The sequence below is a fragment of the Scytonema hankhaensis NUACC26 genome (genome assembly GCF_045865695.1).
Taxonomy (GTDB): Bacteria; Cyanobacteriota; Cyanobacteriia; order Cyanobacteriales; family Nostocaceae; genus Scytonema.
On sequence record NZ_BAACAP010000201.1, the window covers coordinates 1 to 57,671 of the forward strand.

Genomic DNA, 57,671 nt, shown 5'->3' on the forward strand with positions numbered 1-57,671 from the left:
CTGCACTCATGTTGGGTTTCGTTCCTCAACCCAACCTACAAATATTATAAGCGTTTAACCGAACATGATATCACTGGTCACTGATTACTGGTCATTGGTCATTGGTCACTGGTCACTGGTCACTGTCAAGACTTGTGGAGGAGTCGCGTCTGGGGGATAGAGAAAATCCACTTCAACCAATCTCTTTTCCCCTGCCTTCATATTCAACACTACCAAAGGCTCTCCCTGTTGTCCCCGTCTTTGCACCAAATGCACGTACTCGGTTTGAGGCAAACCTGCATCATCTTGATAGCGAACTCGCACCGATCCGCGAAAGAAAACTTGCGGGGAAGCTGAGTTAAAAAAGCGCAATCCCGATTTAGTTAACTTATCTTCTTTAATTGGTGTTTGCATTGACACAGTGACTGTCTGCTGGTTTTGACTATTGTTATATAACGGCAAAGTTAAACTGTATTGCACTCCATAGTTTCCATGGGCGCGATAAGCAGTGTCGGGATAGCGTACTAACATAGGCGCACTTTGTATTTGCTCGGTACCCAATGTGCCGCGATCTAAAGTAGATAGTCCATAGGAAAAAGCTTGTCCGGGACTGGGAATGGTAAGATATGTTTTTTCAGGATTGTCTGCGAGTAAACCTTTCCATTCCGAACCTAAAGCAACTCCAGCAACACGCCCATAAATTATTGGTTTGCTTGTCTCTTCTAAAGGAGTAGGTGTTTTGTCACGAGGACTGGATAATTCACTATTATTTAATAGATATTGCCACTCTTCCACTGTAGGAGGACGTTCGCTACCATCAGGATTTGTTGGTGCAAGCATTGCCAGACTGGCTGCATAAACTGTGCCACTACTCCATAGCCGCATATATGTAGACCGACCATTTAAAGGTGGGGTAAGTTCTTTTACGGGAATTGGTACATTAAGTAACATTTGGCTTTCCCCCGGTGGAATAATTATTTGAGCTGGGAAGGTTTCTTGCCGTTGTCCCCGAAGAACTTGATTTGTTACGCGATCGCCCGGTCCTGCAAAGGTATTGCTCAAAATATTATCACTTTTAGATGGCAATTCGACAAAGGGTGCATCGGGTTGGCTGAGATAAGTAGCTGCTTGCAAAATATTGATTGTTACTGGTTGAGAATTAGGGTTATGAACGATAATTCCTAGATATAGCGATCGCAAATCTTCCGGAGTTGGTGCTTGAGCTACGTGATGAGCAAAAACATCGAATCGACCTTTAAAAGGAAAATTTAAATGTGCTGTGGGAACTTTTTTCCCTTCTGATGGAAAAGTAGAGAGCAAAATTCCTTCTTTCAAAACCTTTTCAGGGCTATTACTATTAAATACTGGTACGTTATCTAATTTGCCTGGGAGAGGGCGTACTTGTTGCGGTTGAACAATTTCTTCAAGTGGTGCGGGTGGGGGAGCGATTGGGGAAGGTGTTATTTGTGCGATGGGAAGAATGAGTAAGAATGGAAACATATACGAACTGATTTTTTTCTACTTTGAGACGCAATTATCTTTACAAAAGTGCCAATCTGTGAGTCATCAGGAAAAAATCCTCCAAGATTGAGGGGAAGTTCTCTTCAGTCAAAATAGGAACGTGGACAAATATGCAAGGGGTTTTTAGTTCTCGGAGACGTAGTTCATCGAGAACCGAATAATAAAGACCTTCACAGACAAATTTCCCACAGTCGTGACTAATCTCAATATTCTGGGAATCCGCCACTAACTTTTCTAAATCAACCGTTGTCAGCAACATACTTTCCCCAGACACAGCACCTACTTCCACACTTAATAGCGTCCGTTTTTCAGCCATACCACAGCAAACGATGAGCTCTGGCTGAACTTCGCGGATCTTTTCTATGACTCGAAAACTAGCTTGCTCGACATCGACAGGCAATTGTCGCAATAGCGTTAACTCATAAGGCAACGAATTAAGTCGGACAACTTCTGCCAATAGATCGTCAGAAGAATTTGATTTTTGATGAGGTAACCAAGTTTGAAAAGAAGTTAATAAAAACCTTTTCTGCATAAGAATTATTATTTAGAATATAAGTACCCTCCATAATAAATTAGCAGGGAGCAGGTAAATGGCGTTGATTGCAGTCGTAGACTACGACATGGGAAACTTGCACTCGGTTTGCAAAGGATTAGAAAAAGCTGGCGCAACTCCAAGGATTACTGATTCGGCAAAAGAATTAGAAAAAGCAGATGCTATCGTTTTGCCAGGAGTGGGTTCCTTCGATCCAGCTGTAAAACAGTTGAGATCGCTTGATTTGGAAAAACCCATAAAAGAAGCAATTGATTCTGGCAAACCTTTTTTAGGTATTTGCTTGGGTTTACAAATTCTTTTTGAATCAAGTGCAGAAGGAGTTGAGCCAGGACTGGGAATTATTAAAGGAATAGTACGGCGATTTGTTCCGGAACCAGGTATCACAATTCCCCATATGGGTTGGAATCAACTCGAACTAACCCAACCAAAAACAACATTGTGGGAATATTTACCGCAAAATCCATGGGTATATTTTGTCCATTCTTATTATGTAGAGCCAACCGATCCCCAAGTTTGTGCCGCAACTGTCACTCATGGCAATCAAACTGTCACAGCTGCGATCGGCCGCGATAATCTGATGGCAGTACAATTCCATCCGGAAAAATCTTCTAACATTGGATTGCAGATTCTATCTAATTTTGTCTCTCAAGTTTGGACACAAGTTGCTGCATAGGGAGAATTTTATCCAGTGTCCTTTGTCCAGTGACTACTGACTCAAGAATTTTGTCCAGTGTACGAGTGTCATTTGTCCAGTGTCAAATGACCGATAACTGTTGACTAATGACCTTTTGACCAATGACTAATGACCGTTAACAAATGAGCTTAAGAATTTACGGTAATCGTCCCTTAAAAACATTGCCAGGGAGAGAAACCAGACCCACCAGTGCGCGAGTACGGGAGGCAGTGTTTAATATTTGGCAGGGTACGATAGATGGTTGTCGCTGGTTAGATTTGTGTGCTGGAACTGGGTCAATGGGCGCAGAAGCTTTGTGCAGAGGAGCCAGTTTAGTGACAGGAATTGAAAAATCCAGTCGTGCGTGTGCCATTATTCAAGAAAATTGGCAACACCTAGCTAATGCAGAACAAAAATTTCAAGTCATGCGGGGAGATGCCTTACAAACGTTGCCAAAACTCTCAGGGCAACAATTTGACAAAATTTATTTCGATCCACCCTATGCTAGCGGATTATATCAGCCAGTATTAGAAGTCTTAGCTTACCATCATATTTTAGATACAGACGGCGAAATAGCACTAGAACACAGCCCCCAAGATTGGACACCACCCATCATACCTTCTTGGGAAATCTGTCGTGAGAAAGTCTACGGAAATACGGCTTTAACCTTTTATCGAGTTAAGAGTAGGGAGTAGGGATTGGCGATTGGTGAGACAGCCCTGAAGGAGGGTTTCCCGACCTAGGGGACTGCGAACCCGAAGGGCAATTGGGGAATAGGATTTATAACTCCCCGTTCACCACTTACGACTCCTACATTTACACGCCGAGCTGTTTGTCACGCTTGTACTGCTCGTAGGCTTTGTAAAACAATCCGCCGAGGGTTACGAAGATAAGACCAAGTACAATGCCGTCAAGCAGGGGTTCAACCACGTTAGATCTCCTTTGTGCATAAAATTGGTTCCCGCCATTCATTCTACCAAATTCAGCAACACCTCTTTCACCTTTTCATACCCATTCCCAATCCCCAATCCCCATTGCCCCTCAACAAGGAGGGAGCCCCGAGTTCCCCAATCCCCAATCCCCATTGCCCCTCAACAAGGAGGGGGCCCCGAGTTCCCCAATCTGTACTCTCCAACACAACGCAATTGCATATTTCATCAAGAACTTTTAAGCTATGTGTATGAAATAAAATTTTTTTGTACACTTTGACTTGAACAGCAAACTTTTGGATAACCAGATCCCCAAACCTAAAAATCTGATTCAGCGCATCGCACTAATGGCTCTGGCGGTGGTGCTAACAGTCCTTTTGGGCATTTTTGCTGTTTATGCAATTAGACCCTCAGATCCTTATGCTATAGCTGTTCTAGCGCTTAATGGTGACCCAGTACAAGGACACGCCATCTTTCAAATAAATTGTGCTGGTTGTCATGGCTGGCAAGCAGATGGCAGTGTTGGACCGAGCTTACAAGGGGTCTCTAAACGCAAATCGCCCTACGGTCTCATACATCAAGTAACAAGTGGTGAAACGCCACCTATGCCAAAATTCCAGCCAAGCCCTCAAGCCATGGCAGACCTTTTAACCTATTTAGAATCTTTGTAAATAAAATTTACATAATTTTGTAAAAAATTAATGTTTTTGTGAACCTGATTCAGATAACAAAGAAGGCTCAATGGCAGCATATGTTATTGAGTCTTCCAATTTTTCTATCTCAGGATGTTCCGTTAGATTTGAACTACAACAACCATCAGTCCACTTTTCACCAGGTTTGCGATCGCACTTTTTTACTTGTGACTTGCTCATAATTTAAGTCTACTTAGTTTTTTTAACTGTCTGAACACCACAAAATTATACCACTTGTGGTATCTTACGGTAAAAAGCGGTAAAGTCCGGAATGGAAAATAGCAGGTAGAAGGCAGACGCCTCACTCTCGTTCCCAGGCTCCGCCTCCAGCAATCAAAGCATTCCAGCAACATTGAATAGTAGGTAATATAGCGGTTTTCAGTTGGGTGCAATACATTAAATGATTAAGGAACCGCAGCCTGTAGCAGATGGACGCAGATAAATCTGTACTTTATTCAACTGAAAACTGCTATATTTGGAAGGTACGAGGCAGAGCCTCGTGTACTGCATTCCCAGGCGGAACCTGGGAACGAGGGGAACAAAAAAATCTCTCTTGTCTAACCCCTAGCCCCTAACCCCCAGTCCCTGTTCTCTAATGAGTGTTTCAGGAATGCGCTTGCTAGGTAGCAATAGATAATCGAGAATTTGGTTGCGTAAATCTTTAGAAGAGTAACTACTTCCTTTAATACACTCTAGAAGGAGAGTATTAGCGTACAAATAATCTTTTAAGGTTTTGATTTGATCTAGTGAGAATTTTACGTCATCATAACCGATATTCAAATATAGTCTCATGACTCCTCTTAAATGTTTTATCCAATCCTGCCAATCTGATTGAGGTGCATTATCAGCAGGAAAGCTTTCTTTTAAGAACATGAGTTCGTCTGCTAAACCCTCGTAATTTAAAGATTTATCGCTGGTAATACTAGACCCGATGTGGTTGGGAAAATTATCTTTGTCAAGAGTAATTTGCCTCTGTTGTTTTCTCAGAGTAATCACACCTCTATTTTTATCAATGGTTACACCTTCACCTGTTAACTGAGGAGTCATGACAGTATCATCACTTATGGGAAGTTCCTTTCTCAGCAAAGGACTAACTTTATGAGACATAAACTGCTTGTTCTTGGCTCTAGCAGATACTTTAGTATAAGTATCTACTAAATATAATGCAAAATCAGAAAGAGGTGAGCGATCGATAATCTTTTTTCGTTCTCGATTAAACTCTTTTAAAAGAACGGCAAGTTTTTGTGCTTGGGCTGAATCGACTTTTGAAAGTTGATTTGTATAAAGTTCAAATTCCTGATCTACAAATAAATAAAAAGCTCGCCAAGAACTTGATTTGACATCATGATAAGTTGTGACATCGTCTAGCCAAGTCAACAGATCTTGTAATCGTTTACTACTGACTAGCTTATTAATTTGAATAAATAGGATTTTTAAAAAATCATCAGCATTCGCTAGTCGTCCTGCAATTATTAGAAAGACTTCTCGCCATTGACGGTTTACTAAATGCTGTTTAACAACTTCTTTTAAAAGTTCGGAGCTTCGGCTTTCTACAATATAGTTAGCCACAAAATATTCTTGAAAAGTTAAGTGTGAAAATGAGTAAATATCTTGTGCTTGTTTAACAAGCAATCCATGATTTGCCTCTATTCTTTTTAAAACAGCTAAACTATCAACATTGAGAGTATCGTTAGAAAAATCAGACAAATTTTCAATATAATTTCCGATAATTTCTTCTAATTCCCTTTGTTGCCACAAAATCTTGTGTGGTTCTTGCATAAAAGACTCATAAGCTATTTTACTCAGTAAATTGACTTTTTGCTGGTAGGGTAGATTAAATTTATTCGTTACACTTCGTTCTATTCGTCTGCTTGCATCCCATTTTCGTAAAAGAATTTCTACTGCGTCATGAATAAGCGAGTACTGATTTCTGGGAAGTTCGTAGCGCTCGTCAAATACCAAGCATAACATTGTTAGTAATAAAGGATTTGCCGTTAGTTCTTCTATAGCTCTATTTGTTTCTATTTTTTCAAGCAAGCTATCTGCTAATTTCAAATCTTCGCTAGGTGCAAACCATTTTCTAATAAAAAGCTCCACTTGATTATTATCAAAATCAGCCATCTCTACTTCTGTAAAATCGGGAAATATATAATCAGCAGAGCCAGAACGACAAGTGAGAACAAAACGATTTTTGGAAAATTTTTTAACAAAATCATCAATAATTTGATACAAGCGATCGCTTTTTGTCTCTCCTACCTCATCTAATCCATCAAGTAAAATTAAGCAACGACCTTGTTCTAGCAAATCTTTAACAAAATGAGATGCATTGGAAACATAATCAGACAAATCTTTTTGAACGGCATCGGTAAGACTTAATTCTTGTTCTTCATCTGAAAATGCTTTCAATGAAATAAAAATTGGAATCTCTTGGATTTCCTCTTGCCGAATAGAATGTAAAACAAGATGTTTGAGAAAAGTTGTCTTTCCTGCACCCGGCTTACCCCAAATAAGTAGTTTAGAATAGTTTTTAACAGCATCTAAAGCAGATAAATGATTCTGAATTCTATAGTTAAATCGACTAAATCCTATATTTTCGCTTGAAAAATGGCTAAAGAGTTCTTGAATGGTTTTAGACTGCTTTCCTTGAATGTTTTCTAAAACATTGACTTGGGCATAAATATTATCTAGTTGTACGGGATAAGTCATCGTTAGGACTTTTATAGTACCGCACTTCCTCTTGAGATATTCTTGATAGCGCTCGAACCAAGTTTCTCCATAGTCAGGTTCGTCTATATCTCCTTTTTCCAACGCTACTTGATACCTTAAAGCTTCTTGATAACTTTCATATCCTAATAAAATTTTACATAAAAAATTGAGATTCTTCTCTTGTATTTTTGATGATTCGTCCTCCTTAAAAAAATTCCGAATTGTTTTATCTGAAATAATATCTTTAGAATCTTCCTTTTTATCTTGATAAACTCGATTTAGTTCATTAATCAGAAACTTAGGTGAAGCACCAAATTTCTCTATATATGCTTGTTTTAATTTTTCAAAAATTTTTTGATTAACTGATATGACTGCCATTTTTGCCCTCTCTACGGGTTCTGAAATCTTGAAGCACTTAAAAAACTGTCATGCTTAAATCGGCCATGCCAAATAGGGAAAAACCTTTCCTCCTAACTCTTTCGTTAGACAGAGAAAGAGCATCCCTACCTTTTCTCGTAATATTCTATCAATACATCCAAAGATAGAAAACAGTAGTCGATAGATAGAAAATCTACTTTTAGGTATAGGAAAATGGATGCGAGTTACTTGTAAAGTGGTAAGAGTTTCCAAAAATTACCGTTAATTACCGCATATTTTTTAAAAAAAGAAATTAATAAGCCAAAAATTCCACTATGAACAATAAAATAATATATCCTGTGACGTATATAAATAGTAGCTGGGTAGATCGAGAATTTAAACAATTTGCATCATCTCTGTCAATTGAACTCAAGCTCTCACTCAATAGTATCCTGGCTTGGACGCATCTATGGCGTCAAGGGCGACTCGACCGTGATGCAACGCATCAGGCTTTTGAAGAAATTGAACAAAACGTTATATGTCAGATTTCTCTCATAGAACAACTTTTAAAATGGCGTCTCGCTGCTGACAAACTTGAAGGTGTTAATTGCAATTCAATTCTTATAGATACTATTAATCAACAATTTGAACGCGACCAATCTTCTCTGGCTGAAGAATATCAGTTTTACCTCGATCGCACCTTGAATTTGACTCATATTAGGCGTGAGAGCCAATTGAGCCAAGCCAGTACTGTTACAGCCTTTGAAGCGATCGAGCAAAACGCCAAACGTCAAAGCCGAATTCTAGAAAAACTCCTCAATTGGCGCTTTAACCCCAATCACAGCAATTGATACAGCGCTTTCTAATCTGCTGAGGTACAGATTTATCCGCGCCCTTGGGTGCGTTCGTCTACAGTTAATTTTTACTTATACGATACCGATAATACGGGCTTTGACGGAATTCTACTTGAGGATGATTTAGTAGAAGTTGATGGATCTGGCAACGCCTACCTAGAGCCAGTTCCCGAACCTTTCACTGTTCTGGGTTCAATGACAGCACTTGCGTTAGGTGTAGGTATGCGAAGGAGAGCAAAGAAAAAAACATTGGCATAAATAAAATTACCAAAACTCGCTACTCTCTTTACAGGACTATTTGTCAATAGACTTTCATAAAGACTAGGCTTTGCTCAAAAGCCCGGTCTTTGCTTGTAATTTAAATTTTTGTGTTATTTGTGTTACTATTCTTAACATACACATAAATCGTATAATTTGTTATTAAAATAGCTAGCGGATGGAAGAAGTGAGTTTGCCTCTACCGGGTGGTGCAGCTACAAGTTTCTATTAAGATGGCTATAACGCCCAACCACTTTCTTTCACATACCGTAATAGTATCTACAAACACAGGGCGCAGCACCAAGCAGACTATGCATTTTCAAGTGTCTGGTAGTTCATGACTGAAGTGTTGCAAATCGGTAACCGTACAATCAAAGCGAGCGAACTAACTTCCTTACTGGCTAGCTATCAAATGCTACCACAGTTACTACGGGAGTTAATTCTTGATGAAGCTGTTGAATTTATAGAGTACACCCCTAATGAAGTTGCCCAAACTCAACAGCAGTTTTATGCCGAACATCAGTTGAAAAATGAAGCTGATGTCAGAGCATGGATGGCATACTACAATTTGTCACCAGTTCATCTGGAGACAATCGTTACTCGTCGGCTCAAAATCGAAAAATTCAAGCAGGCGACTTGGGGCAAAAAGTTGGAACCCTATTTTTTCCAGTGCAAAACAAAACTGGACAAGGTAATTTATTCTCTACTGAGAACTCAAGATGCAGGAGTTGCTCAAGAACTTTACTTTCGTATTTTGGCAAAAGAACAGTCCTTTGCAGAACTAGCACGAGAATATTCACAAGGTCCGGAAGCCCAAACAAGTGGCTTAGTTGGTCCTGTTGAATTGTCTGCACTCCATCCGGTGATGGTACAAATGCTTTATAGCAATCAACCTGGTAAACTTTTACCTCCAACTCGGATTGGTGAGTGGTTTGTCATCGTGCGCTTGGAAAAATATGTTCCAGCGCAATTGGATGAAGCTATGAAAACTCGCTTACTAAACGAACTCTTTGAAAATTGGCTTACAGAACAGCTTCAGAAATTGAGGAATGAAAAAGAACAGTTAGTGGTTAGTGGTTAGTGGTTAGTGGTTAGTGGAAAAGAATAACCAACAACCAACAACCAACAACTAACAACCAACAACTAACAACCAACAACCAATAACTAATAATTTAATGACTTATACCAAAGCCTCTATTCAAGATTTCTTAACTCAACTAGTCCCCTTTAATCAACTCTCAGAACAAGAACTAGCAAAATTGCTACCTAAGCTACAACTTTTGCGTTACCGCATGGGTCAAATAATTCTCGTACAAGAACATATATCCTCTCAAGTCTCTGTTATTTATGAGGGTCAAGCACGTTTACTAGCGAACGATCCAAATACTCAAATGCCCATTACACTAAAGTTACTGAAATCGGGGGAAATTTTGGGTTGGGTCAGTTTGTTACGAGGAGTCCCTTGTGAAACAGTTATTGCTTCGCAAGAAACAATTTGTGTAAACTTTCCCGCAACGGATTTTTTAAGCTTGTTAGAGAATTCTCCGACTTTTGCACAAGAATTTTACAACCGTTGTAGTGTCATTGAAGTTTTTGAGTTATTAGGTATAGAACTGGCACGACGAGCTGATAGTGAAGCTTTACTAAAATCTTATAATGTATCAGATATTGCAGAACTTGCTTTCAAGTTATTTCCTGAAGCAACTGCCTTGACTCTTGCTAATCATAAAAAAATTAACCTTCAACTCGATCCTTCATTAAATTGGTTTCTCAGTAGTAAAACATCTGAACAATTTCCAGTAGGAACTCTTATAGATCTGAAAACGAAGACAAGCGAGCTAACAGGAGAAGCTTCTGTTAAGCCACGGCTGATAGGTTTGCCATTAAAAAAGGATAAAGTAGAAAGTATTGAGGATGAAAATTCTCATTCTTCATCTTTTACACTTCATACTTCTGAAGAAATTGCCTACGCGCCTGAAAGTCCACCCAAATTAGAAGCAGTAGTTATTCATAAATCGCGCTCGCCTAATTACCCTCACATTCAAGGTCGAGGACCGAAAAACGCAACCTTAGCTTGTTTTCAAATGCTGAGTCAGTATTGGAATATTCCTTTTCGTCGAGATGCGATCGCAAAAGTGTTAGACAATCAAATTCAGCGCACTCAAACCCTGTCCCTACAACTTTGCGGTGCTATTGCTGAACTAATTGGATTAAATGCCCAATTACTTAACATTAAAGCTGTTGGAATTACCAAGCTACAAACTCCTGCTATGATTCGATGGCAAGATAGTTTCGCCATCCTTTATGAAATTACTGACCAAAAGCTCGTGTTAGCAGTCCCAGAAGTAGGTATCGTACAGCAAAAGTTAGGTAATTTTATTGAAAACTGGGGAGAAGAAGGTCAAGTCTTACTACTCAAACCTACTAAATACACGCCTCAGCAAAAATTTAGCTTACGTTGGTTTATTCCTTCCTTAATAAAATATCGTAAAGTTCTCCTTGAAGTCCTTCTCGCTTCCTTTTTTGTCCAAGTTTTTAGTTTAGCAAATCCTCTTATCATTCAACTTATTATCGATAAAGTCATTATTCAAAATAGCTCCAACACATTAAATGTACTAGGTATACTACTATTAATATTAGCTGTTTTTGAAGGACTCTTAACAAGCCTCCGTACTTATTTATTTGTTGATACAACAAATCGAATTGACCTCACTTTAGGTTCAGAAATTATCGATCATCTCCTACGTTTGCCCTTGCGTTATTTTGAACGGCGACCTGTAGGGGAGCTAGCCACTCGCGCTCAAGAATTGGAAAATATTCGTTCATTCCTCACGGGAACTGCTTTAACAGTAGTATTGGATGCTGTATTTTCCGTCATTTATATAGTCGTGATGGCATTGTATAGTTGGTTGCTAACTATAGTAGCTCTGGCAACTGTACCACTTTTTGCCTTTCTCACAATAGTTATTTCTCCGGTAATCCGACAGCAGTTGCGAAGGAAAGCAGAGCGTAATGCCGAAGCTCAATCATATTTAGTAGAAGTCATGTCAGGTATTCAAACAGTCAAAGCACAGAATATAGAATTGCGATCGCGTTGGCAATGGCAAGAACGATATGCTAACTATGTTGATGCTGGCTTTAAAACTGTTGTCACTTCTACAGGTGCTAACGTCACAAGCAATTTTCTCAACCAAGTTTCTAGTTTATTAGTCATATGGGTAGGAGCATCCTTAGTCCTTCAAGGCAAACTCTCTTTAGGTCAGTTGATTGCCTTTCGTATTATTGCTGGTTACGTAACAGCACCATTGTTGCGTTTAACACAATTGTGGCAAAACTTTCAAGAGACTGCACTTTCTTTAGAAAGGCTTGGTGATATTTTGGATAGTCCTGCAGAAGTCACAGAATTAGATCGTCAAAACATTCCTATGCCGTCTATTCGTGGCGCTGTAAAGTACGAAAATGTTTGTTTTCGATTTAACACTAACGGACCATTGCAACTGAAGAATATTAATGTAGATTTTCAAGCTGGACAATTTATTGGAATTGTCGGACAAAGTGGCTCTGGGAAAAGCACTTTAACAAAGCTTTTACAACGACTTTACGACCCAGAGTCAGGCAGAATCTTTATTGATGACTATGATATTGCCAAAGTAGAACTTTATTCCCTACGCCGTCAGATTGGGATGGTACTTCAAGATTCTCTTTTGTTTGATGGCACAGTGCAGGAGAATATTGCTTTGACTCATCCAGATGCTACACCAGAAGAAATTATAGAAGCAGCAAAAATAGCTGCAGCACATGATTTTATTATGTCTCTGCCTAATGGGTACAACACGAGAGTCGGAGAAAGAGGTTCTGCTCTTTCAGGAGGACAGAGACAGCGCATTGCTATTGCTCGCGTGATTCTACAAAATCCTCGCTTGCTGATTTTGGATGAAGCCACGAGTGCTTTAGATTATCAGTCAGAAAGGGAGGTTTGTCTTAATTTAGCAGAAGCTTGTCGCGATCGCACGGTCTTTTTCATCACTCATCGTTTGGGGACTGTCAAGAATGCTGATGTGATTTTGCTATTAGACCAAGGATCTGTTGTAGAACAAGGAACTCATGAAGAACTGATGGCGCAAAAAGGTCGTTACTACTGCCTTTATCAACAACAAGAGTTGGTGGGTAGTAGTTAGTAGGGGCGCGGCGGCCTTGCGCCCGTACATTTGTTGTAATGCCTTGCGCCCGTAAATTTGTTAGTAGTTTTTTATTGGGTGCAATACATAAAAAAGTTATGGAACCGCAGCCTGTAGCAGACGAACGCAGATGAATTTGTACTTCATTTAAATGAGAACCACTAACAAATATCAACTAACAACTAATAACTAACTACAAACAATTAACAACTAACAACTAACAATCAACAATGAACATTCAACTCGATCAAAAACCACTTTCATCATCAAAAGTCTTAGAACCAGAAGTTAGAGTTCCTGTAAAAACTCTGACTGAAGATAACAAATTTGGTCGCTCTGTTGTCTTGCGACAATCGCCTATGTGGTCGCGAGCTATTCTTTGGGGGATTTTAGGCGTTACGAGTTTAGTATTGATTTGGGCAAATTTTGCCAAAATTGAGGAGGCAATTCCCAGTCAAGGAAAATTGGAACCTCAAGGGACTGTGAAGGAAGTGCAGGCTCCTGTCGCTGGTGTTGTCAAAAGTATTCTTGTGAAAGATGGGCAACGAGTTCGCCGTGGCGATTTGCTTCTCAGACTAGATCCTACAGCAGTGCGATCGCAACTCATCTCACTTCTCAAAATTCGTAATGCTTTGATTCACGAGAATCAATTCTACCGCATTCAGCTTATTGGTAAAAATACTAGAACTGATAATTCACAATTGATCTCGCAAGTCAAATTACCTCCAGCATTGGTTTCTTTAACTCAAAATCGAGCAGCGTTAATAGCGGAAAATAAACTTTACCGCGCTCAATTAAATGGACAATATCAGAATCTTGATTTTTCACCAGAGGAAGCAGCTCGTATAGAATTTAGTCAAGCAGAGTTGAAAGCTCGAATTGCTTCTGATGAACTACAGACAGATCAATTAAAGAAACAACTGAACGAAAACCAAGCTCAACTATCCTCTGCTCGCGATATTCGAGAGGTTAATCAAACTATTCTTAAAAGTATTGAGCCTCTTGCTGTAGAAGGAGCAGTTTCTCGGATACAATTCCTCAAACAACAACAGGAAGTCCGCACTCATCAAGCAGATGTGGAACGGTTGACACAGGAGCAAGCACGTTTGCGCTTTGCGATCGCTCAATCGCAAGAAAAGCTCCATAATACTATTGCAGCAGCCAAAAAAGAACTACACGCTGAAATAGCAAGTAATAATAAACAAGTGGCTCAAATTGATAGTGAGTTGAACAAGGCAATCTTAGAAAATGAGAAAAAGATTGCTGAAACAGAAAATCAAATCAGTCAAGCAAGAGTCAACTTACAATATCAAGAAATTAGATCCCCATCAGATGGAATTGTTTTTGATTTACAAGCTCGTTATCCAGGGTTTGTTACTAACCCCAGTCAATCAGTTCTTAAAATTGTACCGAGTGAAGAATTGACCGCAAAAGTTTATATCACCAATCAAGATATAGGTTTTATCAGAGAAGGGATGAAAGTTGATGTTCGGATTGACTCTTTTCCTTTTAGCGAGTTTGGTGATATTAAAGGAGAAGTTGTCTCGATTGGTTCTGATGCTCTACCACCCGATCAAATCCGTCCTTACTATAGTTTTCCTGTCAAAATTCGCTTAGAACGTCAATCTTTAAATGTTAATAATCGAGAAGTGCTTCTTCAATCAGGAATGTCAATCAGCGCAAATATTAAAGTACGCGATCGCACAATCATGAGCATTTTTACAGATTTATTCTCAAAACAAATAGAAAGTATCAAAACAATTAGGTGATTGGGGATTGGTCACTGGTCACTGATTACTGGTCACTGGTAACTGCTCACTGGTCACTGGTAACTGATTACGCCACCCAGTTCCAGATAGCAAAATCAATTGCGTAGAAAAAGAGCGATATGGCAAACCAAGTCAAAATAGCGTATCCCCAACGAAGATGTTGAGAAAGCACTAGCCCAAAAGCTATTGATAGGGACACGACGCCATATGCATAGCGATTGATAGACATCAAAGCACCGGAAAAAATCATGACTAACAGGGAACAAAAGCCATAGACAATAGCAACACTGCTTATTTTAGTGCGTAAGTACCATAACAGGTAACCGCCACCAAAAACCATCACAACTTTAATCAAACTATCATTACCCGCGTCTACTGCATCCCTGAGAATAAACCACCAATTTGGTTGCGCCCATGCTTTTTGTATGCGAATAAATGCTAAGGGATCTCCAAATCGAACACCACAATACAAACTAAATGAAACTAACCCAATCCCTACAGCTAAACCTGCTACATAAGCGATCGCAGGTCTTTTTTCTCTCCAAGCTACAAAAAGGAAAGCAGGTATAAGTGTGACTCCTGTAGCACGAGTTGCACTTGCTAATGCACCCCAAATAGCAGCTTGGATATGTTGGCGTTTGTCAAATGCTCGCAAAGCTGCTGTTGTCAGCAATAGAAACAATCCCTCAGTATAAATAACAGTACAAAATAGGGAAAAAGGACACCAAACTATGACAGCAATTACCCATCGGGCTACATGAATACCATGGCGATCTTTTGTCCAAGAATATAACAGCAGCAACGCACCAAGAAACGAAAAATTACTGACAAGCGTACCCGCTACTTCAAAGGGTAAGCCTAACATCATTACCCCACGAATCACCAAAGGAAAGACGGGGTAAAAAGCAACAGAATGCTGCTGTCCATCATCTGCATAGTCGTAACCATTGAGTACAATTCGACCATACCACTTACCGTCCCAATGGGAAAAGAGTTCCCAACTTGGTTTGGGAATAAAACCGGGAACAAAGTCAAGTGGATATGCAGTTTGCCAATGGGTTTGGACTGGTGATGTGTAAAGTATTGGAGCAATGACTTGCATTCCAACTACAACAACGAGTCGGCTAATCAACCACATTGCAATAACAAAAAGGAATCCATTGGTTATGAGCTTGTATTTTTTGTGGAGTTGAGTTGCTCTTGAGGTTAATTTTGTCATGATAAGGACTTAAGCAGCAGATACAAATTCTTTTACAGTAAGTCCAGCAGTGCGAATAAGACTACGCAAAGTCCCTTTTGCTACCTCATTATGGTCAGGTATAGATAAGGTGACAATTTCACCGTCCTTAACCATAATCATGTGGCTTCCAGTTTGTCGCACTACTTGCCAACCAAATTTCTCAAAAATGCGAACTACTTGACGACCGCTTAAAACGGGAAGTGCAGATGACATACCTATGCTACAACCTCAACTTGATGAGTCTCAATGGTCAGTGGTAAACCAAGTTCTGCACGTACTTGTAAGCAAGCTGCTATCGCATCCTTTATATTTTCTAGAGCTTTTTCTTTTGTCTGTCCCTGACTAACACAACCAGGTATACTGGGACATTCTATAATCCAAACACCATCTTCGTCACGATCGAGGGTCACGTTAAATTTCATAGTCTTTGAAAGTGTATGCGTTTTGGTTTTTTCAGTGTAACAAGCAAGATTTAATGATAAATCTAAATTAGGGCTTGCTGAACTGCTGTGAATAAAACTGTGCATAGCGATTTTCCAACGCCAACAATTCCTCGTGAGTTCCTGACTCTACAATTTGTCCTCGTTCGAGAACTAAAATGCGATCGCACCGTCAGACTGTACTCAAGCGATGAGCTATAATAAATACAGTGCGCCCCTCCATAAGTCTTTCTAATGCTTCTTGTACCAAAGCTTCTGATTCAGAATCTAAGGCGGATGTCGCTTCATCTAAAATGAGTATTCTGGGATTGAGAAGGACTGCACGTGCGATCGCAATTCTTTGTCGTTGTCCGCCTGATAAATTGACACCTCGTTCCCCAACCCAGGTGTAGTAACCATCTGATAATTGAGTAATGAATTTATGAGCGTTGGCAATTTTAGCTGCTTTCTCAACAGCTTCCATATCAAATGAATCTTGCCCAAAAGCGATATTTTGAGCGCTCGTTCCTGAAAACATGATAGTTTCTTGAGGAACAATACCAATCTGTCGCCGCCAGCTATGCAGTGTCACATCTCTGATATCAACACCATCTATTAAGATTTGACCTGAGTTCGGATCGTAGAAGCGAGGTAGCCTTTTCAAGGTGTTGTTTTATGGCTTGTTACTAGTCCTTCTGATGGAATCTCTAAACTGCTTACTTGACATTACTTTCCAGGGAGGTTCGAGGCTGTACGAGCTAGTTAATTAGCATGGAATTTGTAACCAATTCGTGTTAATATAAGTATAAATTATTTTTAGGAAACAATATATGAGAGTGCATAAAGTGTACTTGAAAATGTGACAAGACTAAAAAAATATTTTCAATAACTTAGTTTATCAATACAGAGTTTGATAACAATGCAGTCACCAGAAAATCAAATTATTCCCCTAACCTCAAATCTAAATGAGGTAAATGATGACATTATAGTTAGCTCTACTGAAAGTGAACGACTAGCACAAGAAAAAATAGAGGCGAGAATGCGGCTTTTAGCAATGCCGCCAGATGAAGCACAAAAGCTGGCAAATCAAATACTACAACCTCAGTACTGGAAATTTGACCCTAGTACCCATGTATGGGAAGAAAGCATTCCTACTCACTATGGCGAAGATACTGACTCCTGTCGATCTACATGATGTTTTTGTCATCTTACAAGCACGCTTGTTAGATGCTATTGTTGTCGGTGGGCAAGCCGTCAACCTTTGGGCTTACCAGTTTCAATCTCGGTGTCCACAGTTACAAGAGTTTCTACCATTTGCAAGTGAGGATTTAGATTTTTATGGTGGTAGAGTGGAGGCGAGCGCTTGTAACGATGCCTACCTATTAAGGACAACTCATTCTTACCAACAACCCATTAAGCACCAGCTTGCTCTAAATTAACTTTGACAACAAGGTTCTTTTCTTTAGTGCGCTGTGAGGAAATGATTTCTAGTTGGTATGAGGTACAAAGAAACTTATTCACAAATGTTGTACGTGAGTATATTGTAAATAATTTAACTAGTGCTGGCACTGTTTAAAGGCATTGATTACTATTTTTGTCAATGCGTAAGTCCTATTTAGTTTTTTCTCGCCGACTTACTTACTTGTGTGTATACAGTCATCTAAAATTCAACATGATTTCACACTAAATTGCTGTGAATAAAACTGTGCATAGCGATTTTCCAACGCCAACAATTCCTCGTGAGTTCCTGACTCTACAATTTGTCCTCGTTCGAGAACTAAAATGCGATCGCACCGTCGGACTGTACTCAAGCGATGAGCTATAATAAATACAGTGCGCCCCTCCATAAGTCTTTCTAATGCTTCTTGTACCAAAGCTTCTGATTCAGAATCTAAGGCGGATGTCGCTTCATCTAAAATGAGTATTCTGGGATTGAGAAGGACTGCACGTGCGATCGCAATTCTTTGTCGTTGTCCGCCTGATAAATTGACACCTCGTTCCCCAACCCAGGTGTAGTAACCATCTGGTAATTGAGTGATGAATTTATGAGCATTGGCAATTTTAGCTGCTTTCTCAACAGCTTCCATATCAAATGAATCTTGCCCAAAAGCGATATTTTGAGCAATCGTTCCTGAAAACATGATAGTTTCTTGAGGAACAATACCAATCTGTCGCCGCAAACTATGCAGTGTCACATCTCGGATATCAACGCCGTCAATTAAGATTTGACCCGCGATCGGATCGTAGAAGCGAGGTAAAAGGTTGACAAAAGTTGTTTTACCTGCTCCAGAAGCACCGACTAGGGCAATGGCTTCTCCTGGCATTGCTAGTAAACTAATATCTTTTAATACGGGTTCCCCAGATTTATAGGCAAAAGACACGTGACGATATTCTACCTTTCCGGTAACAGTCGGAAGTAAAATAGCATCTGGTTTTTCTACCACCGTTGGTTGAATAGCCAAGATCTCAAAAACACGGTCAACTGATGCTTCACCTTGTTTAAACTCGTTGTAATTATTGGTTGTGTGACTGATGGGATCTATTAAGGAGGCTGCTGCTGCTAAAAAACTAAAAAATTCGGCTACCGTTAGGTTACCGCGAGCGATCTGCCATGCGGCAAACAATAAAAGCAGTAAAAAACTCACTGCTTGTAAAAAACCGACAATAGGAATTTGAATGGCTTTGAGTTGTTCGGTAGAGTATTTTGCTTTTAAAGCACGTTCGGCTTCGCGACTAAACCGAGCAATCTCATAATCTTCGGCTGCAAAAGCTTGTACTATTCGGATACCGCTAAAAACTTCTGTTAGTATAGATGACAAATCGGAAACACGGCTTTGGCTTTTGAGGGAGAATAATCGCAACCGTTCGCCAAACCACCCAATCAAAAGACCCATCAACGGTGCAACAATGACTGTAGTTAGGGTAAGTTGCCAGTTGAGGTAAATCATGTATATGGGAATGGCTACCAACTGCAAGGCGCAGGGAATAAAATCGTGAAAAAGTTTGTGTACGACTTCTCCAACCCGATCTATATCTTCAGTGAGTCGATAAGATAAGTCGCCTGCTTTTGCTGTTTCAAAGTAGCTAAAATTTAACTTTTGAAGATGGGTATAAACTTGCTTGCGGAGATGAAAAGCAACTCTCAGAGCAGCTTTTGCCATGTAGATATCTTGTACGGACTGAAAAAAGCCCCTCACAAGAAACACGCCACCTAAGATGCCCAAAATTTCGGCGATTGTAATAACGTTTCCTTTGCCAAAGGCATTGGACAATTCCTTGACAAGCGAGATCAGTGCTAGGGTTACCAGTACGTATCCTAAAATGCCAACAAATCCTTTGAGGAGCGTTTGCCATTGGGGTCGGATATATGGTAAGAGATGCCAGTAATGAGAGCGTGTTTTCAAGCGATCGAGTCCACAATCATATTTCTCTTTATTTTGACGCGATCGGGTTCCCTATGGTTTCAGTATAAGTAGGTTGGGTTGAGGAACGAAACCCAACATTTAATCGAATTATAAGGAACGAAACCCAACATTTTAAATATGAAGATTGTTTAGTTATTGTTGAAAGTTTTCAGGAGTTATACGGAGAAACTTGCTTTTTGAGGATTTCTTTGGTAATTTGAATTTGCGAGATATCCGTAAGAAGCTTTTGTGATTAACAATTTTTTTACAATATAATCTCAAAGCAACAATGATAATCAAAAAATGAGACACGGGTGTATTGAGCGATAAGCTTCCCTTAACGACTAAAGCCGTATTGCATTGCTTCTATTAAACAAAGGTCTATTCTACTTAACTACAAAAGAAATTTAAGTAAAACAGGGTTCTAGCATCATACCATTCCTATACACGCTTATATGTGAGCTGTGTAAATTAAGCCTGACCTTTTTACCCCCCTTAGTCCCCCCGATGTATTGGGGGGAAACTAGATTTCCAGTTCCCTTGTAAAGGGGGGAAACTAAATTTCCAGTTCCCTCCCCTTGTAAAGGGGAGGGTTAGGGTGGGGTAAGTGGGGTAAAACTGGTGCTAAAACTTCCGTTTACGAGCTATTTTCGACTATTAAGGTGTGAGTGAGATCAATAATGACGACAAAAACACTTTGGAAACTTCTCAAAGTCACTACAGTAGTATTTGCTGCTATATTTTGTGCTGTTGATGAGACTTTAGCGGATGAAATTGGTAAACGAATAACATCTGTCGAGCAGTTGTCTCAAGAGTCTGACAGCCTAAGCCAAGTCACATCAGTATCTCAATTTTCTGACGTACAACCGACAGACTGGGCATTCCAAGCATTGCAATCTCTAGTAGAACGGTATGGTTGTATTGCTGGCTATCCTAATGGAACCTATCGCGGAAATCGTGCTCTGACTCGTTATGAATTTGCAGCAGGGTTGAATGCTTGCTTGGATAGGGTGAACGAACTGATTGCGACAGCAACTGCTGACTTGGTTAAAAGGGAAGATTTAGCAACTTTACAACGCTTGCAAGAAGAATTTGCAGCAGAATTGGCTACTTTGCGCGGTCGTGTAGATGCAGTGGAAGCCCGCACAGCCGAATTGGAAGTAAATCAGTTTTCCACCACTACAAAATTGACAGGAGAAGCTATATTCAACGTGGCTGAGGCTTTTGGAGATGACAGAGCCTTTCCTTACGGGTTCGATCGCGATGACTTTAATGGCGTTAACTTGGCAAACCAAACTCAAGTTGTTAACCGCATAGCGACTTTAACAGGTTTTAACACCGCACAAGCTCAAGCATTGCTTAACTCTTATGGTGCTGGTAATTTTGCCAATTTAGATAAAGATGTAGCAGGTAATACCGTCTTTGCTGACCAAGTGCGGTTGAACTTTGATGCTAGCTTCTTTGGCAATGACCGTTTGCGAGTTAGGTTGCAAGCGCGGAATATTACCCTGTATTCTACAAGTACAACAGGAACAAACATGACTCGTTTCGGGTTTGATGGTAATGAAGACAATACCTTTAGAATTGATGACTTATACTATCAGTTTTACGTAGGCAATACACTGCGTGTGAATATTGCTGCAGCCCAAACTGAATTTTTAGATAGTATTTACACCTTTAATCCCACCTTACAATCCAATGGTACTGGTGCTATATCTCGCTATGGATCGTTAAGCCCGATCTACCGAATTGCTGATAACTCAGCAGGAGTAACACTCACATTTAGACCTAATTCATCGGTCAATGCCTCGCTAGGCTTACTATCACCACAAGCTAGTAACCCTGATTTGGGTCGCGGTCTTTTTAATGGTTCCTACGCAGCTATTGGTCAGATTACTTTTCGCCCCAGCAATGCTTTCAATATAGGATTAACTTATGTACGCAGTTACTTTAATAGTGAAGGTGGTGTTAACCTTCTTAGTTCTACTGGTAGTTTGAATGCAACTCGTCCATTTGGTAACTTTGCAACAATAGCTGATAACTATGGCTTCGAGGCGTTTTTTCGACCTAGCGCGAAGTTTGAAATTTCAGGCTGGATAGGGTATACAACTGCACAAGCCAAAGCCGGACCTTTTGAGGGTTCTAATGCAAATATTTTGTACTGGGCTGGTGCAGTCGCTCTAAAGGATTTGGGTAAAGAAGGAAGTTTCCTTGGAATTGTCTTTGGTCAACCACCTAAGGTAACGGATAGTGACGTGATTGAAGACCCCAACACTTCTTATCATCTAGAAGCACTCTATCGTTTGCAAATCAATGACAATATAAGCATTACTCCAGGTATATTAGTCATTTTTAATCCAGAACATAATAATGACAACAACACGATTTATGTAGGAACGCTTCGTACAACGTTTTCTTTTTAAGAAAAAATTTTACAATATAAAAATTACCTGGTTGCAACACCAAAGTAAAAAAATACAAAGAGAAAATAAAATGAATTCTAGGAAATTGAACGATCGAAAGAATAATCTTTGTAACCATTGTGGTTATGAGAAAAATCCTGTTGAAGCTAAACTCTGTCAAAGATGTGGTAAGCCTCTGAATATTGTTCCTTTGATAGACAAGAAGGAAACTACTACATCTAAATCAACGTCTGTTCAAGACTTACTATTAACACCTTGGATAGTTCGCTCTACCTTTGGATTACTATTTTTGTTCCTAAGTTGGTTAATTTTTTCTTTGTTTATTACTATCAACAAGTTAAACAATTCCGGTAATCCTGAAATTAACGCTTCTAATGAGAGTTTTTCTAATATTACACTGTCTAATTCTATTAGAGATGTATTGAACATCCCAGAAGGTACATTTAATTATGGTGGTGGAAATACTTTTGCTGCTTTGGTCGCTCAAGGCTTACATGAAGCTATTGCCGCATCTCACCCAAATTTTAAACTTCGCTACACTGAATCAAAAGATGGTAAATCTGGTGGTACAAAAGGTGTAGCTATGGTGCTTGATGGTCAACTAAGCTTTACTCTAAATGGAGCATCTCTTGAAGATACTGATTATAAAAAGGCTCAAGAACGAGGTTTTCAGTTAAAGCAAGTACCAGTAGCACTTGATGCACTCGTCTTTTTTACCCATTCAGATATCACTATTCCTGGGCTTTCAATTAAACAGCTTCAAGACATATATAAGGGTAAAGTGATCAACTGGAAGGAAGTAGGAGGACCCAATCTGCCAATTATACTTTTTGCTAGAGACCCTAAAGCTGCTAACATCTTGACCCTACTTCTAGGGGAAGAAGTCGATCAATTAAGTGATAAGACAAGATTTGTCAGAGATTACACTGACGCTATTCGGAAGGTTTCAGTAACTCCTGGCAGTATTTCCTTTGGAGCAAGTGCATTAATTAGAAATCAACAAACAATTAGACCCCTTGCCATTGCTAAAGGTAATTCTCAAGAATATGTACAACCATACGTAGAAGATAGAGAGAAGGTTAATACTGTTGCAATAAGAAATGGTTCTTACCCTATCAACCGACGTATGTTTATTGTCTTTCGTTTAGATGGTACAATCGATCAGCTAGCTGGCGAAGCTTACAGTAAAATCTTACTGTCTAAAGAAGGTCAGCAATTTGTTGAAAAAGCAGGACTTGTGTCTATACGTTGAGAAAATGACATGAATTTGGTATTACCTTTCTGAGATAGTCCAGTAGCATCAATCATTTCCGCCACATACCTTGACGTTAATGTTCTTAATTTCAGTAAGTAGGTGGGCGTTAAAAAACACAACCATGTTTAGTTTTGTAAATAAGCTCAAACTCAAGCTAAATTAACCTTTTCGTTTATCATTATGGGAGTACTATAATAAAGTAGAAAAATCAGTAATAAATGTAATATTGGAATCGCTGCCATTATGCCAAACCAATCAAGATCTATTACAGATGAGTGGTTCAATAAAGACTTTGCTAAACAATGGGATGAAACTGCATTTGAAGGAAATCACGCACGAACAAAACACTTGGATATTATGTTATCCATTATATTAAAAGAATACCAAGCAGCAAACACTATTCTTGACTTAGGTATTGGTTCAGGGCAATTTGAAGCAACAATCTTCGACCAAAGACCTAATGCTAACATTGTTGGTGTTGATTATTCTCCTGCAATGCTTGAACTAGCAGAGATTCGATTGCGTTCTTTTTTAGAGCAATGTGTGTTAATTCAACATGATTTCACAAATCTAGAAAAACTTGTTTTACCTCGGAAGAAATATCAAATTGCTGTTAGTGTTCAAGCATTACACCATATTTCACATCAGAAAAAGTTGGAAGTCTTTAAATATCTTTATCAAATTCTTGAAGAGAAGGGCATCTTTTTACTTTCAGATCGGATAACTATAAATACAACACATCTATCTCATCTTTACACTGCTCTGTGGGAATATTTAGAGGAAAACTCTAAGATGAAAAGTGGATGGAGTGGAAAATATTATGTCCATGAGCGATTACCACAAAAAGCAGATTATCCTGCTACACTTGAAGAGCTTCTCACTTTTTTACATGAAGCAGGGTTTCAAGCAGCTTGTTTGCATTTACAGATGGATCGGGCATTGATAGCAGGAATTAAACTACCTAAACCTCTGGTATAAGTAAAATACATATTCATAGCAGAATCGCATTCCTTCCTTAGATATGATAAGGAAGGAACAAGAATTTAATCCTTGAAAATTGCGATGCTGAAAAAATAGAGATCGAATACGAACTAATTATTTAATCATGCTCGAATAAGAAAATTTTGCTTAAGAATCTTTATAAAATTTTAGCATGGAACATATCGGGAAATTTTGCTGACAAACAAAACTTTAACCGAATGTATTGCTGTGCTGCTTTATTTTTAGGAATTTTTTTGTCGTAACTCACAACTTGACGTCTTAGTTTATTTCTAATAAACCATTTCTGAATTTAAGAAAAGTTTAAATTGAATTATATTATTAGATGGATCTTTCAAATAAAATGTCAATTGTTCTGCCGCTTCGCCTTGACGCTTATGTACAGTTTCTTGAATAAACTCGATATTTTGTTGCTTGGCTAAATTTATTACGTGAGAAAAATCATCCTGATTATTAAAAATTACACCAAAATGTCTTGGATATATTTGTGGGTTGGAATCTATTTTTTCAGGATAAAGATGACATACTAACTGAGTATCAAAAAAGTTTAAAGTTATTCTATCTGAGTATTTACGACCTAATTTGCATTGTAATTTTTTTATATAAAAATCTTCAGCTTCCTCCAAATCTCTACAAGGAATTGCAATATGAAAAACTGTTTTTAAGTTATTCACTTTCCGATCTCCATTAAGTAACATCAAAATTATATATAGGGTTTCCTCGTCTGCTGAGATACACATTTATCTACATCTGCGTCCATCCAAGTTCAACTGCGGTTACTTCAATATCTCGTACCTCACGAAAGTGGTAATTGCTATTTTTTAACTAAATGAGTGTAAATTTTCCAATATCATGAATGTTCCTGTTCCACTTAAAACCCAAGCAAGTATCTTACAGAGTGTTGAAGTGTTAATTTTTTTAAGAGACTGTGCTCCCAAATAGGAACCTACCAGTGTAGCTATCATTAGCGATACAATAAGTGGCAAATGAAATAGTGAATAAGATTTTAAAGTGAATACACTAGTAATAGCTCCAATACTAGCAGTGATAAAGTTAAGAGCAACATTTGTTCCCACTGCTTCTTTTGGCTCAACACCTAGAACTTGAATCATTGCAGGTAGTCTTATGCTACCAAGCATCAAACCTACAGCACCTGATAATACCCCCAGAGCTACTCCAATTAATATTTCAAATAGTAACTTTTTCCAATAAGCACGCTGATATTCGCCTTGAATAGCTTTTTTTGCATTTACTATTTGAAAACCTGAGTAAACAAGTAAAATTCCTATAACAATTTTCATCCAATCCGTATTGACATGAGCAAAGACAATCATACCGATAAATGCACCCAGGCCTGAAGGGATACCAATTGCACAAAGCAACCTAAAATCGACACGTCCTTCCTTAATATGACAATAAGTGCTAGCAAATGCCCCCATAGCAGAAGTAGCTAGATTCGTACCTGTTGCAATACCTATTGTATTAGTAGTTGATTGTAAGGCATAGATAAGTAAAGGTAATCGAATATCACCAAGAATGAGACCTACTGTAGCGCCTAAATAACTTAAAAGGAAGAAAATGATTGTGAGAACAAAAATAATGAAATAATTGTTAACGTCAAACATAGCACCCTTAATGAATTTAACGTTTTGATGAAAAAGAAAAATCAGAATTTTACATCATTCTCTTTATTGTTTTTACTAAGAAACGAAGCCCAATTTAAAGGCATGACTATAAGCGGAAATACCATCAAACCAAATTCTATTTAGTTTCCGACCTTCATTTTCTGGAAAAGCTGTTCTCCCATGTAGTATACTGAAGTTATCTAATAAAATTATTTGATTTTTTTCTAGTTTAAAAATTAATTGATTTTTAGGCTCCACAATATAATTTTTAATAATTTGATAAGCTTCTTGAATTTCTAGCGGGATATTAATTGAAATTACTGAATCTGCTCTAAAAGTCATCAATATTCTACCCTCATGTTTGATAAACACTGTTCTTGTAGCCGTTTCGCCACCTCTTGTGATAGTTAAAGGGTAAAGGAACAAGTTCTGTAAATACTGTGGGTAATTGTTTCTTAAATATTCGTAGACAAATTCAGCATAAACAATTTGTGATAAACCGCCCTTAGTAGAAGGTATTTCACATTGCATAGCAACAATTTTAGGAGGGTCTATATCGAATGAACCATCCGTATGTATCGGATGCATTTGATTAGTTGCTGAAATTTGAGCGCTCTTGTCAAGAATATTGATTGTATTTGTAACTTGGACGATACCATTTTTATCAGAACGTTTATGTCTCTTAATCGAACCAAAAAACTTCTTTAAAGCTAATAAATTCTTTTGAGGTTCAAGCACTGGTTCGCATTCCAATATAACAAACTTAAATTTGTTAAATATTTCAAACATTCTGTATTGTTCTTGTTCAGACATTTCTATAACTTTACTAATCTTTAGTGTGACACGATCGAGATTAAATTTTGAAACTTCAAAAACATCCAAACCACACTTATTTGTCTTAGAAACAAGAACTTCGTTTGTTAACATCATAAAAATTTACTCCACTGATTTCTTTGTAATTTCAATCAGATAAGTTCTAACAATGTTTTTTTACTTCCCGATTTATGATTCAGTGCTCAAAGAAAATCTTGCTAAGCATCAAAATTTAAATCTAAATTGCAACACACATAATTTGATGCTAATACATTCCACTTTTTTGGTACAAAATACTTGCATTTCTTAAGATTGGAATTTATTTTTAGTTTTTCAGAAAAATTTCTCTTTAGTTATTTATTTTTTAATAAAAAATAAAAAAGTGTAGTAGCAATTCTACTGAAATATTTATAAAAAAAATATATAAATTTTACATCGTCTAAAATGTTTCAGTAAAAAGAGCTTCTTTAGGTATTGAAGAATGGAAGAAAAGAAGGCTATTTTCACTTTTTTTTCGACTAAATTTCCTTAAAATTGAGTTTTTTCCGCTTTTTACTCGCTTTATGGCTTACCATCAGTTAACTTTCGATAAATTTTAAAAGATATTAGATACGTTAATCATATAAGTTTTAAAAGTTACAACTAAACTAAATATTTATACTACCATGTTAAAATTTCATGACTTTTTTGAACTTAGGTCTAACTTTTTAACAGCTTAAAATCAAGCTAAACATGAGTTTTTGAGGGAATTTTATAGCGCTCAACTATCCAAGGTAATAAATAATTTAAAGAAAAAAACTAACTCAAGATTGTTGAAAAATGTTAAATTTATGACTTGTAAATTTTTTTGTAATAGTGTATTTAGATATTTTTCAATGTAAACATCAGTTTTAACACGAGTTTAAAAATTAGAATGATTATTATTTTATATATTTGAAATTCAAGCTATAAGGTTTGGGAAGAAGTTGGGTTTCGGTCTTTACTTCAATTAATGGTAAAACTATGGTTGAAAGATTAGATCGCTGTATCGGCTTTTCCATAACTAAAAAATTTTTGTCAAAAAACATACGTAGTAATGTACTGTACTGAGTTCAGAAAAATTTAATAAACAAGCCGTGATGTGTGAGCTTTGCAAAAGCACGTGGAGCTTGTCCTTGCTTTTTGGCATTTTGTCTGGTAACTTTGGATATGCGAGATAAGAGCAATTAGTTTTATGCGTAACTGCTCTTTATGATTAAGAATATAGAAAAACGATCGCTCCTAAGTAAGCCTTTGTTAAGAAACACAGAATGGGTGTGTCTCAATTGTTACAATAAATATTAATTTGAGTTCAGTGTATCTACCATATATTTCTCTAGTAAAGCTAAGCATATCCCCATAAGATTGGTAGGTATCGGTTTATGTCTTGTACTCCACTTCAGATATCTGGCATTGTCGCAAGATTTGTGCGGCCGCGAAGCGCAGCTGTACCCAGCTTATCGCTCGGGCAGGTTCTTCACAACAGCAGAGCGTAATAAGTATTAATCTAACAATATTTGTTAAAATATATACCTTTTAATTTAGTTGCGGCAATGTTAAAAAAAATACAATATCAAGAAGGGCAATTACAGAATCTGCTGGAAGAGTTGCGATGTGAGGGTACGAGTGGCTCAGTTGAGATTGGCGCATTCGTCGATCCGGATCGACAACCCAGAACACGTGTTTTAGTTTTAGACAACGGTGAAATTATTTACGGCGGAGTAAAAATCCCGAGCAATCAAGAGTTTGCCCGACAATTTGGTGGAAAGTGTAGCAGTAGCTGGGCGGATACAGCTATCAGATACGCCGCACAAAAGCTAAAAAATCCATCGTCTTTTCGAGAACTGTTAGAACATATCGTTCGGATACGAGTGTTCAAGTGGGAGGAGATTGAAACACACGTCCGCACTCAAGTCGCACAAGTCTTGGAGCAAACTTTTTCATTTCCCGGACAATTGCGGGTAAATAATACAGTGCAAATTGACCTCAAGTATGGGCTTGATAGTCACAGCTTGAACTGGGATATACTCCTTCAAGAGGTTAGCGATCGCCAGAAAAAATGGGATGCTCTAGCTCCCATCGTCCCAAGTATGGAGGTTATCCCTCAAATTTTATCCGGTCGTTGGCGAGCCATTATCGAAAATAGCAAACAGCAACAATTACTGGAGAGGGTAAATGGTAGGCGATCGCTCATAGACATTGCCGAAGAATTAAACCAAGATCCACTAGAACTAGCCCAGTACTACAAAATATGGTCAACCTCGAATTTGCTCTCTATAAGGGAAAACACGTTTCCAACACCATCTCAACCTCAAGCTGTAACCCCATACGTTCCTATTCCCATAGAGCCAGAACTTCCAATTGTTTTGAGCGTTGACGACAGCCCAGTCGTACAGGCTCTTATAAAAAGAGCTTTGGTGAAAGACTACCAAGTTTTCTCTGCAAACAATGCTGTAGAAGCTTTAAAACTCTTGAATACCCATCCAATTATGCTATTGCTATTGGACGTGACCATGCCAGAAGTTGATGGTTTAGAGTTTTGCCGTACAGTCCGCAGTATTCCCAAATTCAAAAAATTACCTATTGTTATGGTAACGGCACGAGATAAGTTTTCTGATAAACTTCGAGGTCAGATTGCAGGCACTACCCATTATTTAACAAAACCATTTGAACCAGAAGCTTTACTGAAAATTGTGGATAAATATGTAGAAGAAAAAAAGCAAACTGAAGCTAATTTACGCGAGTTGCGTTTTCGGGCTTTAGAATTTCAGAGTCAAACCACAGCAAGACAAATTTTTTAAAAGGTCAATCAAGATTAACTTTAGCAATTCAATAGATATGTATTTTCTAAAAATATTTACTATTTTCATTAGACATCTCCAGAAATTAATTATGCATTACCAGAAAGTTTTGGTAGGGGCGCAAGGCGTTGCGCCCTTACATCTTTTCCAGAGATGTCTATTATACTGAGCGGTATTGTTTATGAATCAGAATAATAAATATTTAGCATTTCGCCTGCACGATTCACTATACGGTATTGAAGCAGAATTTATTCAAGAAATTTTTCCCCTTCCACAACTTATACCTGTTGCTGACACAAACGCCGATATTATCGGAGTTTTTTACTCAAAAGAACAACTCATTCCAGTATTACATCTCGATTTACTTTTAGGTTCTTCCTTAAAAGATTGCCATGTAAGCGATTATATCATTATCACACAGTGGGAAAACTTACAAATTGGCATAGTGGTTCACGAAATTTTAGAAATGATCGAACTAGATGACGCTCTCCTTGAAACAATATCATCACAGGAAGATTTATCTGTTAATGATATTTTCTTTATAAATGGAGTTATCCAGGTAGAGTCAGAAACCGTTTGGTTAATCAATTCTCAAAAATTGATACGCGATCCAGATTCTTTATTAACTCTTCTTTGGGATTTAGAAAGTGAATTAGAAGAGAGAAAACCCTCTTTTAAAAAACAAAATTATCATGAGAAAGATTTTGGAATTAAGGAAAAACAAACACCAAGTTTTTACGAGCTATATTGCCCAGATACAACTTTAGAAGAAAGAACTATTTTCCAGCAGCGAGCGTTAGAGCTTCAAGACATAGCAGTTGCATCAGAGACTGAAATAGAAAATACTTCTCTTGCAGTCATTGGCTTTGGAGATGAATATTTCGGTTTGGATTTAGAACTAGTACGAGAGTTCGCCAATATTCAAAATTTAAAACCCATTCCTTGCTGTCCAAAGCATATTATCGGCAATATGAATTTGAGAGGACAGATTATTACCTTAGTCGATATTCGCAATGTTTTGAATCTTCCGCTCGACCCCATCAACTTTGGTTCTAAAGCTGTTGTATTCCAAGTCAATGATATTCTAGCTGGCTTTCCAGTGGATAAAGTATTAGAAGTCGTTTCTGTCAAACAAAATGAGATGATGCCAGCGAGCGTAACTTCGCTTGATGACAGCATGCAGTATCTTCGAGGAATTACTCCTTTTAGAGAGAAATTTCTTTGTGTTTTAGACTTACCTAAAATCTTAACAGAAGGAGGTTTAATAGTGAACGAACAAATTTAGCTCGGCGATTGGGGACTGGCGATTAGGAAATAAATACCCAATCCCTAATCCCCATTGCCCCTCAACAAGGAGGGAGCCCCGAGTTCCCCAATTCCCATTGCCCCTCAACAAGGAGGGAGCCCCGAGTTCCCCAATCCCTCTTCTTACTAAGGATACATAATTATGTTTGCCAAAATTAAACTGAGAGAAAGAATTATCTTGGGATACTCCTTCCCACTACTATTATTGATGTTACTGAACGGCTTGGCTTTCTTAAACTATAGAAATTTAGATATATCTTTTCAAAAAGTACAAGAAGCTAAAAATGCTGATAAAGAAACATCTCAATTAACATTAAGTATTTCAACAGTTGAAAGAACCGTGCGCGATTGGTTGATATTTAACGATCGCCCGGAAACAGTGAGCGCATCCTATAAAGAAGGATTGGCTGAATATAAAAGCGCTGTTACATCAGTTGATAAAATTTCTGTGACTCCACGACAAAAAGAAAGAGTAACACAGATGCGCCAACTTGGAGAGCAAATCGAGCAATCTTCTCAGGAAATTGTGAGGTTAATCGAATCTGGCAAGAAAGATGAAGCACTCAAAATATTTCAACAGGGAAAAAGTAGAACTTTAGTACAACAAGTTGAGAATTTGCGCTCGGAATTTGAACGAGAGCAAGAAAGAATTACTACCTTGTTACTTCAAGATGTTAAACAATCGGCAACTATTGTACAAATTGTTGCTGGATTAGGAACATTCATCACGGTTATTATCTCATTAGTTATTGCTTATATCCTTGCGTCTACTATTGTTAAGGCAATCCAAGAAGCCTCCGACTCAGTTTCATCTTCTGTAAAAGATATTACTTCTACTGTTAACCAACAAGAGCAAATTATTTTTGAGCAATCTGCTTCTGTTGGTCAAACAACTAACACAATGCAGGAATTGGGAGTGTCTGCGCTTCAATCTGCCGAACAAGCAGAAATATCAGCCCAAAGAGCAAAACAAGCCTTAACTCTTGCTGAAGGAGGGACAAAAACAGTTGGTTTAACAGTAGAAGGGATTGCAGAACTACGAGACCAAGTAACTGCCATCGCTAACCAAATTGTCCGCTTAAGCGAGCAAACATCTCAAATCTCCAACGTTTCCGATCTGGTGGCGGACTTGGCAAACCAAACAAATATGCTGGCTCTTAACGCTGGGGTAGAAGCAGCACGTGCTGGAGACCAAGGAAAAGGTTTTGCCGTTGTAGCAGGTGAAATTCGCAAACTCGCCGACCAAAGTAAAAAGTCAGCAGACCGTATTAATAATCTAGTTAATGAAGTTCAAGCTGCGATAAACTCCACAATTATGGTGACTGATGAAGGCACAAAAAAAGCAACACAAGGAATTAAGCTCGTAGCGGAAACGGGAGACGTTTTCACAAGTATTGCTGATGCTGTTAATAACGTGTTCCTCAACACTCAACAAATTACCCAAACAGCCAAACAGCAAGCAATTACAGTACAACAAGTTGTTGCTGCTATCAACGCCGTCAACGTAGGAGCAGAAGAAACAGCCATAGGCATTACTCAAGTGAAAGTGGCTACCGAAGAACTTAACGAAGCTGCTCAAAATCTTCAGGCTGTACTTTAACAGTGACCAGTGACCAGTGACCAGTGACCAGTAACCAGTAACCAGTGACAAATGACACTTGACCAATGACGGTCTTGACTAGTTAGCTTTATTTGTGACGATCTACTTATGATGATAGAAGATGAAGAGTTGCGATCGCTCTACAAAGAAGCGAGTGCAGAACACATACAAAACATTGAAGCAGCCTTGCTACATTTAGAGAAAAATCCCCAAGACAATACCAAACTTGAGGGACTACTTCGAGAAATGCATTCCCTCAAAGGGGATTCTCGGATGTTAGGAGTAAAAGATGTAGAAACACTCACCCATGAAATGGAAGAAATTTTGGGAACTGTCAAGCGAGGCGAACAACTCTTAACACCTCAGTTATTTGATTGCCTTTACCAAGGGATAGATGCCGTCCGTAAAATTGCCCATGAAGCCATTACCGGACAACCATCAGGAGTCAGCGTCTTTCACGTTCTTGCCCAACTGATGACAGTTGAGTCTAACGATACACAGTTGGAAACTCAAAACATCATACCCGATTCCCAAAATACCACTCCGACTCATACTAGAGTGGAACAACCTCTAGTCTCCACAGAGACAATCCATCCCAATGAACCAACAGAACTTATTGATGACCGAATTGACACAATTCGTGTTGCATCTGAAAGACTCGATAAACTATTAACTTATGTGGGTGAATTAGTTGTCACCAAAGGTCAAATTGTCAACCAACTTACCGATTTAGAAGAAATTATCGCCTTATGGGAAGATTTAAATCAACAAATTTTTGCAAGTCGTAGATTATTTCAAGATTTACTACAAGACGTACCAGAGACAAAACAGCGATCGCTCCTCGAATTTTACGATTTATTAGAAAACCGCCTCAAGCAATTAGGAACTAATTTAAACAACCTTAAAAATAAAACCATAGACTCAAACAGCAGGCTTGAAACAGTATCTGACGAACTCAACTCAGGCGTCACATCTGTCCGACTTGTACCGTTGTCAGGAATTTTTAATCTTTTTCCTCGTACCATCAGGGACTTAGCCAAGCAGCAAGGCAAAGAAGTCAATCTCAAAATTGAGGGAGGAGAAACTTCTGTAGACAAGCGAATTTTAGAAGAGATGAAAGATCCCCTGTTACACCTCCTTCGCAATGCGATCGATCATGGTATTGAAACGCCTTTAGAACGGCAACAAGCTGGTAAACTTCCTACAGCCACAATCCTGATTCGGGCTACGCAAATTGGTAACACTGTAACGATAGAAGTTTCAGACGATGGGCGTGGTTTGGATGTCGAAGCCATTAAACAAGCTGCACTGCGTCGAGGCATATGCGCTGAAGAAGAACTCTTGAGAATGTCCGTCGCTGAAATTCAGTCATTGATTTTTGCACCGGGATTCTCCACCCGCACTTCAGTCACAGAAATTTCTGGTAGAGGAGTTGGTTTAGATATTGTACGTGCAAACGTTGAGCGTTTGAAGGGAAACATACTTGTAGAATTTACACCTGGTTTGGGTTGTTTGTTTCGCATTACGATGAATAGCGTCCTTGCAACCAATCATGTCTTAATTGTAGAAATTAACCACAATCCCTATGCTATCCCCATTGAATTTGTAGAAACCATGCTCTTGGTTTCTCCTCAAGAAATCTTTGCAGTGGAAGGCAGTCAGACTTTTTCCTTCCAAGGACAACCCGTATCTATTGTTTGGCTTGCCGACTTACTCGGTTTGCCCGTAAAAGTTCCTGCCTCAACCCAAGCATTAACCACTGTTTTAAAAAGTATTCCATGCGTTATTTTACAACTTGGTTCCCAACGTTTAGCTTTACTAGTAGATAACGTTGTAGAGTTACAAGAAATTGTTTTAAAACCACAAAGTAGTTTGCTCAAACGAGTTTGTAATATTGCTGGAGCAACTATTCTAGGGACTGGGGAAGTTTGCATGGTTCTAAGTCCGACCGATTTATTTAAATCAGCTAAAAAAACAGTTGTTTCCATCACCGTAAGAGAATTAGCAGAAATCGCTCAAATTAAAAAGAGAATTTTGTTAGTCGAAGATTCACTTCCTATTCGTACTCAAATGCGACGGATTTTAGAAACAGCTGGTTATGAAGTTACAGTAGCTATAGATGGTCAAGATGGTTTTGAAAAACTAAGTGAAAACCAATTCGATGCTGTTGTTTCAGATGTCCAAATGCCAAAGATTGACGGGTTTGAATTTACTATGAAAATTCGCGAATTAGCAGAATATAAAGAATTACCTGTTATTCTCGTCACAACATTAGCAACCGAACAAGACAAAATTCAAGGCGAACGAGTGGGGGCAAATGCTTATATTACTAAAGGACAGTTTGAGCAAGGAGAATTTTTAGATATTTTAAGGAGATTAATATAATAATTATATAAATTTATGGAACCGCACCCTCGACGCAGACGAACGCAGATGAATCGGTATTTTATTTATGTGAAAACCGCTATATTTTAAAAATTAAACAGGAGTTTTAATCAATGTATTCATTAAAAAAGAGAGTGGTTTTAATTGAAGATTCTCCTATTGCTTTAGAGATTCTTCAACGAATGCTAAATTCCTCATCAGAAATAGATGTGGTTGGCACGGCGCGGAATGGAGAAGAGGGTTTGGAAGTTATTATTAGAACTCAACCTGATGTCATTTGTACGGACTTGCTGATGGAGGATATGGATGGTCTGGAATTAACTCGGCGCGTTATGTCTGAAAATCCACGACCCATTTTAGTTATTAGCAATTACGTACAAAAAACAGACATTGACAATGTTTTTCGATTGTTACAAGCTGGTGCGGTAGATGTTTTTCCAAAACCTGCAACTAATTCGCCCACTGATTATGAAAAACTCAAAGCAGCTTTAATTACCAAGATAAAAGTACTTTCTAATATGAAAGTGATTCCTAAACGGCAATATAAGCCACTTGCTTCTACAGAACTGATAACCTCTGGTTTTGTTTCCACAACAGGCTCGACAAGATTGATGTCAACTTCTCGCATCCAAATTATCGGTCTTGGAGGTTCTACCGGAAGTTTACAAACAATTCAAAAGATTCTCAACCAACTTCCGTCTGATTTTCCATTACCTATAATTTGCGTCTTGCATATGGGAGAAGGTGTTTTGTCAGGATTGGTTAAATGGTTGTCCTTAGAGTCAGCACTAAGGGTTAAAGTTGCTGAATTTGGCGAGTTTCCATTACCAGAAACGGTTTATTTCGCATCAGATAAAAATTACTTAGAATTAAATTCTCAAGGAACATTTATTTATTCAAAACCTCTATTGGGAGAGAAAAATTGTCCTTCAATTACAGTTACGTTTAAATCCCTCGCTAACTACTATGGTCAAGCGACAGCAGGAGTGTTATTATCTGGGATTGGGAGTGATGGAGCAGAAGGTTTGCAAACAATTTCTCAAGCAGGCGGTATGACACTAGCCCAAAATGATGCCATGTTTGGTATGGTCAAAGAAGCAATATCTTTAAATGCCGTTCAACATTTGCTTAATATTGAAGATATGGCTCCTTTCTTACTAAAAAACTTATGAAAACAATCTGGTGGTTTTTAGGAATGCTCACCAGTATGGGAGTATTAACAATCTTTGTTTGGCGTTCCTCACAAAACTCTGTTTTAGGCAGTGCAAATTTACCAAGTAGAAAATCTCTAACAGAAAATACTATTAGATATGAAAGGCGCATTCTCAACCAGAGTGACGCTCATATTATATTTGTTCCTTCTCAAAGCAATTTTTTAGTCACACCCGCAATATCACAAAACTTAGAAACTATCGAAAAATTTGCTCAGAAGAATCAAGCGATCGCGATCGTTAACGGTGGTTTTTTCGATCCCAATAATCAAAAAACTACATCAAATATTATCATACAAGGCAAGCTAGTCGCCAATCCCAGAGAAAACGAACGCCTTGTAAAAAATCCCGATCTCAAATCCTATCTCAATCAAATTTTTAACCGGATAGAATTTAGACGTTATATCTGTAACAAGTCTTTAAAGACTTCCCAATTTAAAAATCTCCACCTTTCTCTTGTGGAACGGGCTTCTAGCCCGTTCATTCAAGAGGGCGGGCGAGGACGCCCACCCCACAAGATAAATAATTTATTTCTTGGAAATCCCTTAGCTGAAAACTCAAAAACAAATAATATAGCCCGTTATGATATTGCTTTTCACAACGATCCACTACCTACAGGTTGTCTGTTAGTTGATGCTTTAGGAGGTGGACCAAAGCTGTTACCAAATTTAACCTTGGTACAAGAGGGCTTTGTCGATGAAGCGAAATCCCGCGATGCTTTGGGTAGCACTCAACTGAATGCTAGAAGTGCTGTAGGTATTACCCATGACGGTAGCATTATTTTGGTCATGATTTCTCAAAAGCCAAAAGTTTCTCCATCAGGAATATCTTTACCCGCACTTGCAGATTTTATGAAAAGTTTGGGTGCTGAAAAAGCCATGAATTTAGATGGTGGGAGTTCTTCTTCTCTGTATTACAATGGTAAAACTTTCTTTGGAAAAGTCGATCTGGAAGGGAACTCCGTAAAACGACCTATCAAATCAGTTTTGCTAGTTCGGAAAACCTATCTTTAACTTCCCAGTTCCCAGTCCCTAATCCCCAATCCCCAAACTCATATACTAGGTCTATCTTTTCCGAAGATATCTATTTCATACTCTTGAGCATTTTCCATTTCATTGACATAGCCGCACTTAGCATTTGGAAAAGAATCGCAGTAAGTGACGTAAGGCTTGATATCGAGTACGGGCGTTTGGTCGAGTAGATCGATTCCCTCAACGTGTAGAACTGAACCTTTTATTTCAATTAATTTAGGGGCGCTAATGCCAATGGGATTGGGACGATGGGGGGCGCGAGTCGCTAGTGTCCCTCGGCGAATACGCGGTCCCCGTGGCAGTATAACAGTAGGATTCCAATGCTTGTTGAGATGCAGCCATGCTATTACCCAAATACGCTCAAAGCCATCCATATCTTTAAGGGCTATGGGAGGTATCATATCAGGGAAAAGTTCTATTTGTGCTCTTGCTGGTTGGTAATATGACGGGGCGCATTGAAGTTGGGCTTGACGTGGCGTACCGTGTCGCTCTTTGTAAGGGGAGTGAACTACACCAATCGGATGTAAGGTAATTCCATCAGGAAAAGAAACAGCCTGAATATAGTCTTTGGGAGGGAGTTTAGGCATATTTGAGTATGAAGTCAATAAATTTAGAGAAACTGTATCTATGTTTTAAAGCAAGCATGAAAAATATTTTTTATCCTTTATACTTATCTTTATATAATAAATTTGAGCGCATAAAGGCAAAAGACCTATGAAATTGAAAGTTATTGTTCATGAAGCGGAAGAAGGCGGATATTGGGCTGAAGTTCCAGCGCTCCCTGGATGTGCAACTCAAGGAGACACGTTTGAAGAATTACTAGAAAATTTATATGAAGCTATAGAAGGTTGTTTATCAGTTGATGTTGATGCAGTACAGGTAACAGATAAATCTAAAGTGATGGAAATAGCTGTATGAATTCAATGTCTGGGAAAAAGTTAGCAAAACTTTTAGAACAGAATTGTTGGACATTAATACGAGTTTAAGGTAGTCATCATATATACGGTAAGTCAGGCATTAGTTCTCGAATTTCCGTTCCAATTCATGGGAATAAAGATTTAAAGGTAGGTTTACTTAGACATTTACTAAAGACTGCTGGTGTATTGGAAAATATATCACAAGAGGAATCAGGAGAAGGACTTGATGAACAGTTTTACATTAGCAAGGATTAAAAGTTAATGGTTATTTTTTGGAAGCTTTAGAAGTTGTTTGAAAAGTGGTTAGTTGTGATTTTAGGCACTTATCGCTCCCCCCTAGCCCACGCCAGTCGCTGTGAGTTCGGGAGACCCTCCTGCAGCGCTGGCTCCCCTTAAAAAGGGGGGAAAATACTCTGAAAGTCCCCCTTGTTAAGGGGAGCCACTGCGGTGGACGGGTTTCACAGGCTACAGCAAGTGGTGAGTCCACCCTTGTAGAAAGGTTTCCTTTCGTAGAGGAGTGGCGTTCGCGTTCGCGAAGCGTGTGCCTTGCACATACCCGTAAGGGCGTGGATAATGGGGGAGCTTGAATGTTTTGCTACTGATGAAAGGACTTTTCAAACATCCTCTTAGTTTAGAGGCGGTGTCAAGGAAAGAGTTACAGCATTTTTATACCAGTACACGGGAACATTCTTCGCTCAAATATTCTTAAGGTCTAGATCGAGTTATGACTTCTGCTAGAGGAATAATTACTTTTTTGCCGTTAATGTAAGTTTTGTATACGGGAATGCTCATTCAGAAGGGATTTTGCTGATTTTGAACGGTGAATCCCTATATTTATAGTGGCTTTGCAATGTCCCGCAACCGCAAAAAGTATTGAGAATGAAACAACGGAGTCTTGTTATGACAAATCTGATTTCTAATGCGATCGCTTACATCAGCAGTTTCTTCAAAGAGTTTCAAGTTAAGCGTTTCATGACTGTTGTCCTAGTAGGATTTTTGGTGTTGACAACAGGCGTAAATACCGAGCGTGGCGCTCAAGCTGTAACCAAGAAAGTACAACAAGCAGTACAACAAGACACTTCCGACAGACCAAAAACAACGGGAGAGTGGAACAAAGAAGCTCGTCAAACAGAAGATGCTCCTGGCAAACGAGCTCAAAGAATCGTCAAAGAATCAGCAGAAGCAGTGAAAGATTTGGGCTCTGTATACCCAGATACCGCTAAAAGAACTGCAAGCGATCGCGACTAATCGTTCGTCCTTTAATACTCTACCCCACATATAAATGTGGGGTAGTTAATTTATAAATGTATTTATTTTAGTCCAGTTACTTATGTATACTTTTATTTACCTAGCTACGGTCATACGTCCATAGCAAAGTAGGTACTTCTTAATATTTAGAATAAAAATGAACATTGCGATTATTGGTTGTGGATACGTAGGTTATGCAGTGGCTCAACACTGGCAGAAAATGCCCTTCACAATGACTGCTACCACAACTACCCCCGAACGTGTCCCCTTATTGCAAGCAGTCGCTCAACAAGTTGTAGTTGTTAAAGGGAGCGATCGCTCTGGTTTAAAATCAGTCTTACAAGATAAAGATGTCATACTTTTGAGTGTGGGTGCTAAAGGTGCTGATAACTATGAAGAAGCTTACTTGCACACGGCTCAAACTTTAATCGATGTCTTACAACAGACGCCAACTGTACGGCAACTCATATATACGGGAAGCTATTCTGTATATGGCGACAAAAATGGAGAATGGGTAGATGAAGAGTCATCCGTTGAACCCGCCAACAAAAACGGGCAAATTCTGAGAGATACCGAACAAGTTTTACTATCCGCCTCTCATGAAAATCTCCGCGTTTGTATTTTACGGTTGGGAGGAATTTATGGTCCAGGTCGAGAGTTAATCGAACTATTGGATCGATTTGCTGGTACAACCCGACCTGGTAATGGTGAGGATGCAACCAACTGGATTCACTTAGATGATATTGTTGATGCAATAGAATTTGCTCGCGAGCATCAACTACAAGGTATTTATAACTTAGTTGATGATGCACATATTATAAGTCGGGAATTATACGATCGCCTGTACGAGGCACATAATCTACCAAAAGTCACATGGGATTCTTCCCAACAGAGCAAGCGTCCCTACAATGCCAGAGTCTCTAATAAGAAAATAAAGGAAGCAGGATACAAGCTCATTCACCCCGATATGATTTTCATATGATGACTCAAGATAAAGCAACATCCTCCATCCAGTTTTACAATTGGAAAAACTACCGTGCTTGCTACGAAACCCTCAATCCAAGCTTTTCAATACCTGAAGGTACTCCCCTGTTACTCATTCACCCCATTGGTGTTGGGTTATCGCGACAATTTTGGCGGCGGTTTCAAAGTGAATGGTACAAACAAGGACACCGCAATCCCATTTACAACCCCGACTTGTTAGGATGCGGCGAAAGCGATATGCCTCGCGCCGCTTACACTCCTAATGATTGGGCAGATCAATTGCAACACTTCTTGCAAACAGTCGTACAAAAACCTGTCATTGTTGTAGTCCAAGGTGCTTTATTTCCAGTTGCCATAGAATTAGCCCAAAAACAACCCAATTTTATTACCGGATTAGTGCTAGCAAGTCCTCCCGCTATGCCTTTGCTGACAAAAAACACACCCCAGTGGCAGCAGAAAACTATTTGGAACCTTCTAGATTCACCTTTAGGCAATGCTTTCTACCGCTACGCACGACGGGAAAAGTTTTTAAGTTCCTTCTCAACTCGTCAACTGTTTAAATCTAGCGAAGCAGTGGATGCTGAATGGATAAACACCTTACAACAAGGTGCAAAAAATCCTGAGAGTCGCCATGCTGTTTTTGCATTTTTAGCTGGCTTTTGGCGTCAAGACTACAGTAGCGCCATATCTTCTATTCAACAACCAACACTAGTTGTTTTAGGCGAGGATATCTCAAGCATTGCCAAAGAAGGTAAAGGATTAACACCAGATGAATGGTTAGCTGATTACCTTGCTCGTTTGCCCAAGGGTCGGGGAGGGAAGATTCCCGGTCGCAATGTTCTTCCTTATGAATCTACTCCTGAATTTGTTAAAGCTGTAGCACCATTTATTAACGAGCTCTCATAATTTTAGAGTGAGCAGTACCAACCTGCTCAACTCATACATCATTATTTTATTAAATTATGTGTTTCCCATTATTTAAGGGTATCACTTGAAAAGACTGTACACAGCTGCAATCCGATCGCCTGAAACTTCTTGCGGCTTTTTTTCGTGTCCGTCACGTATATAAAGTTTGTCTTTATACCAAACTGGTTCAGTACCGGCACTAGCTTCCAACATAAGTACTGTATGTCTTTCATAAGTTATAGGAGTTAAGCTTGTGTTAACCCTAGTCTTCAACACTTCAGGTAGATATGACTCGCGAATTTTTCGAGAAATTAAGAGTATATAATCATCCAATGTAGTACTTCTGAGTTGTGCTTCTCGCTCCAATCCAACAATACCAAATGGATCGACACGAGGAGCAATAATACCATCTAGGTTCTCAATACGTTCGGTATGTTTCTCGTTATCAGATACACCAATAAAAATATATCCCTTCTTGCCTTTACCTAAATTTGCCATTGCTGCAAGATTCTGGAGAATTTTTTCAAAAGCTTCTTCGTCAAATCGTCGATTGCTACTATTAAGAGTATAAAGTCCTTGCTTAAAATCATAGTTTGGAGATTCAACTCTTGACCTTCTTAGGTAGTTAACAAAATCTAATGCATACGATCCACTACTACGAGTTGTATTTGTGGAAGATTTGAAGTAATTTTCAATTAATCCTTTAGTTAGACCAATATTATTAACTCGATTGCGTTCTGTAATAGTTGAACTCATTTTTATTTTAGATGCTAAATCATCAAGTGCATGAAAAATTTCATAAAATTCAAATGGTTCTTTTGAGTTTTTGATGATTAAATCATAAAAAGCCATAAAAAGTGAGTAAAAAGGCTCTTTCACTGTATTGCCTTTTGCTTTTGGGTTCAGTGTCTTGCTAAGAAAGTTTTTTTGGTCTGTTCCTGCTACTGTTGTGATAGCTGTCTGAATCCACGATAAAACCCTCTTAATATCTTCTCCTAAATTATTTTCTCCATATCTAGCAAGGGCAACATCAATTTCGTCTGATTTATCAACATCGCCTTTGCCATAATAGTTATCAAACTTTGATTTACTTGCAGCGAAAGGAGAACCTAAGGCAATAGATAGTATTACATCCGCTAAGAATTGCTCGTCATCACTGTCACGGAGATCCGATATCCGCATAATTGCCTGCTTGCACCAAATCGTATCCTCTGCTCGCACTCCGTAGCCAAGATCGATTGACTTAGCATCAATACTTATTGCGGGCATATCAGTCAAAGGTAATACTTCTCGTGAGACATCACCGCGAATTTCAGATGCAAGAGATCTTACCAAATTTGAAAATCGACTTGTAACACCTGCTTGTCTTACCTCTTGAGGTGACAAATGCTTTCCACTAGAATTGATTCGATTAAAAATGTTTTCTATTTCATTAGGATGCTTAGGTTGATAAATGGTAACAGCAAGCTGATATTCTAAAAATTTTACACATTGTTCTGGTTCAAGAAGTTGATATTGTTCTAAATTCACTGATTTAAATACACCTTTCAGCAATAACTCATTTGCATAAGGATGTTGTCTTACATCAAAAAAAGCTCCGTTAACTGCAAACTGGTTTTCTATAAACCCAAAAAGAGCATTCAATCTTTGCATACCATCAATTATTTCAAAAGCACTATCTCCATCAGTCGGCTTAATTTCTCCTAGTAAGATGAGAGGAATCGGGTAGTCAAGTAATACACTTTCAACAAGAGAGGCTTTTTCTTCTTTTGTCCAAACTAGCTTACGCTGATACTGACGGTTTACAATTAATTTGCCTGTTCGATATAGACGATATAACTCTGGGATGCCAGTTCCTTTAGGAGTAATACTCATGACTTTATCTTTAACTACAGATGATAATTATTTTAGCGAAACTTCGCTCTATTAAATCGTTCTCATTCAGTAAATTATCGGGTATTGAATCTGTTTACAACAAAATTATTTACTACTTCATGTTTTTCTCCTTCGTGGCTTCTAAGCTTAAAACAAGTGGCATTTGAGGAAAGAAATTCAACAAAGCCTGATAAAACATTAGTAACAATTATGCACAGTATAACTTACGGATAAAATTCGAGTAGTATTGGCTATCCCTGTTAAGGTGTATCAATGACATACTAGTTTCCACACTCTTTTTTTCTGGTGACCGTACACTTTTTTGTCCATTCTGAGAGCAAAATTGATAGCAAACTTATTTTTCTGCTTTCAAATTTTCGTCTCTGAGAGGCTGAAAACCTGATTATTAATTGTTAAGTAGTACAAATAAACTATTTTGTAGTTATGCGCTCAGGGTTTGGCGATTATTGACAAGTCAAGCTCCAAAGCCATTTTAAGTATAAATATGGGTAAAAACTCTGGGTTTCAAAGTAGACGTAATTTATCTCTTAGGAGAAAGAACTTTAGATTTAAAATCTGTTCTTGCGTGCTAACATGAAAGCCTTACTTAAGCGACAAATTAAAAAAACGTAACAGCACACTTGTAGCACTTTTGCGGCACACTGATGTGAGGAGACAAAATAAGATCGAAAAAATGGCAACTGAAAACTCTCGCATTGTTACGTATTTACCGCCTGAACTAGCTGAGCGGTTGAAACAATTTTGTGATGAAAAGCAAACAAAAACCAGTGAAGCTATCAAACAAATTGTTAGTGAATTCTTTGGAAAACCTTCGAGTTCCTCTACCAGTGACAACGATTGGGAACCGCGAATAGCAGGTATTGAGAAAAGATTATCTTTATTAGATGAGTTCACGCAAAGAATATCTGCCTTAGAAAATTCTTTTGCAGGAATCCAAGAACAAATAAATGTTCCTCTCAGCGTTCCAGCATCAGATATTCCACCCGCAACCGTAGAAAGTGCGCCAGAATCTGCTCCAGAACCAAGCAAAGCATCTGAAGACACACCTGAAGCTCAATCTCAGAAGAAAACTAAAAGCGGGTCTGTCTCCAAAACTAGCACGACATCTGAGGATACGCCTAAAGCCCAATCTCAGAAGAAAACCAAAAGCGGGGCTGTTTCCAAAACTAGCACGACATCTGAGGATACGCCTAAAGTTCAATCTCAGAAGAAAACCAAAAGCGGGGCTGTTTCTAAAACCAGCACGACATCTAAAGATACGCCTAAAGCTCAATCTCAACAGAAAACTCAAAACGGAGCTGTTTCCAAAACTAGCACGACATCTAAGGACACTTCTAAAGTTCGATCTCAGAAGACAACCAAAAGCGGGTCGGTTTCTAAAACCAGTGCGACATCTGAGGACACACCTAAAGCTCAATCTCAGAAGAAAACCAAAGATGAACCTGCTTTAGAAACCCTTGAAACATCTGAGGACACCTCTGTAGAATCGCCCAAACAATCTACTGCTAGCCCAACATGCACTGTCAATGAGTTAGCTAAAAGATTGAGCGTCACAAAGACAACAATTTCGCGTAACAAAGACCGGGAGAATTTTCGCTCTTGGTCTCAAGGTCACGATCCTGAAGGAGTGGCTTGGGAATTTCACCCAGAGGAGATGCTTTTTTATTCTTTAAAAGAATAAAATCTTCAATTGAAGATTAACGAATTCCGGGAACCGTGTTTTTGAGAATGCCCGATGACTAATCTGTAATATCAGAAACTGTCCCGGTACGCCTTTGGTTATTTGTCATTGGTCATCGATCGTTTAAATAAGAAATTAAAATGGCACGAGAAATAGAACGTAAATTTCTAGTGAAAGGAGATAGTTGGCGAAACTTAGCAGAGGGAAGCGCCTACCGTCAAGGGTATATTGCCACGCAAAGAGGAGCCACTGTACGCATTCGCATAGTAGGAGATCGGGGTTACATAACAATTAAAGGACCTACTGTTAACTACTCAAGAGCAGAGTTTGAGTATTCAATTCCGCTTGAAGATGCTGAAGAAATGCTGGATACTTTGTGCCAGCAACCTTTGATAGAAAAAATTAGATATAAAGTGGAGTGGGGAGGGTTGATTTGGGAAATTGACGAGTTTGAGGGTGTTAATAAAGGGTTGATATTAGCAGAAGTTGAACTGAATGATGAAAAACAACAGATTGAATTACCGGCATGGGTTGGTGAGGAAGTTTCAAGTAATCCTAGATATTTTAATAGTAATTTAGTAAAAAACCCATTTTCACAATGGTAAATTATCTACCGCACAATCTACAGAAAATATAAAAACCCCTGCCACGTAGGGTAAGACGGCGGGGTAAATAAGCATATTAATGTTTACCAATTCTCAGTTTCTTTAAAATTCACATAAATGTTTACTACCTCTGGAGAGATTAAATGTAAAGTTTGTTTGTGACGCTCGCTACAATTAATAAAATTGAGACTATCTATAAAAAGTGTCAAGACAACTTGGGAAATTAGAACGTAAAATATATAAAAGAAATATTGAGTAAATTAACCCTATCTAAAATTCTTCTTTTCATTATTTATGTTTATATAGCAAGCCTCGTTTTGAGAAATACAAGTAGGGGAGCCAACCGAAGAGCGCGGGTTCCGCCGCGACTTGAAAAAAAAGATATTTTTTTTTAAATATGCCAATGAGTAAAAAATAAAAATCTGAAGATTAAGGAGTCAAAAATGGATATAAACAAGATAGAAATAGACGTATTTGTTCAACGTACAGAGGAAATGCATAAAAGATTGCTAACTTTGTACAACAGTTCTACCGATACTATAAATTTGACACCAGATAAGTTGCCTCAAACTTTTATGGAACTCGGTCATGCCTCAGAGATCGTCAAAATAGCAACTGAGGAACTATACCAGCAAAATGAGGAACTTGTACAAATACGTAACTTAGCAGAAACAGAACGCCAACGGTATTGGGAATTATTTGAGTCAGCTCCAGATGCTTATTTAGTGACAGATAATTTCGGCATCATTCAAGAAGCCAACCGTGCGGCTGCTCGTATGCTGAACTTGTCTCAGTGTTATTTAGTAGGAAAACCAATTGCCAACTATGTTGCTTTAGAAGATCGTCAAAGCTTTCGTAGCTTTCTCAGACAGCTTGGGGAATGTGGTAATAAGACTATGGAGTTAGTCCTTTGCTTTTTAAAAAGCAATGGCGATATGTTTGATACCGCTATAACAGTAGCTGTAACACGCGCTCCGCAAGGTCAAATAACAGAAGTTCGCTGGCTTATACGTGACATTAGCGAACAGCAAGGTATGTTAGGCGATCGCCATCATAAGCCAGTGGAGTTACCATCCGTTAACCAAGACCGCAGCCTTGTAGAGAATCGTCTTTTGCATAAATATTGCAAAGGAGAAACCGTTCCTCTCAACCCAGGTGCAATTTGGTATGTGTCTCAGGGGATGGTCAAGTTGAGTACCCTTTGTGAAACGGGAGAGGAAGTTTTAATTGGTTTAGCAGCAGAAGGTATGGTTTTTGGTTCGAGTCTCACCTCGCTACACATTTACCAAGCAACAGCTTTGTCAGATACGGAGTTATCATCAATTTATCTGGCAGAAATTGCATCTTTCCAAAATCTCAGTCACACTTTATTACCAAAAATCAATCGTCGGCTAAGGCAAACAGAAGCTTTTTTAGCTATTGTTGGTAGGCGAAGGGTTGAAGACCGTCTTGACGCTCTGTTGCAGCTTCTCAAACAAGAAATCGGGGAAAAAGTTCCTCAAGGGAGCCGCTTGAGCGTTCGCCTCACTCATGAAGAGCTTGCTAGTGCTTGCTGTACCACTAGAGTTACAATTACACGATTGATGGGCAAATTACAAAAACGAGGAAAAATTGGTTTTGATTCCAAAAACCACATTATTATCATAGATATATAGTGGCTGCGATTTACCAATTCTGGTAAAGCTTTTCAGCATGGAACATAATCTCTTCATTCGGAAGTCTGATTTTAGCTTTTTCTCTAGAATACAAATTCTCAATAGCTGTTGTATCTTGCTCAACTACTGTAGCTACAGCTTTGAGAATGGAATTTTTTAAGAACACATCCAAAATAGGTAAATTCATGTTTGTATAAACAAGAACAAAAGTTTTAGTACTATTTTCCGTTTCAGGATAGAGGACGTGAGTTTGTAGCAGTTCAACAACAGGGGTCTGAGTTTGAAAGGCTGTAAGCGCGGGAAATGCGTATTCTAAAGTACCTTTGTACATTTTAGGTGATATGAGTAAAGCCGGATTACTTAAAATCTCGTTAAGTGTGTTGTCATCTCTATAAAGTTCTTGAATAACCTTAGCCCAATACCCATCATGTTCAAAGCTAGTAATATGATTGGCTTTGATTTTAAATAACTCGCGATGGGTTCCATGTTGGTGGTTATAGTCATAATTAATCAAAAGGTTGTCTAAAAAACTGCCTTTGATACTTTTTATTCCCGCAACTCCCACAAAATTAAGCCCTGTTTTCAGTTTGGAAATTAAATCGGGAACTGGAATTTTCGGTTCAAACCCGCCATATGTCCAGATACAATCGTCAATAACAATCAGTTTTAAAGGTTTTGCGATCGCTTGTCCATCTGTTTTTCCTTCTCGGTACAATCTGCCTTCTCCATCAAATTCTAGTGCGTGGAAGGGACAAGCAATCGTATTTCTGTCTTTGCAAATCCATCCATTTGACAAAGGAGCTTGCATATGAGGACAGATATTATCAAGAGCAAAGATTTCGCCTTTCTGATTCTGCCACAGAACATAATCGTGACCGTTCAGCGTAATTTTTACAGGTTTGTTTGCAGTCAACATAGATTTGTGAGCAATTAACCAAGGAGCACCTGGTAAGATAGCGTTCATATTTTTCTCCATTAAACAAAATGCAGCTGACAATAGGGCTGAGTTCTTCGCATCAGTCCTCTGTTTTCTGTAAAATTGTGACAAATCATCCCATTTTGGATGCGTGGATTGAAAAAGCCTCACTTGGGCTTAATTCTACCCAACTATCTGTCGAACTCTTGTTTCAAATTGGTATAATTTGTGTTCTTATTTATAAATCATGACAGATTATTCATATTTGTCAAGAGAATTTTTTATGAGTGACTTGCAACCAACTTCCCCTTCTATGCGTCGTCAACCAAAGCAAAAGCGAAGTCAACAACGTGTTGAACGTATCCTAGATGCAGCCGCTGAAGTCTTTGATGAGGTTGGTTTTGAGACAGCGACAACTCATGCGATCGCAACTCGTGCTGATACAGCGATCGGTTCTCTCTATCAATTTTTTCCAGATAAGATGACCATTTTCCATGCCTTGGAATTACGTCATAGGGAACGAGTCTATGCGGCGTGGGCAAAGTTCAACAAGCCAGAAATTATTCAACAACCTTTTGAAGGATTTATCTCAGCCATGACTGAAATCTACAAAGAACTTCTTCAAGATCGAACTTGTCGGATTGTCTTCATGCAATACTTCAAGTCTCCAGCCATCTTTCAAAATATCGATGAAAGCTTTACTCAAGAAGCGATTGACTTCATGGCAAATCTACTACAGCAACGGAATCGGGCGTTAATTCCAGAACAGTGTCAGCTACTAGCCGAAGTTTGCGTTCATGCCTGCAACACCTTAGCACTTGTAGCATTACGCAGTGATGAACCCCATCGCCAGGAGATTTTTGCTCAAATCCAAGCATTGTTAGCTGCATATCTCCGCCCTCATGTAGGGGATGAAATAGAGAATGAAGTCCCTGCACACAAGGTAATGAAAGTAATGAAATGTCCTCATTGTGATTCAAGTGCTGTATCTAAAAACGGCCATCGTCATGGCAAACAGCGTTTTATTTGCAAGGAGTGTGGCAAGCAATTTCCAGAAACCTACTCTCGGTGAATGAAAGTAATGATAATATTTAGCTGTGATACCTGACGGATAGCCAGTAACCGCGCTCTCGGTGGATTTTACACTTAGACTGCTAAATGCTTAATGCCCTATTTTCAAGACGATCGTATGTTCGTCTCGAACAAATAATTACTACAATAGAGAAGTAACTAACCTCTGGAGTTCAAGCAGTGGGCTTATTTGACGATCTCAGTAGGTTTCTAGAAAACCGTTTAGAAGAATTCTTGCGAAACAATCCGCACCTAGAATTAGAAGCGCTACTCGAACAATTACGAGAGCAAGAGGAAGATACGTTAAAATTGATTGCAGACTTACAATTGCAGGAAAAGCGAAAGCAAGACGATATTTTGTCCACTGCCCAAGAAATTCAAAAGTGGCACATTCGGGTAGAAAAGGCAAAAACTGCTAACAGACAAGATTTGGTAGCTGCAGCCCAACAGCGAGAAGCAGCTTTGCTACGTGAAGGAAACCAGCTTTGGGGACAAATGCAAGGGGTAAAAGAACGGATTACCCAAGCAAAGGAACTATTGAGAAAAATTCAACAAAGGCGACAGGAAGTGCAAGCCAAAGCCACGGAAGCACAAACAGCACGCGCTCAAGCTCAACAGAGATTGGAAACTGTAGGTTGGAATTCCACAACAAGTAGTTATTCGAGTGGCTATGACGATCTAGAAGAAAAATTCCGCCGTTGGGAAACCCAAGATGAATTGGAGCAGATGAAACGAAATATGGGCAAATAAATATGCCTGAGTTTAAACGCAGTATAGCAGTTGTTATTGGTATTAATCATTATGTCAATGGTATTCCAGAATTGACAACTGCTGTCAATGATGCTAAAAAACTAGTTTTCATCTTAGAGGAAAAATATCAATACAAAGTCCTACAAATATTAGATGGAGAAGCAACTCAAGATAAACTCACCAGTCTGTTAGCAGCCTTTGAGGAGCAAACAATTCCTTTGCCCGATGGCAGTAAAATCCATGTTGAACCGGATGACCAATTCTTGTTCTACTTTGCCGGACACGGCTTCGCCCAAGATGGACTAGACAATGCCGATGGCCCAGCAGGCTTTCTCGTGCCCCAAGATGCGCGACATGACGATCGCACTTGGTTGCCCATGCAGCAACTGCACGATGCCCTAGTCAAGCTGCCTTGTCGTCATTTGTTAATTATCCTCGATTGCTGCTTTGCAGGTACCTTCCGCTGGGCAGGATTGCATCGAAATGCGGTGCGAGCGCAAAAAATTTACCGGGAACGCTACGATCGCTTCATTGTCGGTTGTGCTCAGCAAGTGATTACCTCAGCCGCTCATGACGAGAAAGCCGCAGATACCCTTCATGGTTTTGGGCAGAGGGGCGGCGAAAGTCACTCTCCCTTTGCAGAAGCTCTCTTTTTAGCACTCAACAACGAAGAAGCGGATTTTACCAACGATGGTGTAATGACGGCAACTGAACTCTACTTATATTTACATGATAAGATAGCAACCAAACAAACCCCACAAATTTGTCAACTGAAGAAGCACGACAAAGGGGAATACATTTTTCCCATTCCCGGTTTTCAACGCGATCGATTAGAAGAAGCCCCTAAATTAAGTAAAAAAACTAATCCGTACAAAGGGTTAGAATCCTTTGAAGAAGAGGACAGCGACAAATTCTTTGGTAGAAATGCTTTGACTCAAAAGCTGCAAGAATTTGTCACGACACACACCTTAACTGTAGTACTAGGCACATCCGGTTCGGGTAAGTCAAGCTTGGTCAAAGCAGGATTAATTCCTCAGTTGAAGAAGCAACAAGGATGGCGCATTTTAGCTCCCATCCGCCTTGGAGAGTCCCCCTTTAGAGCTTTGAACAATATGCTGGTTAAGGAAAACTTGCCAGTTGTCGATGGAAAAGCTCCCGAATCTGGAATAAAAACCTTACTGGCAAGATTGGAGAATTGGAGTCAACTTAATCCCAACTCAAAGCTACTACTAGTCATCGATCAGTGTGAAGAATTAGTTACCATTAGCCACAATGACACTGAAAAAGAAAAATTTCTGAGTGGTTTGGCAGAGGCAATCGTGGCTCATCCAGAGCATTTACGTCTTATACTGACGCTACGAAATGACTTTGAACCGCAACTCAGCGATAGTGCTTTGAAGCCCTATTGGACATCAGCAAGGTTTATCGTACCCGCAATGATGCGGGAGGAATTGCGAGACGCTATTGTGGAACCTGCTAATGCTAGAGTCATGTATTTTGAACCACCTACTCTAGTAGACCAGTTAATTGATGAGGTCATGCAGATGCCGGGAGCGCTGCCCTTGCTATCGTTTACCCTAAGCGAGCTTTACCTTAAGTATATTGACAGTGTTAGGGAAGGAACAAGGAGCGATCGCGCAATTACTCAAGAAGATTATCAAGAATTGGGTGGCGTCACGTGCAGCCTTACCCAAAGAGCTGATTCTGAATATGAGGAGTTAAAACAGCGCCACGGAGCTTATCATCTCGCCATTAAGGATGTGATGTTGCGGATGGTAACAGTAGATGGCGGTGAGTTAGCTCGTAGAAAGGTATTCTTGTCCGAACTGGAGTATCCTCCCACCAAGAATGAGCGGGTGCAGGAGGTGATTAGGCGATTTACTGAGGCACGCTTATTGGTAAAAGGTCAAGATACTGAGGATAAACCCTATGTAGAACCTGCCCATGATGCCTTAGTACAAGGATGGCAAAAGCTGCTGGTTTGGAAACAACAGGAACAGGAAAGTTTAATATTACAACGGCGGTTGACACCAGCTGCTTTGGAGTGGAACAGTAAGCAACCGCCAATGTTTCGCTGGACTTCCAATCCCCATGATTGGTGGTCGCAGTTTTGGCAAAGACAGCAACAAGCAAACTTTCTTTGGCATAACAACCCCCGCCTTGACTTCTTGAAGCAGATACTTGATTCAACGGACAACTGGTTCAACCAGGTAGAAGCTGAGTTTGTGCGACGCAGCCTCCAACATCAACGTCAAAACCGATACCGAACAATTAGCTTGGTGGTGACAGGGTTTACCGTCGTACTGGGATTCGCTCTTTTTCAGTGGTATCAAAGCCAAGTGGCTCAGATTCAAACCCTGACCGCATCTTCAAAAGAACGCCTTGCCTCAGACCAAAAGTTGGATGCGTTGATAGTAGGTATAAAGGCAGGAAAAAAACTGAAAACGGCAATTGGGATAGATACTGATACTAGATTTGAAGCTTTGACTGCACTACAACAGGCAGTTTATCAGGTGAGAGAGCGTAACCGCTTGGAAGGGCATAGTAAAAAGGTTGGCAGCATCAACTTCAGCCCTGATGGCAAAATGCTAGCTTCAGGAAGTTGGGACGGTACTATCAAACTCTGGAGTCTTGAGGGCAAAGAACTAAGGACACTCAAACATGGTCGTGCTGTTTTTAACGTTGCTTGGAGTCCCGATGGTAAGATTCTAGCTTCGGGAAGTAGGGACGGTACCATCAAACTTTGGAGCAAAGATGGCAAAGAATTAAGGACGCTCAAACATGGTCGTGCCGTTTTTAGCGTTGCTTGGAGTCCCGATAGCAAGATGCTAGCTTCGGGAAGTAGGGACGGCACTATCAAACTCTGGAGTCTTGAGGGCAAAGAATTGAGGACGCTCAAACATAGCCCTGCCGTTTTTAGCGTTGCTTGGAGTTCCGATGGCAAGATGCTAGCTGCGGGAGGAGGGGACACCATCAAACTCTGGAGAACGATAGATGGTAAGGAACTTAAAACGCTTAAAGGGCATAGCAAGTCAGTTGTAAGCATTAACTTTAACCCTGATGGCAAGTTGCTGATTTCAGGGAGTGATGATAAGACCGTCATACTATGGAGAATAGTAGATGGAAAGAAACTCAAGACGCTCCTGGAGCATAGCGATTCTGTCAGAAGCGTAGTTTGGAGTCCCGACGGCAAAATGTTTACTTCGGCAAGTATTGATAGAACCGTCGTACTTTGGAGTTTTGAAGGCAAGATCCTCAGGAAGATTAAAAATAATAGCTGGGTCGAAAGCACTGCGTGGAGTCCCGACAGCAAAATGCTGGCTTGGGGAAGTCTTGATGGCACGATTAAACTCTGGATGCTTGAGGGTAAAGAACTTAAAACACTCACGGGTCATGAAGATGTAGTCAGAAGCGTCAACTTCAGCCCTAATGGTAAAATGCTGGCATCGGGAAGTGATGACATGAATATCAAACTCTGGAATCTTGAGGGCAAGGAATTGCTAGGGATTAAAGGGGGGCATACTGGTAAGGTTTATAGCGTTGCTTGGAGTCCTGACAGTAAGACGCTGGCTTCGGGGAGTGAAGATACCACTGTCAAACTCTGGGACTTAGCAAGCAACGGCAAAGAACTTTGGAAGCATAAAGAAGATCGAGATGTTAAAAGTGTCAGCTTTAGTCCCGATGGCAAGCGATTAGCTTCAACAAGTGGCGCTACCATCACACTTTGGAGTAAAGACGGTAACCAAATCGGGACACTCAAAAGGCATAAAGAGGAAATTTGGAGCGTTAGTTTTAGTCGTGACAGCAAGATGTTGGCTTCGGGAGGTCGGGACGGTACCATCAAACTGTGGAACTTATCGAACGGCAAAGTGGAAACACTAAAGCATGGCGATGATGAGGTCAGAAGCGTCGCTTGGAGTCCCGACGGAAAGATGCTGGTTTCGGGGAGTACTGATAATACTATCAAACTTTGGAATCGGTCGAATCCCAAGGAACTTTGGACTCGTAATGGAGGTGATGGTTGGGTTTACAGTGTCAGTTTTAGCCCCAACGGCAAGTTGCTGGCTTCGGCAAGTGATAATGGTCCTGTCAATCTTTGGAACCTTAAGGGTAAGAAACTTATGAGACTCTTAGGGCATAGCAGTGCGGTTAGGAGTATAGCTTGGAGTCCCGACGGTAAATGGTTAGCTTCGGGTAGTAATGACAACAACGTTCTACTGTGGGACTTGGAGCTATTGGATCTAGATATGGCATTGAGGCGCGGGTGTGAATGGGTACGCGATTATCTAAAGACTAACCCTAATGTCCCACAGGAAGATCGTCATCTGTGTCAGTGACTATTATCAAGACTTGCCCGATGGATCGGCGGCGTGAATTAGTTCTGGCTCTTTTTCAACGGGAGGACGCTCAATTGACTGATTCATGCCGGGGTGTCGATCGCGCTGAGTAGGTTGAAGTTTCACAAAGCCACCAGTCTGGATCGACTTATACAACGCTTGAATAATCCGAACATCAATCAAGCCTTCTTGACCTGATGGTTCTGGTTGTTTGTTCTGCAAAATGCAATCAGAGAAGTAAACAAACTCAGCAGCAAGTTGATCTCGTCCAGCAAACGATCGCTCCTGAGTTTTACCATCAATCGTCAAATAATGCTTAATTTCACCGTCTCCAGCATAAGCAGGATTGACTCGCAAATCGCCTTTCGTTCCCACAACTTGATATGTAGAGACTTTTGCAGCACCAAAGCTCAACGTAAATGCTGCTAGTCGATCGTCGGGAAAGCGCAGAATCACACTAGTCATTTCTGGCACTTCACGAAAGCGGGGTTCATTTTTACTGGCACTAGTAGCAAAGACTTCAATCGGTTCATCTTGAAACAAATAACGAACAGCGTTAATGCAGTAGATACCGATATCATCCAGAGTACCACCACCCACTTCTTTCTCGACGCGAATGTTCCCTTCCTCTACTTGTTGAGTAAACACCGAGTTGAAAATGCGGGGTTCACCAATCTGCCCAGATTTCAAAATTTCCACTGCTTGCATATTGGCTGCTTCTAAATGCAATCGGTAGGCAATCATAAGTTTGACTTGATTGCGATCGCACGCCTCAATCATCTGTTGACATTCATCTTCGGTAACTGCCATCGGTTTTTCGCACAGCACATGCACTTTGGCATTAGCTGCTCGTACTGTGTAGTCACAGTGCAAATGGTTTGGCAGTGCAATATAAACGGCATCAATGAGACCACTTCTCAAGCAATCATCATATTCATCATAGGAGAGGGTGCGCTGCACGCTACTGTACTGCTGACTAATTTCCTCTAACTTCGTTGGATCGTCGGAAACCAGCGCAACTAGTTCAGAATTTTCCGCATGAGCAAAAGCTGGTAAGGCAGCTGACTGAGCAAACCAACCGAGTCCGACAACGGCATAACGAATCTTACGTTGACCATTTGAGGCTTGAGGAGTAGTCATAGAATTAAGCTCCAAAAAAGTATGAACAGCAATGACAAATCTAGCTAGATTCCACGGCTATCTAGGAATCGTAAAAATGAGCGTTGCCTGCAACTTCATGCTTAATTTAGCTAGCGAGATTATTTCTTCCCTCTTACTAATGAAAGATTCATTCTTGAGTGCATGGCAGATATTGGTGCATACTAGCGTGTGAGTAGTTTTGAGTCAGACGCCTACTTAAAGACCAGTTATATGAGGCACAATCATAATGGGGCATATATCTAAACTCCAGTGTATAGCGTGCTCGATTGCTTGTTTTTCAGACTTTTTCTTACACCAAACTCAGGTTGAATAAAGTACAAATTTATCTGCGTGCTTTGCTGTGCATCTGCGGTTCCATATTTTTTATGTAAAATTCAATTGATTAGCCTTGAAAAATTTGTTCGTCAGTTAAGTTTAACTCGGAAAAAGTTGGAGAGCCAATTTTATCGCTCCCCCGAAATAAAGTCACTTAATATTTCCCATCAATTAATTAATATTGTATAAAATTTTATTTAATTTAGAGAATTTTACTTGGTCAGGGTCTTGTTAATCAATATGTATAATTTTATGATATCATTAAATTCACTAAAATAACAGAAAAAAGTGAGGTTCATCAAAACGTTTTAATTAAGAAATTCTTGTAGTTTATCCGTCAACTAACCAACTCTCAATAGAAGGATTTTATTCATGAAAATTAAAGGAATTAAACGCGGTCAAATTGTTGAACTTTTAGAACCTGTTGAGAGTATTCCAGATGGAGTAGAAATTTTTGTTGATTTAGAACCTCCTACTGAAAATACTAAAGTTACAAAAAAACTGACAGAGGAAGAGAGATTAGCAAGGCTAAATCAATTATTTGGAGTTTGGAAAGACCAGCCTGAGTTAATAGACATTTTTGCTGAAATTGACAAAGAACGCCACGCTTATAGAGGAAGAACCATTGACTCAATGGATACTTATAGCAATCGTATGTGATTTTTGAAATATACCTAGTAGGGTGGGCATTGCCCACCAACAGCAAACGGTGGGCATTACTTAAACCTACGCTTGCTAAATCTGACTTGTCAATTGTGGGCAATACCCGCTAACAGCAAACGGTGGGCAATGCCCACCCTACAATACTTAGAATTTTTCACAAATCATTTATGATTCCTATAGGATAATAGCTGATGTATTTACTAGATACTAATATTTGCATTGCACTGCTTAACGATAATCCAAAAGTAGTTTCTATATTCAATCGCTTTTTCAGTCAATGCTATCTTTCTACAATTGTCATTTCAGAGCTTTATAAAGGGATTTACTGCTCTCAATAGCTTGAAAAAAACCTAGAAAGTCTTACAGAACTAACCGAGTTATTACCTGTGGAGCCATTTGATTTAAATGCTGCTATGGAATTTGGTAAGATTCAAAGTGAACTGAGACAGATTGGTAAACCAACGGGAGAACTTGATGCATTAGTTGCAGCTGTTGCTCGTTCCCGTCAAAGTCTTCTAGTCACCAACAATATTAAGGACTTTGAAAACATACCCAACTTACAATTAGATAACTGGTTATAGTTAGTTTAAAATCGCTTTTGAAACTCAACCACAGCGCGATTATCATCAGAAAAATTAGTTGTACCACGGAGACGAATCGAGTCATTAAGTCGGTAGTTAACACCCCACTGCACGGGGTCGCCAGTTGTTAAAATCTTCAACCCGGAAACAGAAATCCTACGGGTAATATCAACTCCTGCTTCTGCTGCTAACTCCAAACTAGAACTATTACGCCCTGCTTCTGGATTATCGGAAAGAATTGTTGGGAATATGCGCAATTCGCTTAACCCCAATGCAGTTCCCAATTGATTCAGAGGTCCCTGTAAATTATTCAATACAGCTGAACCTGCTATATTAATCAGCCCTAATGTACTATCACCGCTACGCCCTTGAGTATCGATAAATCCACCACCTAATAAAGCAACAATTTCTGTTTGACTGCGTGCGGGAGAACTCACCAACTCAAGATTTTTATCCAGTTGACTTGCGGGTCCTTCTACCCTAGCTTCAACACGCACTGTCTCTAAAGATGCTAACCCTGTAGTGGTTGCTTTATTTAAATCCATACCTTGAGTCGTATCCAGCACTTTGGCAAACAACTGAATATCTAAATCGGGGTCACGTGGCTGATTCACTCTAAAGATTGCCTTCTGCGCGTAACCACGCACGAGATTAAAGCGAGTTGTAAATAAATTGACGCTACCATCTTTAAGTGTAATTGTTCCTTCTGGTACGGGCTGACTCAATAAGCCATTGACGTTAAGACTACCAGTCGCCCGAAAACTGAGAATTGGTTGGCGGGTAATTTTGACATTGTTACCAAGTGTTATCTGTAAATTATTCAACCTAGTTTCAGTACTTTCAACTTCAGGAGTTGTTTGCTTGTTTTGTTTGAGCCGCGTATCGCTAACACTACTTATTCCACTACCCATCCCAGGAGTTGTTGTACCTTCAGCCGCTTCTGCTAGCAACACCTCACCGTTATCTAATGCCATTTGACCGCCAATC

General features: G+C 39.4%; 48 protein-coding genes and 2 pseudogenes (1 of these 50 running past the window's edge). 32 read left to right on the top strand and 18 right to left on the bottom strand.

What is annotated here, in order from left to right:
- Positions 1–105: 105 nt before the first annotated feature.
- A complete protein-coding gene (locus ACKTT2_RS23115) occupies positions 106–1,479 on the bottom strand; it encodes a DUF3370 domain-containing protein (RefSeq protein WP_407890852.1) in 1,374 nt (457 codons plus the stop codon).
- Positions 1,480–1,519: 40 nt separating this feature from the next.
- Positions 1,520–2,032, bottom strand: coding sequence for a peptidase C15 (locus ACKTT2_RS23120; protein ID WP_407890854.1), 513 nt, complete (start codon positions 2,030–2,032; stop codon positions 1,520–1,522).
- Positions 2,033–2,090: 58 nt separating this feature from the next.
- On the opposite strand from ACKTT2_RS23120, the gene hisH reads away from it, so the two are divergent.
- Entirely contained in the window at positions 2,091–2,726 is a 636-nt protein-coding gene (gene hisH / locus ACKTT2_RS23125; protein WP_407890856.1) for an imidazole glycerol phosphate synthase subunit HisH, read from the top strand.
- A gap of 143 nt (positions 2,727–2,869) precedes the next feature.
- The gene (gene rsmD, locus ACKTT2_RS23130) at positions 2,870–3,421 is read left to right on the top strand and encodes a 16S rRNA (guanine(966)-N(2))-methyltransferase RsmD (protein ID WP_407890859.1); all 552 of its coding nucleotides are present in this window, start codon (positions 2,870–2,872) and stop codon (positions 3,419–3,421) included.
- A 121-nt stretch (positions 3,422–3,542) separates the two neighbouring features.
- On the opposite strand, the gene petG is transcribed toward rsmD, so the two are convergent.
- Positions 3,543–3,656, bottom strand: coding sequence for a cytochrome b6-f complex subunit V (gene petG, locus ACKTT2_RS23135; protein ID WP_407890861.1), 114 nt, complete (start codon positions 3,654–3,656; stop codon positions 3,543–3,545).
- Between the two features lie 295 nt (positions 3,657–3,951).
- On the opposite strand from petG, the gene ACKTT2_RS23140 reads away from it, so the two are divergent.
- Positions 3,952–4,326: a c-type cytochrome gene (locus ACKTT2_RS23140; RefSeq protein WP_407890863.1), complete on the top strand. Its 375-nt coding sequence runs from the start codon at positions 3,952–3,954 to the stop codon at positions 4,324–4,326.
- Positions 4,327–4,353: 27 nt separating this feature from the next.
- On the opposite strand, the gene ACKTT2_RS23145 is transcribed toward ACKTT2_RS23140, so the two are convergent.
- Together ACKTT2_RS23145 and ACKTT2_RS23150 are read right to left on the bottom strand one after the other, a co-directional pair.
- A complete protein-coding gene (locus tag ACKTT2_RS23145) occupies positions 4,354–4,527 on the bottom strand; it encodes a hypothetical protein (protein ID WP_407890866.1) in 174 nt (57 codons plus the stop codon).
- Between the two features lie 384 nt (positions 4,528–4,911).
- Complete coding sequence (locus ACKTT2_RS23150; RefSeq protein ID WP_407890868.1) at positions 4,912–7,431, bottom strand: NACHT domain-containing protein; 2,520 nt, start codon at positions 7,429–7,431, stop codon at positions 4,912–4,914.
- Between the two features lie 314 nt (positions 7,432–7,745).
- Here ACKTT2_RS23150 and ACKTT2_RS23155 point away from each other — a divergent pair, with 314 nt between their 5' ends.
- The 5 genes from ACKTT2_RS23155 (at position 7,746) to ACKTT2_RS23175 (ending at position 14,469) form a co-directional block, all read left to right on the top strand.
- Entirely contained in the window at positions 7,746–8,261 is a 516-nt protein-coding gene (locus ACKTT2_RS23155) for a hypothetical protein (protein ID WP_407890870.1), read from the top strand.
- 48 nt (positions 8,262–8,309) lie between these two features.
- Positions 8,310–8,522: a PEP-CTERM sorting domain-containing protein gene (locus tag ACKTT2_RS23160; protein WP_407890872.1), complete on the top strand. Its 213-nt coding sequence runs from the start codon at positions 8,310–8,312 to the stop codon at positions 8,520–8,522.
- Between the two features lie 337 nt (positions 8,523–8,859).
- On the top strand, positions 8,860–9,603 hold the full coding sequence (locus ACKTT2_RS23165; RefSeq protein WP_407890874.1) for a peptidylprolyl isomerase: 744 nt from the start codon (positions 8,860–8,862) through the stop codon (positions 9,601–9,603).
- 94 nt (positions 9,604–9,697) lie between these two features.
- Positions 9,698–12,700, top strand: coding sequence for a peptidase domain-containing ABC transporter (locus ACKTT2_RS23170; protein WP_407890876.1), 3,003 nt, complete (start codon positions 9,698–9,700; stop codon positions 12,698–12,700).
- Between the two features lie 230 nt (positions 12,701–12,930).
- A complete protein-coding gene (locus ACKTT2_RS23175; RefSeq protein ID WP_407890878.1) occupies positions 12,931–14,469 on the top strand; it encodes a beta-barrel domain-containing protein in 1,539 nt (512 codons plus the stop codon).
- A 67-nt stretch (positions 14,470–14,536) separates the two neighbouring features.
- Here ACKTT2_RS23175 and ACKTT2_RS23180 read toward each other — a convergent pair whose 3' ends face one another.
- From ACKTT2_RS23180 to ACKTT2_RS23195, 4 genes and pseudogenes are all read right to left on the bottom strand, one after another.
- Positions 14,537–15,688 carry a mannosyltransferase family protein gene (locus ACKTT2_RS23180; protein WP_407890881.1) on the bottom strand — a complete coding sequence of 384 codons (1,152 nt, stop codon included), beginning with the start codon at positions 15,686–15,688 and terminating at the stop codon, positions 14,537–14,539.
- A 9-nt stretch (positions 15,689–15,697) separates the two neighbouring features.
- Positions 15,698–15,922 carry a type II toxin-antitoxin system HicA family toxin gene (locus ACKTT2_RS23185; RefSeq protein WP_407890883.1) on the bottom strand — a complete coding sequence of 75 codons (225 nt, stop codon included), beginning with the start codon at positions 15,920–15,922 and terminating at the stop codon, positions 15,698–15,700.
- A gap of 2 nt (positions 15,923–15,924) precedes the next feature.
- A complete protein-coding gene (locus ACKTT2_RS23190; protein ID WP_407890885.1) occupies positions 15,925–16,131 on the bottom strand; it encodes a type II toxin-antitoxin system HicB family antitoxin in 207 nt (68 codons plus the stop codon).
- A 67-nt stretch (positions 16,132–16,198) separates the two neighbouring features.
- A pseudogene (locus ACKTT2_RS23195) lies at positions 16,199–16,783 on the bottom strand (ABC transporter ATP-binding protein); the annotation flags it as partial.
- Between the two features lie 264 nt (positions 16,784–17,047).
- Here ACKTT2_RS23195 and ACKTT2_RS23200 point away from each other — a divergent pair.
- Positions 17,048–17,323 (top strand): hypothetical protein, encoded by a 276-nt coding sequence (locus ACKTT2_RS23200; protein WP_407890887.1) that lies wholly within the window; start codon positions 17,048–17,050, stop codon positions 17,321–17,323.
- Positions 17,289–17,567, top strand: a complete 279-nt coding sequence (locus ACKTT2_RS23205; RefSeq protein WP_407890889.1) for a hypothetical protein — start codon at positions 17,289–17,291, stop codon at positions 17,565–17,567. Before ACKTT2_RS23200 ends, ACKTT2_RS23205 begins: the two co-directional genes overlap by 35 nt.
- Before the next feature lie 228 nt (positions 17,568–17,795).
- Here ACKTT2_RS23205 and ACKTT2_RS23210 read toward each other — a convergent pair whose 3' ends face one another.
- Complete coding sequence (locus tag ACKTT2_RS23210) at positions 17,796–19,532, bottom strand: ABC transporter ATP-binding protein (protein WP_407890891.1); 1,737 nt, start codon at positions 19,530–19,532, stop codon at positions 17,796–17,798.
- Positions 19,533–20,212: 680 nt separating this feature from the next.
- Between ACKTT2_RS23210 and ACKTT2_RS23215 the strand changes: the two genes are divergently transcribed.
- The 3 genes from ACKTT2_RS23215 to ACKTT2_RS23225 all read left to right on the top strand — a co-directional run bounded on the left by ACKTT2_RS23215 (position 20,213) and on the right by ACKTT2_RS23225 (position 24,188).
- Positions 20,213–21,955: an iron uptake porin gene (locus ACKTT2_RS23215; RefSeq protein WP_407890893.1), complete on the top strand. Its 1,743-nt coding sequence runs from the start codon at positions 20,213–20,215 to the stop codon at positions 21,953–21,955.
- Positions 21,956–21,986: 31 nt separating this feature from the next.
- Positions 21,987–23,207 (top strand): PstS family phosphate ABC transporter substrate-binding protein, encoded by a 1,221-nt coding sequence (locus ACKTT2_RS23220; RefSeq protein ID WP_407890895.1) that lies wholly within the window; start codon positions 21,987–21,989, stop codon positions 23,205–23,207.
- Between the two features lie 246 nt (positions 23,208–23,453).
- Entirely contained in the window at positions 23,454–24,188 is a 735-nt protein-coding gene (locus ACKTT2_RS23225) for a class I SAM-dependent methyltransferase (protein WP_407890897.1), read from the top strand.
- A 293-nt stretch (positions 24,189–24,481) separates the two neighbouring features.
- On the opposite strand, the gene ACKTT2_RS23230 is transcribed toward ACKTT2_RS23225, so the two are convergent.
- The 3 genes from ACKTT2_RS23230 to ACKTT2_RS23240 all read right to left on the bottom strand — a co-directional run bounded on the left by ACKTT2_RS23230 (position 24,482) and on the right by ACKTT2_RS23240 (position 26,764).
- Positions 24,482–24,883, bottom strand: coding sequence for a VOC family protein (locus ACKTT2_RS23230; protein WP_407890899.1), 402 nt, complete (start codon positions 24,881–24,883; stop codon positions 24,482–24,484).
- Positions 24,884–25,030: 147 nt separating this feature from the next.
- Positions 25,031–25,834 (bottom strand): sulfite exporter TauE/SafE family protein, encoded by an 804-nt coding sequence (locus ACKTT2_RS23235; protein ID WP_407890901.1) that lies wholly within the window; start codon positions 25,832–25,834, stop codon positions 25,031–25,033.
- A 75-nt stretch (positions 25,835–25,909) separates the two neighbouring features.
- Positions 25,910–26,764 carry a TauD/TfdA family dioxygenase gene (locus ACKTT2_RS23240; protein ID WP_407890903.1) on the bottom strand — a complete coding sequence of 285 codons (855 nt, stop codon included), beginning with the start codon at positions 26,762–26,764 and terminating at the stop codon, positions 25,910–25,912.
- Positions 26,765–28,218: 1,454 nt separating this feature from the next.
- On the opposite strand from ACKTT2_RS23240, the gene ACKTT2_RS23245 reads away from it, so the two are divergent.
- From ACKTT2_RS23245 to ACKTT2_RS23270, 6 genes are all read left to right on the top strand, one after another.
- Positions 28,219–29,466: a response regulator gene (locus ACKTT2_RS23245; RefSeq protein ID WP_407890905.1), complete on the top strand. Its 1,248-nt coding sequence runs from the start codon at positions 28,219–28,221 to the stop codon at positions 29,464–29,466.
- Positions 29,467–29,647: 181 nt separating this feature from the next.
- Positions 29,648–30,751: a chemotaxis protein CheW gene (locus ACKTT2_RS23250; RefSeq protein WP_407890907.1), complete on the top strand. Its 1,104-nt coding sequence runs from the start codon at positions 29,648–29,650 to the stop codon at positions 30,749–30,751.
- Positions 30,752–30,913: 162 nt separating this feature from the next.
- Positions 30,914–32,371 (top strand): methyl-accepting chemotaxis protein, encoded by a 1,458-nt coding sequence (locus ACKTT2_RS23255; protein ID WP_407890909.1) that lies wholly within the window; start codon positions 30,914–30,916, stop codon positions 32,369–32,371.
- Between the two features lie 108 nt (positions 32,372–32,479).
- Positions 32,480–34,756 (top strand): hybrid sensor histidine kinase/response regulator, encoded by a 2,277-nt coding sequence (locus ACKTT2_RS23260; protein ID WP_407890911.1) that lies wholly within the window; start codon positions 32,480–32,482, stop codon positions 34,754–34,756.
- A 113-nt stretch (positions 34,757–34,869) separates the two neighbouring features.
- On the top strand, positions 34,870–35,928 hold the full coding sequence (locus ACKTT2_RS23265; protein WP_407890913.1) for a chemotaxis protein CheB: 1,059 nt from the start codon (positions 34,870–34,872) through the stop codon (positions 35,926–35,928).
- Positions 35,925–36,980, top strand: a complete 1,056-nt coding sequence (locus tag ACKTT2_RS23270) for a phosphodiester glycosidase family protein (protein ID WP_407890915.1) — start codon at positions 35,925–35,927, stop codon at positions 36,978–36,980. The genes ACKTT2_RS23265 and ACKTT2_RS23270 overlap by 4 nt, the downstream gene beginning before the upstream one ends.
- A gap of 38 nt (positions 36,981–37,018) precedes the next feature.
- On the opposite strand, the gene tsaA is transcribed toward ACKTT2_RS23270, so the two are convergent.
- Positions 37,019–37,585 carry a tRNA (N6-threonylcarbamoyladenosine(37)-N6)-methyltransferase TrmO gene (gene tsaA / locus ACKTT2_RS23275; RefSeq protein WP_407890917.1) on the bottom strand — a complete coding sequence of 189 codons (567 nt, stop codon included), beginning with the start codon at positions 37,583–37,585 and terminating at the stop codon, positions 37,019–37,021.
- Between the two features lie 127 nt (positions 37,586–37,712).
- Between tsaA and ACKTT2_RS23280 the strand changes: the two genes are divergently transcribed.
- The 5 genes from ACKTT2_RS23280 to ACKTT2_RS23300 all read left to right on the top strand — a co-directional run bounded on the left by ACKTT2_RS23280 (position 37,713) and on the right by ACKTT2_RS23300 (position 41,053).
- Positions 37,713–37,916 carry a type II toxin-antitoxin system HicB family antitoxin gene (locus ACKTT2_RS23280; RefSeq protein WP_407890919.1) on the top strand — a complete coding sequence of 68 codons (204 nt, stop codon included), beginning with the start codon at positions 37,713–37,715 and terminating at the stop codon, positions 37,914–37,916.
- 80 nt (positions 37,917–37,996) lie between these two features.
- Entirely contained in the window at positions 37,997–38,170 is a 174-nt protein-coding gene (locus ACKTT2_RS23285) for a type II toxin-antitoxin system HicA family toxin (RefSeq protein ID WP_407890969.1), read from the top strand.
- Positions 38,171–38,815: 645 nt separating this feature from the next.
- The gene (locus ACKTT2_RS23290; protein WP_407890921.1) at positions 38,816–39,163 is read left to right on the top strand and encodes a hypothetical protein; all 348 of its coding nucleotides are present in this window, start codon (positions 38,816–38,818) and stop codon (positions 39,161–39,163) included.
- 157 nt (positions 39,164–39,320) lie between these two features.
- Complete coding sequence (locus ACKTT2_RS23295) at positions 39,321–40,145, top strand: SDR family oxidoreductase (RefSeq protein WP_407890923.1); 825 nt, start codon at positions 39,321–39,323, stop codon at positions 40,143–40,145.
- On the top strand, positions 40,142–41,053 hold the full coding sequence (locus ACKTT2_RS23300; protein WP_407890925.1) for an alpha/beta fold hydrolase: 912 nt from the start codon (positions 40,142–40,144) through the stop codon (positions 41,051–41,053). Before ACKTT2_RS23295 ends, ACKTT2_RS23300 begins: the two co-directional genes overlap by 4 nt.
- A gap of 81 nt (positions 41,054–41,134) precedes the next feature.
- Here ACKTT2_RS23300 and ACKTT2_RS23305 read toward each other — a convergent pair whose 3' ends face one another.
- The gene (locus ACKTT2_RS23305; protein WP_407890927.1) at positions 41,135–42,928 is read right to left on the bottom strand and encodes a GmrSD restriction endonuclease domain-containing protein; all 1,794 of its coding nucleotides are present in this window, start codon (positions 42,926–42,928) and stop codon (positions 41,135–41,137) included.
- Between the two features lie 694 nt (positions 42,929–43,622).
- Between ACKTT2_RS23305 and ACKTT2_RS23310 the strand changes: the two genes are divergently transcribed.
- The 3 genes from ACKTT2_RS23310 to ACKTT2_RS23320 all read left to right on the top strand — a co-directional run bounded on the left by ACKTT2_RS23310 (position 43,623) and on the right by ACKTT2_RS23320 (position 46,890).
- On the top strand, positions 43,623–44,630 hold the full coding sequence (locus ACKTT2_RS23310; RefSeq protein WP_407890929.1) for a hypothetical protein: 1,008 nt from the start codon (positions 43,623–43,625) through the stop codon (positions 44,628–44,630).
- A 140-nt stretch (positions 44,631–44,770) separates the two neighbouring features.
- Positions 44,771–45,235 (top strand): CYTH domain-containing protein, encoded by a 465-nt coding sequence (locus ACKTT2_RS23315; protein ID WP_407890931.1) that lies wholly within the window; start codon positions 44,771–44,773, stop codon positions 45,233–45,235.
- Between the two features lie 443 nt (positions 45,236–45,678).
- Positions 45,679–46,890, top strand: coding sequence for a PAS domain S-box protein (locus tag ACKTT2_RS23320; RefSeq protein ID WP_407890933.1), 1,212 nt, complete (start codon positions 45,679–45,681; stop codon positions 46,888–46,890).
- Positions 46,891–46,900: 10 nt separating this feature from the next.
- On the opposite strand, the gene ACKTT2_RS23325 is transcribed toward ACKTT2_RS23320, so the two are convergent.
- On the bottom strand, positions 46,901–47,854 hold the full coding sequence (locus ACKTT2_RS23325) for a Rieske 2Fe-2S domain-containing protein (protein WP_407890935.1): 954 nt from the start codon (positions 47,852–47,854) through the stop codon (positions 46,901–46,903).
- 235 nt (positions 47,855–48,089) lie between these two features.
- On the opposite strand from ACKTT2_RS23325, the gene ACKTT2_RS23330 reads away from it, so the two are divergent.
- The 3 genes from ACKTT2_RS23330 to ACKTT2_RS23340 all read left to right on the top strand — a co-directional run bounded on the left by ACKTT2_RS23330 (position 48,090) and on the right by ACKTT2_RS23340 (position 53,964).
- On the top strand, positions 48,090–48,878 hold the full coding sequence (locus tag ACKTT2_RS23330) for a TetR/AcrR family transcriptional regulator (protein ID WP_407890937.1): 789 nt from the start codon (positions 48,090–48,092) through the stop codon (positions 48,876–48,878).
- Positions 48,879–49,057: 179 nt separating this feature from the next.
- Positions 49,058–49,627: a TIGR04376 family protein gene (locus ACKTT2_RS23335; RefSeq protein WP_407890939.1), complete on the top strand. Its 570-nt coding sequence runs from the start codon at positions 49,058–49,060 to the stop codon at positions 49,625–49,627.
- Between the two features lie 2 nt (positions 49,628–49,629).
- Positions 49,630–53,964: an nSTAND1 domain-containing NTPase gene (locus ACKTT2_RS23340; RefSeq protein ID WP_407890941.1), complete on the top strand. Its 4,335-nt coding sequence runs from the start codon at positions 49,630–49,632 to the stop codon at positions 53,962–53,964.
- A 6-nt stretch (positions 53,965–53,970) separates the two neighbouring features.
- On the opposite strand, the gene ACKTT2_RS23345 is transcribed toward ACKTT2_RS23340, so the two are convergent.
- Positions 53,971–55,104 carry a Gfo/Idh/MocA family oxidoreductase gene (locus tag ACKTT2_RS23345; protein WP_407890943.1) on the bottom strand — a complete coding sequence of 378 codons (1,134 nt, stop codon included), beginning with the start codon at positions 55,102–55,104 and terminating at the stop codon, positions 53,971–53,973.
- A gap of 708 nt (positions 55,105–55,812) precedes the next feature.
- On the opposite strand from ACKTT2_RS23345, the gene ACKTT2_RS23350 reads away from it, so the two are divergent.
- Both ACKTT2_RS23350 and ACKTT2_RS23355 read left to right on the top strand, forming a co-directional pair.
- Complete coding sequence (locus ACKTT2_RS23350) at positions 55,813–56,100, top strand: hypothetical protein (protein ID WP_407890945.1); 288 nt, start codon at positions 55,813–55,815, stop codon at positions 56,098–56,100.
- Positions 56,101–56,294: 194 nt separating this feature from the next.
- A pseudogene (locus ACKTT2_RS23355) lies at positions 56,295–56,684 on the top strand (type II toxin-antitoxin system VapC family toxin).
- Positions 56,685–56,689: 5 nt separating this feature from the next.
- On the opposite strand, the gene ACKTT2_RS23360 reads toward ACKTT2_RS23355, so the two are convergent.
- Positions 56,690–57,671 carry the 3' portion of a translocation/assembly module TamB domain-containing protein gene (locus ACKTT2_RS23360; protein WP_407890947.1) on the bottom strand. Its footprint extends 5,159 nt past the window's final position, so 982 of the gene's 6,141 nt are visible here — the last part of the coding sequence; its start codon lies off the right edge, out of view; its stop codon occupies positions 56,690–56,692.

What these genes read in the sequence shown, in the direction of transcription:
- ACKTT2_RS23250 (WP_407890907.1), top strand. Translation starts at nt 29,648, where the DNA reads ATGAATCAGAATAATAAATATTTAGCATTTCGCCTGCACGATTCACTA.
- ACKTT2_RS23155 (WP_407890870.1), top strand. Translation starts at nt 7,746, where the DNA reads ATGAACAATAAAATAATATATCCTGTGACGTATATAAATAGTAGCTGG.
- ACKTT2_RS23315 (WP_407890931.1), top strand. Translation starts at nt 44,771, where the DNA reads ATGGCACGAGAAATAGAACGTAAATTTCTAGTGAAAGGAGATAGTTGG.
- ACKTT2_RS23165 (WP_407890874.1), top strand. Translation starts at nt 8,860, where the DNA reads ATGACTGAAGTGTTGCAAATCGGTAACCGTACAATCAAAGCGAGCGAA.
- ACKTT2_RS23295 (WP_407890923.1), top strand. Translation starts at nt 39,321, where the DNA reads ATGAACATTGCGATTATTGGTTGTGGATACGTAGGTTATGCAGTGGCT.
- ACKTT2_RS23145 (WP_407890866.1), bottom strand. Translation starts at nt 4,527, where the DNA reads ATGAGCAAGTCACAAGTAAAAAAGTGCGATCGCAAACCTGGTGAAAAG.
- hisH (WP_407890856.1), top strand. Translation starts at nt 2,091, where the DNA reads ATGGCGTTGATTGCAGTCGTAGACTACGACATGGGAAACTTGCACTCG.
- ACKTT2_RS23175 (WP_407890878.1), top strand. Translation starts at nt 12,931, where the DNA reads ATGAACATTCAACTCGATCAAAAACCACTTTCATCATCAAAAGTCTTA.
- ACKTT2_RS23265 (WP_407890913.1), top strand. Translation starts at nt 34,870, where the DNA reads ATGTATTCATTAAAAAAGAGAGTGGTTTTAATTGAAGATTCTCCTATT.
- ACKTT2_RS23200 (WP_407890887.1), top strand. Translation starts at nt 17,048, where the DNA reads ATGCAGTCACCAGAAAATCAAATTATTCCCCTAACCTCAAATCTAAAT.
- ACKTT2_RS23305 (WP_407890927.1), bottom strand. Translation starts at nt 42,928, where the DNA reads ATGAGTATTACTCCTAAAGGAACTGGCATCCCAGAGTTATATCGTCTA.
- ACKTT2_RS23270 (WP_407890915.1), top strand. Translation starts at nt 35,925, where the DNA reads ATGAAAACAATCTGGTGGTTTTTAGGAATGCTCACCAGTATGGGAGTA.
- tsaA (WP_407890917.1), bottom strand. Translation starts at nt 37,585, where the DNA reads ATGCCTAAACTCCCTCCCAAAGACTATATTCAGGCTGTTTCTTTTCCT.
- ACKTT2_RS23215 (WP_407890893.1), top strand. Translation starts at nt 20,213, where the DNA reads ATGACGACAAAAACACTTTGGAAACTTCTCAAAGTCACTACAGTAGTA.
- ACKTT2_RS23120 (WP_407890854.1), bottom strand. Translation starts at nt 2,032, where the DNA reads ATGCAGAAAAGGTTTTTATTAACTTCTTTTCAAACTTGGTTACCTCAT.
- ACKTT2_RS23255 (WP_407890909.1), top strand. Translation starts at nt 30,914, where the DNA reads ATGTTTGCCAAAATTAAACTGAGAGAAAGAATTATCTTGGGATACTCC.
- ACKTT2_RS23330 (WP_407890937.1), top strand. Translation starts at nt 48,090, where the DNA reads ATGAGTGACTTGCAACCAACTTCCCCTTCTATGCGTCGTCAACCAAAG.
- ACKTT2_RS23300 (WP_407890925.1), top strand. Translation starts at nt 40,142, where the DNA reads ATGATGACTCAAGATAAAGCAACATCCTCCATCCAGTTTTACAATTGG.
- ACKTT2_RS23345 (WP_407890943.1), bottom strand. Translation starts at nt 55,104, where the DNA reads ATGACTACTCCTCAAGCCTCAAATGGTCAACGTAAGATTCGTTATGCC.
- ACKTT2_RS23240 (WP_407890903.1), bottom strand. Translation starts at nt 26,764, where the DNA reads ATGATGTTAACAAACGAAGTTCTTGTTTCTAAGACAAATAAGTGTGGT.
- ACKTT2_RS23225 (WP_407890897.1), top strand. Translation starts at nt 23,454, where the DNA reads ATGCCAAACCAATCAAGATCTATTACAGATGAGTGGTTCAATAAAGAC.
- ACKTT2_RS23170 (WP_407890876.1), top strand. Translation starts at nt 9,698, where the DNA reads ATGACTTATACCAAAGCCTCTATTCAAGATTTCTTAACTCAACTAGTC.
- ACKTT2_RS23325 (WP_407890935.1), bottom strand. Translation starts at nt 47,854, where the DNA reads ATGAACGCTATCTTACCAGGTGCTCCTTGGTTAATTGCTCACAAATCT.
- ACKTT2_RS23350 (WP_407890945.1), top strand. Translation starts at nt 55,813, where the DNA reads ATGAAAATTAAAGGAATTAAACGCGGTCAAATTGTTGAACTTTTAGAA.
- ACKTT2_RS23260 (WP_407890911.1), top strand. Translation starts at nt 32,480, where the DNA reads ATGATGATAGAAGATGAAGAGTTGCGATCGCTCTACAAAGAAGCGAGT.
- ACKTT2_RS23310 (WP_407890929.1), top strand. Translation starts at nt 43,623, where the DNA reads ATGGCAACTGAAAACTCTCGCATTGTTACGTATTTACCGCCTGAACTA.
- ACKTT2_RS23320 (WP_407890933.1), top strand. Translation starts at nt 45,679, where the DNA reads ATGGATATAAACAAGATAGAAATAGACGTATTTGTTCAACGTACAGAG.
- ACKTT2_RS23190 (WP_407890885.1), bottom strand. Translation starts at nt 16,131, where the DNA reads ATGAAATTTAACGTGACCCTCGATCGTGACGAAGATGGTGTTTGGATT.
- ACKTT2_RS23340 (WP_407890941.1), top strand. Translation starts at nt 49,630, where the DNA reads ATGCCTGAGTTTAAACGCAGTATAGCAGTTGTTATTGGTATTAATCAT.
- ACKTT2_RS23280 (WP_407890919.1), top strand. Translation starts at nt 37,713, where the DNA reads ATGAAATTGAAAGTTATTGTTCATGAAGCGGAAGAAGGCGGATATTGG.
- ACKTT2_RS23290 (WP_407890921.1), top strand. Translation starts at nt 38,816, where the DNA reads ATGACAAATCTGATTTCTAATGCGATCGCTTACATCAGCAGTTTCTTC.
- ACKTT2_RS23235 (WP_407890901.1), bottom strand. Translation starts at nt 25,834, where the DNA reads ATGTTTGACGTTAACAATTATTTCATTATTTTTGTTCTCACAATCATT.
- ACKTT2_RS23180 (WP_407890881.1), bottom strand. Translation starts at nt 15,688, where the DNA reads ATGACAAAATTAACCTCAAGAGCAACTCAACTCCACAAAAAATACAAG.
- ACKTT2_RS23245 (WP_407890905.1), top strand. Translation starts at nt 28,219, where the DNA reads ATGTTAAAAAAAATACAATATCAAGAAGGGCAATTACAGAATCTGCTG.
- ACKTT2_RS23185 (WP_407890883.1), bottom strand. Translation starts at nt 15,922, where the DNA reads ATGTCATCTGCACTTCCCGTTTTAAGCGGTCGTCAAGTAGTTCGCATT.
- ACKTT2_RS23150 (WP_407890868.1), bottom strand. Translation starts at nt 7,431, where the DNA reads ATGGCAGTCATATCAGTTAATCAAAAAATTTTTGAAAAATTAAAACAA.
- ACKTT2_RS23205 (WP_407890889.1), top strand. Translation starts at nt 17,289, where the DNA reads ATGGCGAAGATACTGACTCCTGTCGATCTACATGATGTTTTTGTCATC.
- ACKTT2_RS23115 (WP_407890852.1), bottom strand. Translation starts at nt 1,479, where the DNA reads ATGTTTCCATTCTTACTCATTCTTCCCATCGCACAAATAACACCTTCC.
- rsmD (WP_407890859.1), top strand. Translation starts at nt 2,870, where the DNA reads ATGAGCTTAAGAATTTACGGTAATCGTCCCTTAAAAACATTGCCAGGG.